This window comes from Streptomyces globisporus (assembly GCF_003501885.1).
GTDB lineage: Bacteria > Actinomycetota > Actinomycetes > Streptomycetales > Streptomycetaceae > Streptomyces > Streptomyces globisporus_D.
In genome coordinates this window covers 1-57519 of the sequence record NZ_QWFA01000008.1, presented here as the reverse complement: position 1 = coordinate 57519, position 57519 = coordinate 1, and the positions used below count along the sequence as shown (strand labels likewise).

The window sequence follows — 57519 nt, the reverse complement described above, 5'->3', positions numbered from 1 at the left end:
AGAGCCCGGGCGGACCGCTGGCCCACGTCTTCACCCAGCTCCCGGGATCGGCGGCCAGCCGGGCGGCCAGGGCGTCCGCGGCGGGCGCGGCGAGCCCGAACAACTCCTCCAGCACATGGGACGCGGCCTCGCCGAGCCGGGGCTCGGGGTCGGACAACTGCTCGCCGACGAGCGCCACCAACTCCTCGTAGGGGCCGCGCCAGGCCCGTATGAGCCCGCCGCTCATCCGTACGGCGTCGATGCGCTGGCGGCGGTCGGGGCTGCGCAACTGGTCGGCGAGCAGCGCCGTGCGGTCGCCCACCCGGTCGTCGAGGCCGACGTGCAGGGTGCGCAGCAGATCGGCGGCCCAGGGGGCGCCGCGCCCGGTGCTCTCCTGGGCGGACAGCGAGCGCAACTGCCCCACGAGCGTCGGCGTCACGACCTGCTCGCCCCGCCCGGTCTCCGCCGAGGGCACGGGCTCGGGGTCCATGGGCTCCGCGTCCGGTGCCGGGTCCGGGCCGGGCTCCGGCTCGTCGCCCTCCTGCGCGGCGATCCCTCCGGGAGGGGCGTGCTCGGCCCCGTCGCCCCGGTCGCCGGACTCCTCCGGCATCGAACGCATCTCTCGCAGCAGCCCCGAGACCACCGGCACCACATCGCCGGGCAGCCCGTCGGGCCAACAGCGCGCCAGCTGGGCCAGGGCCGCGAGCCGCAGCCCGGGGGAGTCGGCCCGCTCCGCCAGCAGGCCCAGCCACTTCCCGACCCGCTCCGCCAGCGGCCGGTGCCGCAGGGCGACCCGCCCGGCCGCCTCCACGAGGGCGAGCCGCACCTCCTCGTCGGGCTCCACCGGCAACCGTTCCCGCAGCAGCGCGAGCACCCGCACCGGGTGCCGGTGGAGCGTGGCGAGCGCCAGCGGGGCCGCGAGCCGCACCCCGGGGTCCTCGTCGGCGATCAGCTCGAAGAACACCCCGGCGCCCGCGGTGACCGCGGCCGCCGCCATCGCGTAGTTCGCGGCGCCCTCGATCTCGTCCTCGTCGATCTCCGCCTCGTCGTCCTCGTCGAGGTCGAAGCCGCCGATGCTGGTGAGCAGTTCGACGACGCCGCCCCGGTCCTGCACCCCGGGGTCCACGACCAGCTCGAACAGGAACGGGATGCACGCGAGCGTGCACGCGTACACATCGCCCTGGTGGTGCACCGCCCCGTACATTCCGTCGAGCGCGGCCTCCCGCTCCGCCGGATCGGCGGAGGCGAGCCCCCGCAGCAGCTCCGGTACGTCGTCGGCCGGCCCGTAGGCATGCTCCATCGAAGCCCAGTCGACCTCGTCGATCCCCGAGAACACGCCATCCCCTCCCCACGATCACGACAGCGCCCGGACCGGCGCACCGCATGGCGCACCCGGCCCGTCACACCCCACCCGGCGCGCCCCGTAGAAAGCGCCTGCGCAGAGTGTGCACCACGGCTCCGACAATCCACCCGCCACTTGTGGCCTTTCCTCGCGCCCGTAACCAGGTCATGACCGGGTCAAGACGATCCGGCTGTGACATCGCTGTGAGCTGTTGGCTTCGGCCCGGGCATCCGGGGTGTCACGCGGGCAGCGGACGCCCCTGTTCCGGGTCGTTCAGCGGGGCGAGCAGATCGCCGTGCAGATCCAGCCGGGCGGCCATGTCCCCGGCGCGGAACACCAGCTCCCGGGCCTTCCGGCACCCCGTGATCTCGTCCCAGGTGACGGGGGCCGAGACGGTGGGCTCGGGCCGGGCGCGCAGGGTGTAGGGCGTGGCGGTCGTCTTCGACGCGGAGTTCTGGCTGAAGTCGACGAACACCTTGCCGGGCCGCAGGGCGCGCTTCATCCGGTGCAGGGCCAGCGCCGGAAGGGCCTCCTCCGCCTCCATGGCGAGCCGCTTCGCGTACGCGGACACCTCGCCGGACGGCGTGGGCTCCAGCGGAACCAGCAGATGCAGCCCCTTGGACCCGGACGTCTTCCCGTACGCCGCCAGCCCGTCGTCCGCGAGCCGCTCCCGCAGCCAGAGCGCCACCGCGCAGCACTCCACGACGGTCGCGGGGGAGCCGGGGTCCAGGTCGAAGACCATGCGGTCGGCGACCCCCGGCGCGCCCGTGCGCCACTGCGGGGTGTGGAACTCCACCACCAGGTTCGCCGCCCACATCAACGAGGCCAGATCGCGCACGACGACCTGCCGGGCGCCCTGGTCCTCGCTCCGGGGGACCGGGGTGGTCTCCACCCAGGCGGGTGTACCGGGTGGCGGATTCTTGGTGAAGAAGAGCTGGCCGCCCGGCCCGTCCGGATATCGCAGGAAGGAGACGGGGCGGTCGACCAGATGGGGCAGGATCACGCTGCCCACGGTGGCCGCGTAGTAGTGCAGCACCTCGCCCTTGGTCGTTCCCGTGGCCGGATACAGGACCTTGTCGAGATTGCTGAGCGAGACCCGTCGCCCCTCCACCTCGGTGATCGGCGTCATACGATAAGAATCACACGAAAGCAGGCCAAAGCGTCTTTTACCCGCGATGGAGTCCTTCACGGCCGACAAGGGGTGAACGGTGAGGTCCATATGGAACGGCGCGATCTCCTTCGGGCTGGTCAGCATCCCGATCAAGCTGGTCAACGCCACCGAGAACCACTCGATCCACTTCCGGCAGATCCACCTCGCCGACGGTGGCCGGATCCGGTACCGCAAGGTCTGTGAACTGGACGAGGAAGAGGTCTCGGGCGGCGAGATCGGCAAGGCGTACGAGGACGCCGACGGCACGATGATCCCGATCACCGACGAGGATCTCGCCCAGCTCCCGCTGCCCACCGCGAAGACCATCGAGATCGTCGCCTTCGTGTCCGCGGACCGGATCGACCCGCTCCAGATGGACGCGGCGTACTACCTCTCCGCCAACGGCGTACCCGCCGCCAAGCCGTACACCCTACTCCGCGAGGCCCTCAAGCGCAGCAACAAGGTCGCCGTCGCCAAGTACGCCCTGCGCGGTCGTGAACGGCTCGGCATGCTCCGCGTGGTGGACGACGTGATCGCCATGCACGGACTGCTCTGGCCCGACGAGATCCGCGCCCCCGAGGGGGTCGCGCCGGACGGCGACGTCACGGTCCGCGACGCCGAACTCGACCTGGCGGACGCACTGATGGACACCCTCGGCGAGGTCGACATGGACAGCCTCCACGACGACTACCGGGAGGCGGTGGAGGAACTCATCGCCGCGAAGGCCTCCGGCGAGACCGTGCGCCCGGCCGAGTCCGGGGACGCCGGCGGCGGCAGGGTCATCGACCTGATCGCGGCCCTGGAGAACAGTGTGCAGGCGGCGAAGAAGTCCCGGGGCGAGGCGGGGGACGAGGGCGACGGCGAGATGGCCGACGTGCACCCCATCAAGAAGACGTCCGGAAAGTCGTCGGCGTCGGGGAAGTCTTCCGCGCGGACCACGAAGAAGAGCTCCGCGGCGGCGAAGAAGTCCACTTCTTCCAAGTCCACCCCCAAGTCCACCGGCGCGAAGAAGTCCACGTCGACGACGAAGAAGGCCACCGCGAAGAAGACGGCGACGAAAAAGCAGACGTCGTCGAGCGGCGGCAGCGGGACGAAGAAGACGGCATCGTCCCGCAAGCGCACCTCGGCCTGACGGGGCCCCGCCCCCGCTCCTCGATGTCCGACGCCCCCCGTACGCTACGGCCCATGAGCGAAGAGGCCCCCTCGGGACGGGTGATCGACGGCCGTTTCACGCTGGTCGAGCGGCTCGGCAGCGGTGGCATGGGCATGGTCTGGCGGGCCCGCGACGAGGCGCTCCACCGCGACGTCGCGCTCAAGGAGGTGCGGCCCCCGGACCCGGCGCTCGCGGAGTACGACCCCGAGGGCGCCCGCACCCTGCGCGCCCGGGTGCTCCGTGAGGCCCGCGCCCTGGCCCGGGTCGACCACCCCAACGTGGTCACCGTCCACCACATCGTCGACCCCGGCGAGGACGGCTATCCGTGGATCGTGATGGAGCTGGTGGCCGGCTCCTCCCTGCACGACCGGCTCGCCACCGGCCCCATGGAGCCCGCCGACGCCGCCGAGCTGGGGCGCGGCATCCTCTCCGCCCTCCGCGCCGCCCACGCGGCCGGAATCCAGCACCGGGACGTCAAGCCCGCCAACGTCCTGCTGCGCCCCGACGGCCGCCCCGTCCTCACGGACTTCGGCATCGCCGCCATCCGCGAGTCGACCAGCCTCACCATGACGGGCGCCCTCATCGGTTCGCCCGACTACATAGCCCCCGAGCGCATCCGGGGCACGGAGGGCGACCCGTCCTCCGACCTCTGGTCGCTCGGCATGATGCTGTACGTCGCCGTCGAGGGCCACCACCCGCTGCGCCGGGCCACCACCCTGGCCACGCTGGCCGCCGTCCTCGACGAGGAGATCCCGCCGCCGGTACGGGCCGGGGCCCTCGCCCCGGTACTGAGCGCGCTCCTCACCCGGGACATCCCGTCCCGCCCGGACGCGGAGACCCTCGACCGACTGCTGGCCGAGGCCGCACGGGGTGTTGGGAGCACGCACCCGACCCCCACGGAGCCGGCAGGAGGACGACCCGCCTCCGCAGGCCGGGAAACCGCAGACCCCGCCTCCGCACACTCCGGGCCCGTTCACGCCGGGTTCTCGGACCCCGGGCCCGCACACCCCGCCTCCGTACACGCCGCGCCCACGCAGTCGGCCGCCACACCGCCGCCAAGACCGGGGCCCGAGTCCACCCCCTCAGCGCCCTTCGGGTCCCCGGTCGACCGAAGGCCTCCGCCACCCGCCCGGTCCGACGCCCCGAAGGACCGCGTCCCGACCGGCTACGGCACCCCGCCCCCCGCTTCCGCAACCGCCCCGGACGAGCGCCGTCGCCGCATCGAGCGCCGGGTCTGGCGGACCAGCGCCGCGTCGTCCGTCGTCTCGGCCGTGGTGATCGCGGGCGCCATCCTCTGGACGAACGGTGTCTTCTCCTCCAAGGGCTCCGAGAGCGACGACCGCCCGCGCGACCGGGCGAGCGCACCGCAGGTTTCCGCCCCGACGCCGGACCCGATCGCCGACGGACCCGACGAGCAGGACGCACTGGAGGCGGCGAACCTCCTGACCCCGGACGGGGCGCGGACCGCGATCGAGGCGCTGAAGCCGCTCATGGGCGGAACGAAGGTCACCGACTTCACGCTCTACGGCGAACACGCCTCCGCCGAGGCGCCGCTGAAGTCCAACGCCGCGCTGTACGACCGCTTCAGCTACCGCGACGGCCGGGCGAAGAACGACGACATGGGCGGCACCCTGATGTCCGGGTCCACGACGGTCGACCTGGACTCCGTCGACTGGGACGCGCTGCCCGCCCTGCTGAAGACGGCGGAGAAGACGCTCAACGTCGATAAGCCGGAGAGCAGTTACGTCATCGTGGACCCTTCGTCGCCCTTCCACGACGACCGCCCGGTGCTCCGCGTGTATGTCTCCGACGCGCACGGCGGCGCCTTCCTCACCGCCGAACTGGACGGCCGGGTCATCGAGAAGAACCCGCGCCCCAAGGGCTGACCACCGGCTGGACCGGGTCGGGGAGCAGCGGCAGGTCCAGGTCGAAGGGGCTCCGCTCGATGACGTACGTACAACTGGTGTAGGTGTAGCCCGGCTGGACCCTGGTCCCGGAGGAGTAGCTGTCCACCCGGGCGGTCGCGCCCGTGCCGTGCTTGTAGAGGAAGTGGTACTCCCCGGCGGGCAGTTGGAGCCGGGCCTTCGGGTAGTTCCTGCCGCTCGCTCTGCAAGCCCGCCGCGGCCCCTCCGAGGCGCTGTACCGCTCGCAGCCGGCGCACGCCTTCAGCGTGACGGTGCCGGTGACCGGGCCGGTGTAGAGGACCTCGACCGTGTTCGGCGCGTCATTGCTGATGACCAGCTCCATCCGGGCCCCGCCGGGCCGCTTCGACGGCGGCAGCCGCTTGCCCGCGGCCGGCCGGTCGTCGGCTATCTCCGCGGCTATCGCGATGTTGCGGGCCTGCCGCGCCCGCCCGTCGCTCTTGTACGTCCGCGCGAAGTCGGTCAGCGTCGTGCGCGCGGCGCCGAACTTCTCGTCCTTGAACTGGTCTGTCCCGCAGGCGTACACCCCGTCCACGACCCCCTCGTCGGCGTCGGCGTGCAGCTTCTTCACGCTGTCGTCGGGAAGCCGGGACGCGGTGGCGCCGAGACCGCGCAGCACCTGGGTGGCCGTACACGGATCGGCGCCCTTCAACGCCGCGACCTGGTCCTTGATCCGCTCGTCGATCGCGGGCGCGACCTGCTGCGCGGAGGCCGATTCGGGAAACGTACGCAACAACTCACCCAGTTCATCTCCGCCGCCACCACTACTGCCCCCCGCCCCGCCGAGACGCGAGACGCCGCACGCGTAGAGCGACTCGGCGAGCGGTGTGTCGGGCCAGGCGGCCAGCTCACCGAGCAGCTTCCTGTCCACCGAGCCCGGCAGCGTCCGCAGATACGTCAACGGCGCGACGGCCTCGCAGTGCTGTTTCTTCGCGTACGGGGCGGAGACGGCGTCGTAGTACGCCTTCAGCCGGTCGGGGACGAGCTTCGCGGCCCGGGACCCGGGATGGTCCTCGCCGAGCGCGCGATAGACGTCGAGGGCCTTCCCGTACTCGCCCTTCGCCGTCCCGAACGGCTGCCGCGAGGCGGTGGCGACCCGCTGGTCCCCGGCCTCCAGCCGCTCCAGCAGCATCTGCTCCCGCGCCTCGTCCCGCGCGGAGCCGTACACCACGGCCCCGCCGGCCGGCACGGCCAGCAGCACCACGCCGAGCCCGACCGCCATCCCGGGCCGCCACGCCCCACCCGCCGCCGAACGCCGGGCGATCCGCCCCCCGTCGACGGCGGCGGCCACGAGAACGAACAGATACCCGACGAGCACCCCCGCGGGCACCCCGTCCGGATCGGCGGGCAATGCCACCCACAGCAGCACCGCCGTGGCCGCCCAGCACACCGCGGCCCGCCCCCAGCGCCCGAGGAGGGCGTAACCGAGACCGAGCCCGGTCAGGTTGAGCAACGCGGCGGCGGCCGCCCGTAACGACGCACCGGGCGGCGGCGGCCCGACGGACGGCGCATGAGAAGGCGGAGGCGGCACGGCCCCGTCGCCCCCGTACCCGTCGGTCCCGTGCCCCGCAACGCCGTAACGATCACCGGACTCCATAACGGTCCCCCACCGCCGAGCCGAAAAGGTCACCGGGAATCTGCCCCGTTCTGTCACCGGTCACGCACGGTCGCGGCAGCCTCTTCGTGCGCCGGACCCCCGCCGCCCCGGCCCACCCTCTAAACTGCCCAACGCCGCGACTGGCGCGCGCCCCGGCAGGGGCGCTCCGTGGAACCGACCACGAGGAAGCGGCACACCCCGGGCGTGCCCGGGGCGTCATCTCCGGAGAGCCGTCCGCCTGGGCATCCGGGTCCACGCCGCGCACAGCGGCCGACCCGGAAGGCCTCTTCCATGACCACCCGGCCCACCAACGCGACCACCACCGCGCCCCGCCACCCGGCCCTCATGGCATCCGACCCTGAACTGGCCGCCCTGATCGGCGCGGAGGAGCAGCTCCAGGCCGACACCCTGCGCCTGATCCCCAGCGAGAACTACGTCTCCGCCGCCGTGCTCGAAGCCTCGGGCACGGTGCTCCAGAACAAGTACTCCGAGGGCTACCCCGGCAAGCGGTACTACGAGGGCCAGCAGGTCATCGACCAGGTCGAGACGCTGGCGATCCGCCGTGCCCGGGCCCTCTTCGGGATGGACCACGCCAACGTCCAGCCGTACTCCGGCTCCCCGGCCAACCTCGCCGCCTACCTGGCCTTCCTCCAGCCCGGTGACACCGTCCTCGGCATGTCCCTCCCGATGGGCGGTCACCTGACGCACGGCTGGGACGTCTCGGCCACCGGCCGCTGGTTCCGCGGCGTCCGGTACGGGGTCCGCCGGGACACCGGCCGGATCGACCTGGACGAGGTCCGCGACCTGGCCCTCGCCGAACGGCCGGGGCTCATCTTCTGCGGCGGTACGGCCGTCCCCCGCACGATCGACTTCGCGGGCTTCGCGGAGATCGCCCGCGAGACGGGCGCCGTCCTGGTCGCGGACATCGCGCACATCGCCGGCCTGATCGCGGGCGGCGCGCACCCTTCGCCCGCCGGTCACGCGGACGTCGTCTCCACCACCACGCACAAGACCCTGCGCGGCCCCCGCGGCGCGATGCTGCTCTCCACCGCCGAACACGCCCGCGCCATCGACCGCGCGGTCTTCCCCGGCCTCCAGGGCGGCCCGCACAACCAGACCACGGCCGCCATCGCGGTCGCCCTCGGCGAAGCCGCCACCGCCGGCTTCTGCTCCTACGCCCACCAGGTCGTGGCCAACGCCCGTGCCCTGGGGGAGGAGTTGGCCGCCCGAGGCTTCGACCTGGTCTCCGGCGGCACCGACAACCACCTGTTGCTGATCGACCTCACCGACAAGGACGTCCCCGGCAAGACGGCGGCCAAAGCCCTCGACCGCGCGGGCATCGTCGTCAACTACAACACCGTCCCCTACGACCCCCGTAAGCCCTTCGACCCCTCCGGCATCCGGATCGGCACCCCGGCGCTCACCTCCCGGGGCGTCCCCGCCTCGGCGATGGGCACGGTCGCCACCTGGATCACCACGGCGGTCGACGCGGCCCGCACGGGCGACGAGAGCACGATCAGGAAGGTACGCGAAGAGGTGAAGGAGCTCATGGACGCCTATCCGGCACCGGGGCTGCCGGTCGGCTGACGAGGCACTCTGCGCGCCTTCTTCACCTGTTCTCCGCCCTCCCAACCCCCCTCTGTGGCACCGTGGATCGACTGATGACCCGGGTGTCCGGGCATCTGCGTAGGGGGGATTTCCATGCGACTTCGTACCGCCGCGGCCTCGGCCGCCCTCGTCCTGTGCGCCACGGCCGGCCTGGCGGCCTGTTCGTCGTCGCCGGACGTCGTGGACGCCGAGCGGCCCGCCGCCCCCACCGCGCCGGCCTCCGTGGAGGGGCTGGCGGAGAACATGGAGACGGGCAAGCGTCAGGCGGGCTCGCCCGAGTTGAACGAGCAGAGCGTCGCGGGGCCCGAGAAGTGCGCCCGCTCCGCCGCCGACATCCCGGCGGAGTGTGCCGTCGACCCCTCGTTCGCCGAAGTCACCGAGGGGGAGCGGGCCGCCGAGCCGCCCACCCTGCCGTGAGCGCATCCCCGGTGAGCGGGTGAGGGAACCGGAGCGGGAGGGCGGGCACACCACGGTGTGCCCGCCCTCCCGTTCTGCGTACCGGCACCGCCATCGGAGCCCGTGTGACGGTCAGGATCATGGGCACCGGCAGCCACTTGCGTCACAGAGACCCCTTCCTTCCGTCACAGCGATCTCTTAGTCTCACACCCTGTTCACATTTGATAATTGATGATCTCGCCACAGAGGTCAGGCGCGGGGGTAGTGAAGCATGCGTGAAAACTGGCGCTCGAAGTTGAGCGCTCTCGCCGGGGCGTCGGCACTCGCCCTCTCGGCCGTCACCGCGACGCCGGCGCTCGCCGACGACGCCCCGGAGACCCCCGTGGAAGTCCAGCTGCCCATGGACGTGAGGATCGTCGAAGGCCTCGCCACGGAACCCGGCACGGAGATCCCCTTCCCGTCGGACGAGGACGAGAAGACGGGACCGGCGGGCGCGATGGCCGCCAAGGCCGCCCCGCCGTCCAACACGTGCCTGGGCGCGACGGCCGCCTACGGCACCAGCGGGTGCTTCCAGCACAACGGCGACATCGTCTGGGCGGGCGACACCAAGAAGGACGGCATGTCCGCCGCCGTCGGGGTCTACACCGACTACGGGCGCGCCGAGGAGGTCTGCGTCAACAAGCTCGGCGTGAACACCTGGGCGACCTGCAACAAGGACTACCGCGAGACCGGCAACGTACGCCTGCGCGTCCTGCGCTACGACGGCGACACCGGCAAGTTCTACCAGCCCGAGGCCTGGTCCGGCTGGATCCCGGTCGACGGGAAGTTCTGACCACCCCCTGGTGAGGGCGAGCCGGGCCGCACCCCGCTCGCCCTCACGAGGCTGCGGTATGCGCGGCGCACACGAAAAAACCGGACCAGCCGCTGCTGGTCCGGTTCTTCAATCCGGAAGTGCCCCCGGCAGGATTCGAACCTGCGCACCCGGCTCCGGAGGCCGATGCTCTATCCCCTGAGCTACGGGGGCGAATCGCGGTGTTGCTCTGCGACGGGTGAAACACTACCAGCTCCCACGGGGTGTCCGTGAACAGGTATTCCGCCGTGCCTCCGCGCCTCTTCCTCCCGGTCGGGCGGGGCGGGGAAGCGGCGCGGTGAGGCGGTGGCCACCCGTCCGGGGCGGAAGTGGACAAAACCCGGACGCCGCCCCTCCGGCCGACCTACTCTCGAAGGGTGTCAGGGGCGTACGGCCGCGTGCTTGTTGTCGACGACAACAAGGTCATCCGGCAGCTGATCAGGGTCAATCTCGAGCTGGAGGGCTTCGAGGTCGTGACCGCGGCCGATGGTGTCGAGGCCCTGGACCTGGTCGCGAGAGTCCGCCCCGACGCCATCACCCTCGACGTCGTGATGCCCAGGCTGGACGGTCTGGAGACCGCCACCCGGCTGCGCTCCGACCCCCGCACCCGCCGGCTCCCCATCGCCGTCATCAGCGCCTGTACGCCTTACGAGGTCGACGCGGGCGTGGCGGCCGGAGTCGACGCGTTCCTGGCGAAGCCGTTCGAGCCCAGGGAACTGGTGCGGATCATGCGCCGGCTGGTGACCGGGGAGGAAGAGCCCTCGGCGGACGGGCGGCGCGGTGCCGGGCGGGCGGGGAGCACCGCCGGCTGACCGGATGGCGAAACCGGGTCGCAAAGTGCCCCCCTCTCTCACCTACGCTTGACCCGTGACCCCCGCCGAGCTCTCCCGGACCGTGCTGCACGCCGTGCGCCGCGCGGTCGACGAGGACGCGTTGCGCGCGCCCGTGCCCGCGCGCGTGCGGGTGGAGCGGACCCGGCCCGGCGGCAGCGGCGACTACGCCTGCGCCGTCGCCCTCCAGCTCGCCGGGCCCGCCGCGCTGCCCGCCCTGGAGGTCGCCCGCATCCTGCGCGAACGCGTCGCCGCCGAGCCCGGCGTCGGGCGGGTCGAGATCACCGGTCCCGGGTTCCTGAGCTTCACCCTCGACGCACCGGCCGAGAGCGACCGGGCCGTGCTCGCCGCCGTAAGGGAACAGGGCCTCGCGTACGGGCACGGGGACGCGCTCCGGGACGAGATCCACCAGTTCCACCACGCGCGGGAGGTCCGCGCCGCCGTCACCGCCCAGGCCGTGTTCCGGCTCCTCGTCGCCCAGGGCGCCCGGGGCCGGACCACCTGCGAACAGGCGCCCGACCCGGACTGGGTCCGCCTCGGCGTCACCGTCGACACGTGCGGGACACTCCCCGTACCGCTCACCGAGATCCGCCCCGTTCCCGCCGGGGCCACCGCGGGGGAGCTGCTGGAGCGGCTCGGGCCCGACGCGGCCCGCTGGGGGCTTCTGCGGGCCGCCGGACACGACCGCGCCGCCCTCGGCCCCGAACTGCTTGTCCAGGGCGAGGCCAACCCGCTCTTCCGGGTCCGCTACGCCCACGCCAGGGCCCGCGCCCTCACCCGCGGGGCCGCCCTCCTCGGCTTCACCGCCGAGGCAGCCCCGTACGGCGAAAGCCCCACACCGTACGACGCGGCCGCCCGCCCCCTCCTCGACCTCATGGCCGACCACCCCGGCGTCCTCCTCGCCGGGGCCCGTCACCGCGCGCCCGATCGGGTCGCCCGGCAGCTGGAAGCCGTCGCCCACGCGTTCTTCGACTTCCACGACTCCTGCCCGCCCCTGCCCGCCGGTGACGAGAAACCCTCGGCCGCCCACCGCACCCGGCTGGCCATCGCCGAAGCCGCCGGGACGGTGCTGGCAGGCGGCCTGTCCCTGCTCGGCATCCGCGCGCCCGAACATCTCTGACGAGATCAGAAGAGACCCGAGAGAGCATCACGATGAGCCGCTCCGCACACCCCGCAGGCCCCCGTCACGCCGACGTCCTCCCCGAGGGCCACTACTCCGCCCCCGCCGCCGACCTCAACGTCCTCGACGAGAAGGTCTGGTCGCGCACCGTCACCCGTGACGCGGACGGCGCCCTCACCGTCGGCGGGATCGCCGTCGCCCGGCTCGCCGAGGAGTTCGGCACCCCCGCCTACTTCCTCGACGAGAGCGACTTCCGGGCCCGCTGCCGCGCCTGGGCCGACGCCTTCGGGCCTGACGCCGACGTCTTCTACGCCGGCAAGGCCTTCCTCTCCCGCGCCGTCGTGCGCTGGCTCGAGGAGGAGGGGCTCAACCTCGACGTGTGCTCCGGCGGAGAGCTGACCACCGCTCTCGACGCGGGTATGCCCGCCGAGCGCATCGCCTTCCACGGCAACAACAAGACCGTCGCCGAGATCGAGCGCGCCGTCGAGGCCGGCGTCGGGCGGATCGTGCTCGACTCCTTCCAGGAGATCGTCCGCGTCGCCCACATCGCCCAGCGCCACGGGGTGCGGCAGCGCGTGCAGATCCGCGTCACCGTCGGCGTCGAGGCCCACACCCACGAGTTCATCGCCACCGCGCACGAGGACCAGAAGTTCGGCATCGCGCTCGCCGACGGGCAGGCCGCCGAGGCCGTGCGCCGCGCGCTCGCGCTCGACGGGCTCGAACTCATCGGCGTCCACTCCCACATCGGCTCGCAGATCTTCGACATGGCCGGCTTCGAGGTCTCCGCCCGGCGCGTGGTGCAGCTGCTCGCCGAGATCCGTGACGAGCACGGCGTCGAACTGCCCGAGATCGACCTCGGCGGCGGCCTCGGCATCGCGTACACCTCCGATGACGACCCCCGCGAGCCGCACGAGATCGCCAAGGCGCTCAGCGACATCGTCACCCGCGAGTGCGAGGCCGCGAAGCTGCGTACGCCCCGGATCTCCGTCGAGCCGGGCCGCGCCATCGTCGGACCCACCGCGTTCACGCTGTACGAGGTCGGCACGATCAAGCCCCTGGAGGGGCTGCGGACGTACGTCAGCGTCGACGGCGGCATGTCCGACAACATCCGCACGGCGCTGTACGACGCCGAGTACAGCGTCGCACTCGTCTCGCGCACCTCGGACGCCGAACCGATGCTCGTCCGGGTCGTCGGCAAGCACTGCGAGAGCGGCGACATCGTGGTCAAGGACGCGTTCCTCCCCGCCGACCTGGCCCCCGGCGACCTGATCGCCGTCCCCGCCACCGGTGCGTACTGCCGTTCCATGGCGAGCAACTACAACCACGCGCTGCGCCCGCCGGTCGTCGCGGTGCGCGACGGCGAGGCCCGTGTGATCGTCCGGCGCGAGACGGAGGAAGATCTCCTGCGCCTCGATGTCGGCTGATGAAATAGTCATCTCAGGATCCGGACGGGGGTCAGAAACTCCCGTCCGGTGAGTGAGACTGGTCCCCAATGAGCATGTATGAGAAACGAGGTCGGATGATGCGTACGCGTCCGCTGAAGGTGGCGCTGCTGGGCTGTGGTGTGGTCGGCTCAGAGGTGGCGCGCATCATGACGACGCACGCCGACGACCTCGCGGCGCGCATCGGCGCGCCCGTCGAGCTCGCCGGTGTCGCCGTCCGCCGGCCCTCGAAGGTGCGTGAGGGCATCGACCCCGCACTGATCACCACCGACGCGACCGCGCTCGTCCAGCGCGGCGACATCGACGTCGTCGTCGAGGTCATCGGGGGCATCGAGCCCGCCCGTACACTCATCACCACCGCGTTCGAGAACGGCGCGAGCGTCGTCTCCGCGAACAAGGCGCTGCTCGCCGAGGACGGCGCGGCCCTGCACGCCGCCGCCGAGAAGTACGGCCGCGACCTCTACTACGAGGCCGCCGTCGCCGGGGCCATCCCGCTGGTGCGGCCGCTGCGCGAGTCGCTCGCGGGCGACAAGGTCAACCGGGTGCTCGGCATCGTCAACGGCACGACCAACTTCATCCTCGACAAGATGGACACCAGCGGCGCCGGTTACTCCGAGGCGCTCGACGAGGCCACCGCCCTCGGGTACGCCGAGGCCGACCCGACCGCCGACGTCGAGGGCTTCGACGCCGCCGCGAAGGCCGCGATCCTCGCCGGGATCGCCTTCCACACCCGCGTGAAGATCGGCGACGTGCACCGCGAGGGCATCACCGAGGTCACCGCCGCCGACATCGCCTCCGCCCGCCGCATGGGCTGCACGGTCAAGCTGCTGGCCATCTGCGAGCGCGCCGCCGACGGGGCCTCCGTCACCGCCCGCGTCCACCCCGCGATGATCCCGCTCAGCCACCCGCTGGCCTCCGTCCGCGAGGCGTACAACGCGGTGTTCGTCGAGGCCGAGGCCGCCGGACAGCTCATGTTCTACGGGCCCGGCGCCGGCGGCTCCCCGACCGCCTCCGCGGTCCTCGGCGACCTCGTCGCGGTCTGCCGCAACAAACTGGGCGAGGCCACCGGACCCGGTGAGTCCGCCTACACGCGCCTGCCGGTCAGCCCCATGGGCGAGGTCGTCACGCGCTACCACATCAGCCTCGACGTGGCCGACAAGCCGGGCGTGCTCGCCCAGGTCGCGACGGTCTTCGCCGAGCAGGGCGTATCGATCGATACGGTCCGCCAGCAGGGAAAGGACGGCGAGGCATCGCTCGTCGTCGTCACCCACCGCGCGCCCGACGCCGCCCTCTCCGGGACCGTCGAAGCGCTGCGCAAGCTCGACACCGTGCGCGGTGTCGCCAGCATCATGCGTGTTGAAGGGGAGTAAAGGACCCATGACCAGCAAGGGCACCCACCAGTGGCGCGGCATCATCGAGGAGTACCGGGACCGGCTTCCGGTCACGGCGACGACGCCGGTCGTCACGCTTCGTGAGGGCGGCACGCCGCTCGTACCGGCGCAGGTCCTCTCCGAGCGCACGGGCTGCGAGGTGCACCTCAAGGTCGAGGGCGCCAACCCCACCGGTTCCTTCAAGGACCGCGGCATGACCATGGCCATCACCCGGGCCAAGGAGGAGGGGGCGAAGGCCGTCATCTGCGCCTCCACCGGCAACACCTCCGCCTCCGCCGCGGCGTACGCGGTGCGCGCGGGGATGGTCTGCGCCGTCCTCGTGCCGCAGGGCAAGATCGCGCTCGGCAAGATGGGCCAGGCCCTCGTGCACGGCGCCAAGATCCTCCAGGTCGACGGCAACTTCGACGACTGCCTGACCCTGGCCCGCGCGCTCTCGGACAACTACCCGGTGGCGCTGGTCAATTCGGTCAACCCGGTCCGTATCGAGGGCCAGAAGACCGCCGCGTTCGAGATCGTCGACGCGCTCGGCGACGCCCCCGACATCCACGTCCTGCCGGTCGGCAACGCGGGCAACATCACCGCGTACTGGAAGGGGTACACCGAGTACGCCGGTGACGGCGTCTCCTCCCGCTCCCCGCGCATGTGGGGCTTCCAGGCCTCCGGTTCGGCGCCCATCGTGCGCGGCGAGGTCGTCAAGGACCCGTCCACCATCGCCACCGCGATCCGCATCGGGAACCCGGCCTCCTGGAACTACGCGCTCGCCGCGCGGGACGAGTCGGGCGGCTTCATCGACGAGGTGACGGACCGGCAGATCCTGTCCGCGTACCGGCTGTTGGCCTCGCAGGAGGGCGTCTTCGTGGAGCCCGCGTCGGCCGCGTCCGTCGCGGGTCTGCTCAAGGCCGCCGAGGAGGGCAAGGTCGACCCCGGCCAGAAGATCGTCTGCACGGTCACCGGCAACGGCCTCAAGGACCCCGACTGGGCCGTCGCGGGCGCCCCGCAGCCGGTCACGGTCCCGGTCGACGCGGCCACCGCCGCCGAGAAGCTCGGGCTCGCCTGAGCCGGTGCCGGACCGGGCCGCGGCAGCCGCCGCGGCCCAGGGTCCGGCGGCCACGGCACGGCCACCCCGTCGACCGTGGCGACGCCGCCCGGTCAACCGTGACAACCCAGCTCAACCGCCCTCTTTCCGGGGCGGAGAGCGCATAGGAGGCGGGCGACACGCATCGTGCGCCTCCTGTGCGCCCTATGTCGCGACAGAACCTTCCTTCGATAAGCTGTACCCCATCCGCCCGACACCCGCCCGACGGTCCGCTGCGGTACGGCAGCCGTCGTGGGCGAACGTGGGACGGGCCACCGGATCCCCTGTACACCCCGGTGCGCACTGTGTCCCGACCCGTCCCCGCAGACCCCCGCCGCAGATCCACCGCACTGCATCCCCGCCGCCTTACAAGGAGTGGTCCGACCGATGGCCGGTCCCGCGTTCCGAGCCGCCGCCGTCCGGGTGCGCGTCCCCGCCACCAGCGCCAACCTGGGGCCGGGTTTCGACGCCCTCGGCCTCTCGCTGGGGCTGTACGACGACGTCGTCGTCCGGGTCGCCGACTCCGGGTTGCACATCGACATCGCAGGTGAGGGCAGTGAGAGCCTGCCCCGCGACGAGAGCCACCTGCTCGTGCGCTCCCTGCGCACCGCGTTCGACCTGCTCGGCGGCCAGCCCCGCGGGCTGGAGATCGTCTGCGCCAACCGCATCCCGCACGGCCGCGGCCTCGGCTCCTCCTCCGCCGCCATCTGCGCCGGAATCGTCGCCGCCCGCGCCGTGACGACCGGCGGCGACGCCCGCCTCGACGACGCGGCCCTGCTGGAGCTGGCGACCGAGATCGAGGGACACCCCGACAACGTAGCGGCCTGTCTGCTCGGCGGATTCACCCTCGCCTGGATGGACGGCGGCTCGGCTCGGGCGATCCGGATGGACCCCGCCGACTCCGTCGTGCCCGTCGTCTTCGTGCCCGGCCGCCCCGTGCTCACCGAGACGGCGCGCGGCCTGCTCCCGCGCACCGTCCCGCACGTCGACGCGGCCCTCAACGCCGGCCGGGCGGCCCTGCTCGTCGAGGCCCTGACCCGCCGCCCCGAGCTGCTGCTCGCCGCCACCGAGGACCGGATCCACCAGGAATACCGGGGCCCGGCCATGCCGGAGAGCATGGAGCTGGTGCACCGCCTGCGCGCCGACGGCGTGCCCGCGGTCATCTCCGGCGCCGGACCCACGGTCCTGGCGCTGACGGAGGAGGGTTCGGCCGACAAGGTCGCCCGACTGGCGGGGGAGGGCTGGGCGGCGAATCGGCTGGCCCTCGACGCGACGGGCGCCAGTGTGCTGCCGCTGGCCGCGTAACCGCATGTGATTACCGGTGAGCGAGAGGGGGAATGTTTGTTGGAGCCGGTAGTGTTAACCTCAAGTCTGCAACCGACGTCTTTGAGGCGCGTTGCTTCGTGTCCCCCTCCGGGACCACCATTCTTCCGGGAGCCTCCCCAACTGCCTGAGCAGCCTGCCTGAGCAGTTTCGAGCACGCTCCGGAACCGGCACGACACCCCTCGCTCGTCCAGGAGTGGGCCGAGCAGGGGGATCTCGCGCCGGACCCCGCACGTTCATCTCTCCGCCGTACCTGGCGGACCACCGCCCCGGCAAGGTCCGCGATCCAGCAAGATCAACAGACCGCAGTCGGACAGCACAACCGGTCGCCGAGCCAGAAGGCCGACGTCCGCTCCAGGGAAGGACCCTTCGTGAGCGACACCACCGATCTGATGGGCGTGACTGCCGACAAGAACGTCGACAGCGCCGCGCCCGCCGAAGGTGCTGCCACTGGCACCACCGCACGGCGCCGCCGCTCCGGCACCGGCCTCGAGGGCATGGTCCTGGCCGAGCTGCAGCAGGTCGCGTCCGGCCTCGGCATCAGGGGCACCGCGCGGATGCGCAAGAGCCAGCTGATCGAGGTCATCAAGGAGGCGCAGGCGGGCGGCGGATCCGCCGCCCCCAAGGCCTCCTCCAAGGCCGCAGAGGCCCCCGCCGAGGCGGAGAGCAAGCCCAAGCGCCGCGCGACCTCGAAGGCGCGCACCGGGGACGAGGGCGCTGCCGCCGCCGAGAAGAGCACGGCCGCCCAGCAGCAGATCGACATCCCCGGCCAGCCGGCCAGCGACGACCAGCCCGCGGGCGAGCGCCGTCGCCGCCGTGCCACCGCGCAGGCGGGCAGCCCCGACACCAAGACCGAGGCGAAGACCGAGGTCAAGGCGAAGGCGGAGCCCGAGGCCGCGCAGAAGACCGAGGAGCGGGCCGAGCCCAAGGGCGACGCCCGGGCCGAGAACGCCACCGACACGGCCGAGGGCCGTCGTGGTGACCGCCAGGGCCGTGACCGCGGTGACCGCGGTGACCGCGAGGGTCGCCGTGAGCGTCAGCGCGACCGCCGCGGCAAGGGCGATGACCAGGGCCAGCAGGGCGGTGGCGGGCAGCGCCCGCAGCGCCAGGGCCAGGGCCAGGGCCAGCAGAACCGTGACAACGGTCCGCAGGACGACTTCGACGACGAGGCGGGCGGCCGTCGCGGCCGTCGTGGCCGTTACCGCGACCGCCGCGGCCGCCGTGGGCGCGACGACTTCGCCGGCGATGTGCAGGTGGCCGAGGACGACGTCCTGATCCCCGTCGCGGGCATCCTGGACATCCTCGACAACTACGCGTTCATCCGGACCTCCGGCTACCTGCCGGGCCCGAACGACGTGTACGTCTCGCTCGCCCAGGTCCGCAAGAACGGTCTGCGCAAGGGTGACCACGTCACCGGCGCGGTGCGCCAGCCCAAGGACGGCGAGCGGCGCGAGAAGTTCAACGCGCTGGTCCGCCTCGACTCGGTCAACGGCATGGCGCCGGAGTCCGGCCGCGGCCGCCCCGAGTTCCAGAAGCTGACCCCGCTCTACCCGCAGGACCGGCTCCGGCTGGAGACCGACTCCAACATCCTGACGACGCGGATCATCGACCTGGTGGCCCCGATCGGCAAGGGCCAGCGCGGGCTCATCGTGGCCCCGCCGAAGACCGGCAAGACCATGATCCTGCAGTCGATCGCCAACGCGATCACGGTCAACAGCCCCGAGTGCCACCTGATGGTCGTCCTGGTCGACGAGCGTCCGGAAGAGGTCACCGACATGCAGCGGTCGGTGAAGGGCGAGGTCATCTCCTCGACCTTCGACCGTCCCGCCGAGGACCACACCACCGTCGCCGAGCTGGCCATCGAGCGCGCCAAGCGCCTCGTCGAGCTGGGTCACGACGTGGTCGTCCTCCTCGACTCGATCACCCGCCTGGGCCGCGCGTACAACCTCGCGGCGCCGGCCTCCGGCCGCATCCTCTCCGGTGGTGTCGACTCGACCGCGCTCTACCCCCCGAAGCGCTTCTTCGGCGCCGCGCGCAACATCGAGGACGGCGGCTCGCTGACCATCCTGGCCACCGCGCTCGTCGAGACCGGCTCGCGCATGGACGAGGTGATCTTCGAGGAGTTCAAGGGCACCGGCAACATGGAGCTCAAGCTCGACCGGAAGCTCTCGGACAAGCGCATCTTCCCGGCGGTGGACGTCGACGCGTCCTCCACCCGTAAGGAAGAGATCCTGCTCGGCACCGACGAACTGGCGGTCGTCTGGAAGCTGCGCCGGGTGCTGCACGCACTCGACCAGCAGCAGGCGATCGAGCTCCTCCTGGACCGGATGAAGAAGACCCAGTCCAACGCGGAGTTCCTGCTCCAGATCCAGAAGACGACGCCGGGCAGCGGAAACGGCAACGACTGACGCAGCCCTGCGGCGGTTTTCCCAACCACCTCTTGAATCCGCCCCGTTACTCCGGTGACGGGGCGGATTTCTGCATGTAATATCAATTCGCCGTCACTCTCCCCCCACTTACGGCACCTCCACTTGATGCCCCTGGATAACGGGAGACTTGCGTGCGCATATCGCGCCATGCCGGATCAGTACGAATCATCGGCCGCCTGGCGGCCGTCGGTGCCGCGACGCTGGCACTGCTGGGCGGCGGCCTGACCGTCGGAGCCCAGGCCGCGGAGAGCGGCGAACGCTTCCTGCCGCCGAAGGGCGTCGAGGTGGTGAGCCCGCAGAAGCTCACGCCGAAGATCATCGGTGGCACCAACACCGCCTTCAAGGACGCGCCTTGGATGGTGCAGCTGCTTTTCGAGTACGACAACGACGGGCTGTTCTACTTCTCCTGCGGCGGCACTCTCGTCGCCCCCAACAAGGTGATGACGGCCGCCCACTGCGTCACCGACGAGAATGGCAAGGCCCTCGATATGGTCAACCGGGGCATGGTGCTCGCGGGAACGGCCAAACTGGCGGGCGGGCCCAACGACGAAGGGACCGCCGTAGGGATATCCCGCTCCTATTTCGCGGGTTCGTACAACGCGGCCGAGATCGACAACGACATCGCGCTCCTGACGCTCTCCAAGCCCCTGAGCTACACCCCGGCGCAGCCCGCTTCCTACGGTGACACCGCCCGGTACGTCGCGGGCACGAAGGCCACCACCTACGGCTGGGGCATGACCGGTTCGGACTGGGACTTCTCGCCCCTGTCGGACACCCTGCTGCGGCTGGAGCAGCCGCTGCGCTCGGACGCCGAGTGCTCCGAGAACCTCGACGGCGCCATCGGCGTCCCGGGCGCCTACAAGGCCGGCCACATGATCTGCGCGGGCATCGGCGGCACCGGCAACGACTCCACCGGGAAGGCCACTTGCCCCGGTGACTCCGGTGGCCCGATGTTCGTCTCCGGACGCATCATCGGCATCACCTCCTGGGGTCCCGCCAACAGCGTCGAGGCGTGCAACCTGAGCGGCACGTACGACGCGTACACGAAGGTGTCGACCTACTACCGGTCGATCCAGCCCCGTATCGACGACACCAGCTTCAGCCGTGACCACCGGGCCGACGTGTTCGCCCGTTCCACCGGCTCCACCGCGTACACCTTCCCCTCCTCCGGTGAGAAGCTCGCGGCGCGCAAGGTGCTCGCCGGGTCCTACAGCGCGTACAACCTGTTCATCCAGACGGACCTCGACCGGGACGGCTACCAGGACCTGATCGCCCGGCAGGGCTCGACCGGGGACGTCTACTGGCTGCACCGCTCGGCGAGCAGCTCGACCTACGCCAAGACGAAGATCTTCAGCAACTGGAAGACCGTCCGGGCGATCGTCGCCCCCGGCGACGTGAACAACGACGGCAAGGGCGACATCCTGGCCGTCACCTCCACGGGCGACCTCATGACGTACCCGAGCTACGGCAACGGCAAGTTCAACACCCCGGTCAAGTCGGCGACGGGCTACCAGGCCTACAACCAGGTGCGCGGACACGGCGACCTGACCTACGACGGCAAGAACGACCTGCTGGTCCGCCGCGGCGGGACGAACGACCTCTACCTGGTCAAGGGCACCGGCAAGTCCACGGCCCCCTTCGAGGCGCCGGTCAAGGTCCGCAGCAACTGGTCGGCGTACAACCTCCTGGTCACGCCGGGCGATGTGAACGGCGACGCCAAGGCCGACCTCGTGGCCCGCTCCACCGCCGGCGACCTGTATCTCCTCAAGGGCACCGGCAAGGCCGACTCGGAGATCTTCGCCACACAGATCAAGCTCGGCAGCGGCTGGAACAGCTACTACACCGTCGGCTGAACCCCCAGGTGAACGCCGCCTCACGGCGCGTACGCCCGTAAGACCTGTGGCCCCCGTCCTCCGACGGGGGCCACAGGCACGTATGCAACCCTTCTTGGTGCTTCGGCCGTCCTCAAGGACAGCCGACCGCGCGTGGAACACCACGGCAGGGGGCACACGGGCACAGCAGGAGTGACGAGGGAGACGCGTGAGCGAGCAGAGCAGGGGCACGGGCCGCATACGCGGCACCGGCAGCCGACGGAGGAAGCCGACCCGCCGGCACCGGGCCAAGGTCGTCGCGGCCTGGACGGTGGCGGGAGTCGTGGTCGTCGGCGGGGCCGGTCTGGGGTACGCCTACCTGGCGCTCGACGGCAACCTCTCCAGCATCGACATCGACGCCAAGCTCGGCACCGACCGTCCCGACGACGTCGACGACGGCTCGCAGGACATCCTGGTGCTGGGCTCCGACTCGCGCTCCGGCGACAACGGGAAGTACGGCCAGGACGAGGGAGCGGCCCGCTCGGACACGGCGATGGTCGTCCACGTCGACAAGGGCCACCAGTCCGCGAGCGTCGTCTCGATACCGCGCGACACCCTGATCGAACGCCCCGCCTGCGAGAGCGACACCACCGGCGACCAGGTCCCCGCCGAGCACCGGGCGATGTTCAACACCGCCTACGAGGTCGGCGGGCCCGCCTGCGCGGTCAAGACCGTCGAGTCGATGTCCGGCATCCGCATGGACCACTACCTGGAAGTCGACTTCACCGGCTTCAAGAAGCTCATCGATGAGCTCGGCGGCGTCGAGATCACCACGAAGACAGCGATCGACGACTCCAAGAGCCACCTCGACCTGGAGCCCGGCACCCACACCCTGAACGGCGAGGAGTCCCTCGGGCTCGTCCGCACCCGCAAGAGCGTCGGCGACGGCAGCGACCTGGGACGCATCCAGCTCCAGCAGGCGTTCATCAAGGCGCTCATGGAGCAGACGAAGAGCGTCGGGGTGTTCTCCAGCCCCAAGAAGCTCTACGGTCTCGCGGACGCCGCCACCAAGGCCGTCACCACCGACTCCGGACTCGGCTCGGTCAAGAAGCTCACCGGCTTCGCAGGCGGCCTCAAGGCGCTCGGCGCCGACAACGTGCACATGGTGACCCTGCCCGTGGAGTACGACCCGGCCGACCCGAACCGCGTCCTGCCGCAGGAGAAGGCAGGACGGCAGGTCTGGGCCGCCCTCAAGAACGACCGGCCGATCCCCGCCTCCGCCACCGAGAAGTCGGCCGGCGACAAGGGCGAGGCCGACAAGGTCGTCGAGTAGCCCACCGGTCACCCCGGGTGCGCGGCCGGGTGGCGGGAATACCCCGGCCCCGCCCCCGGTTTTGGGAGATACGGCCGGTCCTGGCAGACTGGTACGTCGGCCCCGGTTCACGGCCCCGCAAATCCGCGCGGACGACCCGGCGCCCTCCCGAAACTAGGAGACACCTTGAAGCGCGACATCCACCCCGAGTACGTCGAGACGCAGGTCAGCTGCACCTGCGGTGCGTCGTTCACCACCCGGAGCACCATCGACAACGGCACCATCCGTGCCGACGTCTGCTCCGAGTGCCACCCGTTCTACACGGGCAAGCAGAAGATCCTCGACACCGGCGGCCGCGTGGCCCGCTTCGAGGCCCGCTTCGGCAAGGCTGCCGGCTCCGCCAGCAAGTAGCGAGCCACTGCGCCGGTTCCTGGCGCCCTCTTCCCGGGGGCGTCGGAACCGGCGTTTTTTCCGGTCGGGTGTCCGGGGAAGACCCGACGGACACCCCACCGGGCAGTCATGCCCTCCAGCAGGCCCGCAGATTTCAGACCAACCAGGAGCCCCCGCATGTTCGAGGCGGTCGAGGAACTGATCGGTGAACACACCGGTCTCGAGAAGAAGCTCGCCGACCCGTCGGTCCACGCCGACCAGGCCAACGCGCGCAAGCTGAACAAGCGCTACGCGGAGCTGACCCCGATCGTCTCCACGTACCGGGCCTGGAAGCAGACCGGCGACGACATCGAGACCGCCCGCGAGTTCGCCGCGGACGACCCCGACTTCGCCGCCGAGGTCAAGGAGCTGGAGAAGCAGCGCGAGGAGATCACGGAGAAGCTCCGTCTCCTCCTCGTCCCGCGCGACCCCAGCGACGACAAGGACGTGCTCCTGGAGATCAAGGCGGGCGCCGGCGGCGACGAGTCCGCCCTGTTCGCCGGCGACCTGCTGCGCATGTACCTGCGCTACGCCGAGCGCGTCGGCTGGAAGACCGAGATCATCGACTCCACCGAGTCCGAACTCGGCGGCTACAAGGACGTCCAGGTCGCCGTCAAGACCAAGGGCGGCAACGGCGCCACCGAGCCCGGCCAGGGCGTCTGGGCCCGGATGAAGTACGAGGGCGGCGTGCACCGCGTGCAGCGCGTGCCCTCCACCGAGTCGCAGGGCCGCATCCACACCTCCGCCGCGGGCGTGCTCGTCACCCCCGAGGCCGAGGAGGTGGACGTCGAGATCCACGCCAACGACCTGCGCATCGACGTCTACCGCTCTTCCGGACCCGGTGGCCAGTCCGTCAACACGACCGACTCCGCCGTCCGCATCACGCACCTGCCGACCGGCGTCGTCGCCTCCTGCCAGAACGAGAAGAGCCAGCTCCAGAACAAGGAGCAGGCCATGCGCATCCTGCGGTCCCGGCTGCTCGCCGCCGCCCAGGAGGCCGCCGAGCAGGAAGCCTCCGACGTCCGCCGCAGCCAGGTCCGTACCGTCGACCGCTCCGAGAAGATCCGGACGTACAACTTCCCGGAAAACCGCATCTCGGACCACCGCGTCGGCTTCAAGGCGTACAACTTGGACCAGGTGCTCGACGGCGACCTGGACGCGGTCATCCAGGCGTGCGTCGACGCCGACTCCGCCGCCAAGCTCGCCAACGCGTAAGCGACCCGCCCGCCCCGCACACCCCGTACGGAGAACCGCGATGAACCTGCTGCTCGCCGAGGTGGCCCAGGCCACCCAGCGGCTGGCCGACGCCGGTGTCCCCTCACCGCGATTCGACGCCGAGGAACTCGCGGCCTTCGTCCACGGGGTGAAGCGGGGCGCGCTCCACACGGTCCCCGACAGCGACTTCGACGCCCGCTACTGGGAGGCCATCGCCCGCCGCGAGGCCCGCGAACCCCTCCAGCACATCACCGGCCGCGCCTTCTTCCGCTACCTGGAGCTCCAGGTCGGACCCGGCGTCTTCGTGCCCCGCCCGGAGACCGAGTCGGTCGTCGGCTGGGCCATAGACGCCGTGCGTGCGATGGACGTCGTCGAGCCCGTCGTCGTCGACCTGTGCACCGGATCGGGCGCCATCGCGCTCGCCATGGCCCAGGAGGTCCCCCGCTCCCGCGTCCACGCCGTGGAGCTCTCCGAGGACGCCCTGAGGTGGACGCGGAAGAACGCCGAGGGGTCCAGGGTCACCGTCCACAAGGGAGACGCCCTGAGCGCCCTCCCCGAGCTCGACGGCCAGGTCGACCTGGTGATCTCCAACCCGCCGTACATCCCGCTCACCGAATGGGAGTACGTCGCCCCCGAGGCGCGCGACCACGACCCGGAGATGGCCCTCTTCTCCGGCGAGGACGGCCTCGACACGATCCGCGGTATCGAACGCACCGCCCACCGCCTGCTCCGCCCCGGCGGCCTCGTCGTCATCGAGCACGCCGACACCCAGGGCGGCCAGGTCCCCTGGATCTTCACCGAGGAGCGGGGCTGGGCCGACGCGGCCGACCACCCCGACCTCAACAAGCGCCCCCGGTTCGCCACCGCCCGCAAGGCCATGCCGTGACCGGCCCCCGGCACCACCACCCGTACCCGCACCTGTCCGAGGAGGCCGGCTGATGGCTCGGCGATACGACTGCAACGACGCCACCGACCGGACCACGGGCCTGCGCGAGGCCGCATCGGCCGTCCGCCGGGGCGAACTGGTCGTGCTGCCCACCGACACCGTGTACGGGATCGGTGCGGACGCCTTCACCTCGGAGGCCGTCGCGGACCTGCTGGACGCCAAGGGCCGGGGCCGCAACATGCCCACCCCCGTCCTCATCGGCTCCCCGAACACCCTCCACGGCCTGGTCACCGACTTCTCCGAGCAGGCCTGGGAGCTCGTCGACGCCTTCTGGCCCGGCGCCCTCACCCTCGTCGCCCGGCACCAGCCCTCCCTCCAGTGGGACCTCGGCGACACCCGGGGCACCGTCGCGATCCGGATGCCGCTGCACCCGGTCGCCATCGAGCTGCTCACCGAGGTCGGCCCGATGGCCGTCTCCAGCGCCAACCTCACGGGACACCCCTCGCCCGAGGACTGCGACGCCGCCCAGGGCATGCTCGGCGACTCCGTCTCCGTCTACCTCGACGGCGGCCCGACGCCCGGCATCGTGCCGTCCTCCATCGTCGACGTCACCGGCGCCACCCCGGTCCTGCTGCGCGCCGGCGCCCTCTCCGCGGAGGAGCTGCGCAAGGTGGTCCCCGACCTCGAGGTGGCCAATTGACCGCCCCCGAGGGGCGTGGCATAGCGGGGCGGACCGACACCTTCCGCATCCTCCACGTCAGCACCGGCAACGTCTGCCGCTCGCCCATCACCGAGCGGCTGACCCGCCATGCCCTGGTGGACCGCCTCGGCGACCCGCTCAGCGGCGGCCTGATCGTGGAGAGCGCCGGCACCTGGGGCCATGAGGGCGCCCCCATGGAGGCCAACGCCGAGGTCGTCCTCGCCGACTTCGGCGCGGACGCCAGCGGCTTCGTCGGCCGCGAACTGCTCGACGAGCACGTCATCCGCGCCGACCTGGTCCTCACCGCCACCCGCGACCACCGCGCCCAGGTCATCTCCATGGGCCACTCCGCGGGCCTGCGCACCTTCACGCTCAAGGAGTTCACCCGGCTGGTCCGGGCGATAGACCCGGCCACCCTGCCCGACCCGCGCGACGAGGGCGTCGTCGAGCGCGCCCGCGCCCTGGTGCGCGCCGCCGCCGCGCTGCGCGGCTGGCTGCTGGCCCCGACCGCCGAGGCGGACGAGGTCTACGACCCCTACGGCGCGCCCATCACCTTCTTCCGCTCGATCGGCGACGAGATCAACCAGGCCCTCGATCCGGTCGTCACCGCGCTCACCGGCGTACACGCCCCGCACTGACGGACGCGGACGCGCACCGGCGTACGCAGGTGAGCCGACAGCCGTGCGTACGCGGCCCCACCGGACGGCCCGCGCATCCCGCGCCGTACGCCGGTGCGCCGACCGGCGTACGGCACCCTCCGACAGCGGGCACGGAGCCCAGCCCCGGCGTACGTTGGTGCTGACACCGGCACCCCACGCCGGCGCATCCACCTCCAGGCCCGGAGCCGTCCCATGCCGGTCACCTCACCCGCCGCACCCGCGGCCGTGCCGCCCGCGCCCCACCGCCCCGACGCCCTGCCCCAGGACTTCGGCACGCTGCTGGGCCAGGACCCGGAGATCGCCGGGATCCTGCTCGCGGAGCGGGACCGGCAGGCGGGCACCCTCCAGCTGATCGCCGCCGAGAACTTCACCTCGCCCGCGGTCCTGGCCGCCCTCGGCTCCCCGCTCGCCAACAAGTACGCCGAGGGGTATCCGGGCGCCCGCCACCACGGGGGCTGCGAGCAGGCGGACGCCGCCGAACGCATCGCCGTACGCCGGGCCACCGCCCTCTTCGGCGCCGAACACGCCAACGTCCAGCCGCATTCCGGCTCCTCCGCCGTCCTCGCCGCCTACGCCGCGCTGCTGCGCCCCGGCGACACGGTCCTCGCGATGGGACTCCCGTTCGGGGGCCACCTCACCCACGGGGCGCCGGGCAACTTCTCCGGCCGCTGGTTCGACTTCGTCGGCTACGGGGTCGAACCCGACACCGGGCTCATCGACCACACCCGGCTCCGCGCCCTGGCCCGCGCCCGCCGCCCCAAGGCCATCGTCTGCGGTTCCATCTCCTATCCCCGACACCCCGACTACGCGCTGTTCCGGGAGATCGCCGACGAGGTCGGGGCGTATCTGATCGTGGACGCCGCCCACCCGATGGGGCTGATCGCCGGGGGAGCGGCGCCGAACCCGGTCCCGTACGCCGACGTGGTCTGCGCCACCACGCACAAGGTGCTGCGCGGTCCGCGCGGCGGCATGATCCTGTGCGGCGCCGATCTCGCCGAGCGGATCGACCGGGCGGTCTTCCCGTTCACCCAGGGCGGGGCGCAGATGCACACGGTGGCGGCGAAGGCGGTCGCGTTCGGGGAGGCGGCCACCCCCGCGTACACGCTCTACGCCCACCAGGTCGTCGCCCACGCCCGGGTCCTCGCCGCCGGTCTGGAGGCGGAGGGCTTCGAGGTGACGACGGGCGGAACGGACACCCACATCGTCGTCGCGGACCCGGCCCCGCTCGGTGTCGACGGCCGCACCGCCCGTGAGCGCCTGGCTGCGGCCGGTATGGTCCTCGACACGTGCGCCCTGCCGTACGGGGACGCCCGGGGCATCCGGCTCGGCACCGCCGCCGTCACCACGCAGGGCATGGACGACGGGGACATGGCCCGTATCGCGGCCCTGTTCGGAGCGGCCGTACGGGAGCCGGGCGACGTGAGTCCGATCGCGGCGGAGGTCCGGGCGCTGGCGGAGCGGAATCCTCCCTATCCGGGGTAGGCGAGGCGCATGGAACCATCACCCGTACCGTTGAGTCCTTGTATCAGAGACTAGGGTGTGGGGCTGAGATGGCCGGCGAAACCTGTGGGGCAGCCCGTGCGTGATTACCTGCTGACGCTCTGTGTCACGGCAGCGGTGACCTATCTGCTGACCGGACCGGTGCGTAAGTTCGCCATCGCGATCGGGGCGATGCCCGCGATCCGCGCGCGCGACGTCCACCGGGAGCCGACACCCCGGCTCGGTGGGATCGCCATGTTCGGCGGGCTGTGTGCGGGGCTGATCGTCGCCGACCACCTGTTCAATCTGCAGGGTGTCTTCGAACTCTCCAACGAGCCACGGGCGTTGCTCTCCGGAGCCGCTCTGATCTGGCTCATCGGCGTGCTCGACGACAAGTTCGAGATCGACGCCCTGATCAAGCTCGGCGGCCAGATGATCGCCGCCGCCGTCATGGTCATCCAGGGGCTCACGATCCTGTGGCTGCCGATTCCCGGCGTCGGCACGGTCGCCCTCACCCAGTGGCAGGGCACCCTGCTCACGGTGGCGCTGGTCGTCATCACGATCAACGCGGTGAACTTCGTCGACGGCCTGGACGGGCTCGCGGCGGGCATGGTGTGCATCGCGTCGGCGGCGTTCTTCCTCTACGCCTACCGCCTCTGGATGGGGTACGGGATCGAGGCGGCGGCCCCCGCGACGCTCTTCGCGGCGATCCTGATGGGGATGTGCCTCGGCTTCCTGCCGCACAACATGCACCCGGCGCGGATCTTCATGGGCGACTCGGGCTCGATGCTGATCGGGCTGGTGCTGGCGGCCGGCGCGATCTCGATCACGGGCCAGGTCGACCCGGACAACATGCGGATCTTCTTCGAGGGCAGTGAGCGCGGGGCGACCCACGCGATGTTCCCGGTCTTCATCCCGCTGCTGCTGCCGCTGACGATCATTGCGATCCCGGCCGCGGACCTGATCCTGGCCATCGTCCGCCGCACCTGGAACGGGCAGTCGCCGTTCGCCGCCGACCGGGGCCACCTCCACCACCGGCTGCTGGAGATCGGGCACTCGCACAGCCGGGCCGTGCTGATCATGTACTTCTGGTCGGCCCTGATCGCCTTCGGCACGGTCAGCTACTCCGTGCACTCGGCCTCGATGTGGATCGTCTTCGTGATCGTGGGGGCGAGCGCGGTCGGGCTGATCCTGTTGCTGCTGCCGCGCTTCACTCCGCGTACCCCGCACTGGGCCAACCGCTTCGTCCCGCCGCGCTACCGCCACGGCGCCACCGGGCAGGATTCCTCCCCCGCGCCTTCCTGCGGCGAGAAGCCGGTGCCCCTGGCCTCCGGGGCCCAACAGGGCGCGGGGGGCGCTCAGATGGGCGAGGAGGGCGTCGAACGGGCCCCCGTGGCGGTCGGGGTGTCCGGCGTCAACGGCGCTACCGCGATCGGCGCTCGTTCGCGGTTCTCCGATCGCCGATCCGTCGACTCCTCCCGTTGACGAATACGGAAGTCACGGCGCATTAGCAGACATTGCGACGGCTTGTCGTGCACACACGCGCGGGTTAACTCTCATGTGTGACAGTTGGCACACTTTCCAGGTAAAGACCTCATCAAATAGTTTGTGATACCGTTCACGAGACCCGGTGACGGAGCCGAAGGACCCTAGTGAGACGGTCCATTGGCCTGGTAATCCGCCTCGCGGACCGGGCCTACGCTCGTCCATGACGACGCCCCATTCCTCCTCTCAGACCAGTGGAGCTGCCGCCATGCAGTCCGACATGCGCGAAGTACTGCGCATCGCCACCCCCACCGCCGCGGTGGGAGCCATCGCCACGCTCGTCGGCGGGCTCGTCGTCGGCGGCAAGGGGGCGATCGGCGCCGTCGTGGGCTGCGTGGTGGTCATCCTCTTCATGGCCCTCGGACAGCTGGCGCTGCAGTGGGTCGCCAAGTCGATGCCGCACCTCTTCCAGGGCATGGGGCTGCTGGTCTACTCGGTGCAGCTCGTCCTCCTGCTCGGCCTGATCATGGCCATCAGGAACACCTCTCTCTTCGACCTCCAGGCCTTCGCCCTCACGCTGGTCGTCTCGGTGATCACGTGGATCGTCACGCAGACCGTGCTGCACGCCAGGAGCAAGACCCTGTACGTCGATCCCGACGGGGAGAGCGGGAAGACCCCGGGCGGAACCGAGGGGAAGCATGACCAGTAGGGCCGGGATAAAGCCCTGTTCGACATGCTGCTATCGTCCGGTCTCGGTTGCGGTACTGCGGGCGCGGACAACACGGCTGTCGCCTGATACATCGCGAGGCTTCGGGCCCGGCCGCCGCCTCCTCACCGTAAGAACCAGTCCGGTGCCGACCTGCGGCTGCCAGCCGCTCCGATACAACGAGGTAGCCGTATCCATGCGCCATGCAGAAGGAGCTCCTGGTGACTGCTGACGCCCAGACGCTCGCCTTCGAGGTTGACTGCCACCTGTTCCAGGGCTCGTGCGGATTCCCAGCCCCGAGCGCGTGGTCGTTCATCTTCGACCCGATCTTCACCATCGGGCCGGTCGAGTTCAACAAGCCGATGCTGCTCGCGATCATCGGGACCTTCGCCATCCTGGCTCTGTTCTGGGCCGGCTTCTCCAAGCCCAAGGTCATCCCGGGCAAGCTCCAGATGATCGCCGAGGCGCTCTACGACTTCGTGCACCGGGGCATCGCCAAGGAGATCATCGGCAAGAAGGGCGAGCCCTTCGTCCCGCTGCTGGTGTCCCTGTTCTTCTTCGTCTGGATGCTGAACCTCTGGGCGATCATCCCGATCGCACAGTTCCCGGTGAGCTCGCTCATCGCGTACCCGGTCGGACTGGCCCTGCTCGTCTGGGCCGTCTACATGACGGTGACCTTCCGGAACAACGGCTTCGTCGGCGGTATCCGCAACCTGTGCGTACCCAGCGGCCTGCCCAAGCCGATCTACGTGATCCTGACGCCGATCGAGTTCGTCTCGAACATCTTCGTGCGCCCCTTCACGCTGGCGGTCCGACTCTTCGCGAACATGTTCGCCGGCCACATCCTGATCCTGGTCTTCACGATCGCGACCTGGTACATGCTCGGCACCGTGCTCGGCACCGTCTACGCCACCGCGTCGTTCGCCGTGACCCTGGCCCTGACCGTCTTCGAGATGTTCATCCAGGCGCTTCAGGCCTACGTGTTCACCGTGCTGACCGCCACGTACTTGTCCCAGGCGCTCGAAGAAGCGCACTGAGGACACCCGGGCCACCACCCGGACACCCCCTAGACGTCCGGTGGACGCAATCTCCACCGGCCAATCAAGAGAAGGAATCACAGATCAATGTCTGAGACTCTCGCAGCCGTTGTGGGCAACGTCGGCACCATCGGTTACGGCCTCGCGGCGATCGGCCCCGGCGTCGGTATCGGCATCATCTTCGGTAACGGTGTGCAGGCCATCGCCCGCCAGCCCGAGGCGGCCGGCCTGATCCGCCAGAACATGCTGCTCGGCTTCGCGGTCATCGAGGCCCTGGCCCTGATCGGCTTCGTCGCCCCCTTCATCTACCCGAAGTAGTCCTGGCGACCTGACGATACGTTTTCGACGAAAGGTCCACCATGTTGCACTTGGCAGCCGAGGAGCCGCAGTCACCGCTGCTGCCGGTCTGGCCCGAGATCGTCATCGGTCTGATCTGCTTCAGCATTGTCTTCTTCGTCTTCTACAAGAAGCTCCTCCCGGCCATCAACAAGGCCCTGGACGAGCGTCGCGAGGCGATCGAAGGTGGCATCGAGAAGGCAGAAGCGGCTCAGACCGAGGCGCAGAGCGTTCTTGAGCAGTACAAGGCCCAGCTCGCCGAGGCCCGCCACGAGGCCGCGCGTCTGCGCCAGGAGGCGCAGGAGCAGGGCGCCGTCATCATCCAGGAGATGAAGGCGGAGGGTCAGCGCCAGCGCGAGGAGATCATCGCCGCCGGCCACACCCAGATCGAGGCCGACCGCAAGGCCGCCGCCTCGGCGCTGCGTCAGGACGTGGGCAAGCTCGCCACCGACCTGGCCGGCAAGCTCGTCGGCGAGTCCCTCCAGGACCACGCCCGGCAGAGCGGCACCGTCGACCGGTTCCTCGACGAGCTCGAGGCGAAGGCCGAGGCGGCCCGATGAACGGCGCGAGCCGCGAAGCACTGGCTGCCGCTCGCGAGCGTCTCGACGCGCTGACCGACAACACGTCGGTCGACGCGGCGAAGCTCGCCGAGGAGCTGGCCTCGGTCACCTCGCTGCTCGACCGCGAAGTATCCCTGCGCCGGGTTCTCACCGACCCGGCCCAGAGCGGCGAGAGCAAGGCCGAGCTGGCCGCGCGTCTGCTCAGCGGACAGGTCGGCGGCGAGACCGTCGACCTGGTCTCCGGACTCGTCCGGTCCCGCTGGTCGCAGTCCCGTGACCTGGTGGACTCGGTCGAGGAGCTGGCGAACACCGCCGACCTCACCGCGGCCCAGCGCGGCGGCAGCCTCGACGACGTCGAGGACGAGCTGTTCCGGTTCGGCCGGATCGTCGGCTCTAACACGGAGCTGCGTTCCGCGCTGACCAGCCGTACGGCCGCGGCGTCCGCCAAGGGCGAGCTGCTGCGCAGCCTGCTCGGCGGCAAGGCGCAGCCGGTCACCGAGCGGATCATCGTCCGCCTCGTGACCCACCCGCGTGGACGTAGCCTGGAAGCAGGGCTGGACTCGCTGTCCAAGCTCGCCGCGGAGCGCCGGGACCGCATGGTCGCCGTCGTCACCTCGGCGGTGCCGCTCAGCGACCGGCAGAAGCAGCGCCTCGGCGCCGCTCTGGCGAAGCTCTACGGCCGCGAGATGCACCTGAACCTGGACGTGGACCCCTCGGTCCTCGGCGGAGTCTCGGTGCGTGTCGGTGACGAGATCATCAACGGCACCGTCGCGGAGCGCCTCGACGAGGCGACCCGCCGCATGGCCGGCTGAGACAGAGCAAGACCTAGCAAGACCAGCGGCCCGGTTGGGCCGTGCAGAAATTGCAGAAGATTCCTGGGGGTCGGCCCCCAGACCCCCTTAAGAAACTTCGGGCCCAACAAGGAGAGCAGGGAACCCAGATGGCGGAGCTCACGATCCGGCCGGAGGAGATCCGGGACGCACTGGATAACTTTGTCCAGTCGTACCAGCCGGACGCGGCCTCGCGCGAGGAGGTCGGTACGGTCAGCGTTGCCGGCGACGGCATCGCGAAGGTGGAGGGTCTGCCCTCCGCCATGGCGAACGAGCTGCTGAAGTTCGAGGACGGCACCCTCGGTCTCGCCCTCAACCTCGAGGAGCGCGAGATCGGTGCGATCGTCCTCGGCGAGTTCAGCGGAATCGAGGAGGGCCAGCCGGTGCAGCGCACCGGTGAGGTGCTCTCCGTCGGCGTCGGCGAGGGCTACCTCGGCCGCGTCGTCGACCCGCTCGGCAACCCGATCGACGGTCTCGGCGAGATCGAGACCGACAGCCGCCGCGCCCTCGAGCTGCAGGCCCCTGGCGTCATGGTCCGCAAGTCGGTGCACGAGCCGATGCAGACCGGCTACAAGGCCGTCGACGCCATGGTGCCGATCGGCCGCGGCCAGCGTCAGCTGATCATCGGCGACCGTCAGACGGGTAAGACCGCGCTGGCCGTCGACACGATCATCAACCAGCGCGACAACTGGCGCTCGGGCGACGTGAACAAGCAGGTCCGCTGCATCTACGTCGCCATCGGTCAGAAGGGTTCCACCATCGCCTCCGTGCGTGGTGCGCTCGAAGAGGCCGGTGCGCTGGAGTACACGACCATCGTCGCCGCCCCGGCGTCCGACCCGGCCGGCTTCAAGTACCTGGCGCCGTACACCGGTTCGGCCATCGGCCAGCACTGGATGTACCAGGGCAAGCACGTCCTGATCATCTTCGACGACCTCTCGAAGCAGGCCGACGCCTACCGCGCCGTGTCCCTGCTGCTGCGCCGCCCGCCGGGCCGCGAGGCCTACCCGGGTGACGTCTTCTACCTGCACTCCCGTCTGCTGGAGCGCTGCGCGAAGCTCTCCGACGAGCTGGGCGCCGGTTCGATGACGGGCCTCCCGATCGTCGAGACCAAGGCGAACGACGTGTCGGCGTTCATCCCGACCAACGTCATCTCCATCACCGACGGCCAGTGCTTCCTGGAGTCCGACCTGTTCAACGCGGGTCAGCGTCCGGCGCTCAACGTCGGTATCTCGGTCTCCCGAGTCGGTGGCTCCGCCCAGCACAAGGCCATGCGCCAGGTGTCCGGCCGCCTCCGTGTGGACCTCGCCCAGTACCGCGAGCTGGAGGCGTTCGCCGCCTTCGGTTCCGACCTGGACGCGGCCTCGAAGGCATCGCTGGAGCGCGGTAAGCGCATGGTCGAGCTGCTGAAGCAGCCGCAGTACGCCCCGTTCCCGGTCGAGGAGCAGGTCGTCTCCGTCTGGGCCGGCACCACCGGCAAGATGGACGACGTCCCGGTCGAGGACATCCGTCGCTTCGAGTCCGAGCTGCTGGAGTACCTGCGCCGTGAGCGCAAGGACCTCCTCACCAGCATCGCCGAGGGCGCGAAGATGTCCGACGACACGCTGCAGTCGATCGCCGACGCGATCGCCGCCTTCAAGCAGCAGTTCGAGACCTCGGACGGCAAGCTCCTGGGCGAGGGCTGATCGATGGGCGCTCAGCTTCGCGTTTACAAGCGCCGCATCCAAGCCGTCACCGCGACCAGGAAAATCACCAAGGCGATGGAGATGATCGCCGCCTCGCGCATCGTCAAGGCGCAGCGCAAGGTGGCGGCATCGCAGCCGTACGCGACCGAGCTCACCCGCGCGGTGACCGCGGTGGCGACCGGCTCCGACGCCAACCACCCGCTCACCACCGAGGTCGAGACCCCGACCCGGGCCGCGGTCCTGCTCATCACGAGCGACCGCGGTCTGGCCGGCGGTTACTCCTCCAACGCCATCAAGGCCGCGGAGCGACTGCGGGAGCGCCTTGCCTCCGAGGGCAAGGAGGTCGACACGTACATCGTCGGCCGCAAGGGTGTCGCGTACTACGGCTTCCGCGAGCGCAAGGTCGTCGACTCCTGGACCGGCTTCACCGACAACCCGGCGTACAGCGATGCCAAGCGCGTCGCCGCCCCGTTGATCGAGGCCATCCAGAACGAGACGGCCGAGGGCGGCGTCGACGAGCTGCACATCGTCTTCACGGAATTCGTGTCGATGATGACGCAGAACGCGGTCGACGCCCGGATGCTGCCGCTTTCGCTCGACGAGGTGGCCGGGGAGAGCACCCGCAAGGGTGAGATCCTTCCGCTCTTCGAGTTCGAGCCGTCGGCCGAGGACGTCCTGGACGCCCTTCTGCCGCGCTACGTCGAGAGCCGTATCTACAACGCCCTGCTGCAGGCGGCCGCTTCCGAGCACGCCGCCCGCCGCCGCGCGATGAAGTCGGCCACCGACAACGCCGGGGACCTCATCAAGAGCCTGTCCCGGCTTGCCAACGCGGCCCGCCAGGCCGAAATCACCCAGGAAATCAGCGAGATCGTCGGCGGTGCCAGTGCTCTGGCCGACGCGACCGCGGGGAGTGACAAGTAATGACGACGACAGTTGAGACGGCCGCTGCCACGGGCCGCGTCGCCCGGGTCATCGGCCCGGTCGTCGACGTGGAGTTCCCCGTCGACGCGATGCCGGAGATCTACAACGCCCTCCACGTCGAGGTCGCGGACCCCGCCGACGCCGGCGCCCGCAAGACGCTGACCCTGGAAGTCGCCCAGCACCTGGGTGACGGTGTGGTCCGTGCGATCTCGATGCAGCCCACCGACGGCCTGGTCCGCCAGGCCGCGGTGACCGACACGGGCGCGGGTATCACCGTTCCCGTCGGTGACATCACCAAGGGCAAGGTGTTCAACACTCTCGGCCGCATCCTGAACGAGCCGGAGGCCGAGGCGCAGATCACCGAGCGCTGGCCGATCCACCGCAAGGCCCCGGACTTCGACCAGCTCGAGTCGAAGACCGAGACGCTCGAGACCGGCATGAAGGTCGTCGACCTCCTCACCCCGTACGTCAAGGGTGGAAAGATCGGTCTCTTCGGCGGTGCGGGCGTCGGCAAGACGGTCCTCATCCAGGAAATGATCATGCGTGTGGCGAAGCTGCACGACGGTGTGTCGGTGTTCGCCGGTGTCGGTGAGCGTACCCGTGAGGGCAACGACCTCATCGGAGAGATGATCGACACGGGTGTTCTGGACAAGACCGCGCTGGTCTTCGGCCAGATGGACGAGCCGCCGGGGACGCGTCTGCGCGTGGCCCTGTCCGCCCTGACCATGGCGGAGTACTTCCGCGATGTGCAGAAGCAGGACGTGCTGCTCTTCATCGACAACATCTTCCGCTTCACGCAGGCCGGCTCCGAGGTCTCCACGCTGCTCGGCCGCATGCCGTCCGCGGTGGGTTACCAGCCGACCCTGGCCGACGAGATGGGTGTGCTCCAGGAGCGCATCACCTCGACGCGTGGTCACTCGATCACCTCGATGCAGGCGATCTACGTCCCCGCGGACGACCTGACCGACCCGGCCCCGGCCACCACGTTCGCCCACCTCGACGCGACGACGGTTCTCTCCCGTCCGATCTCGGAGAAGGGCATCTACCCGGCCGTGGACCCGCTGGACTCGACGTCCCGCATCCTGGACCCGCGCTACATCGCCCAGGACCACTACAACGCGGCCAGCCGTGTCAAGGGGATCCTGCAGAAGTACAAGGACCTCCAGGACATCATCGCGATCCTCGGTATCGACGAGCTGGGCGAGGAGGACAAGCTCGTCGTCCACCGTGCCCGTCGCGTCGAGCGCTTCCTGTCGCAGAACACCCACGCCGCCAAGCAGTTCACCGGCCTGGACGGTTCGGACGTCCCGCTCGACGAGTCGATCGCCGCGTTCAACGCGATCTGCGACGGGGACTACGACCACTTCCCCGAGCAGGCGTTCTTCATGTGCGGTGGCCTGGACGACCTCAAGGCCAAGGCCAAGGAGCTCGGCGTCTCCTGAGCCTCCGGCTCACCGAGGGGGGTGGGTGTGTCCCGCCCCCCTCACCACGCCCCGTAGAATTGACCCAACACCCGGCCGGGCGGCCGGGTGGTGACCCGAGGAGCCACCCTTGGCTGCTGAGCTGCATGTCGAGCTGGTCGCCGCGGACCGAAGTGTCTGGTCCGGCGAGGCCACCCTGGTCGTCGCGCGTACCACGTCCGGCGACATCGGCGTCATGCCCGGTCACCAGCCGCTTCTCGGTGTGCTGGAATCGGGCCCGGTGACGATCCGCACGAGCGAGGGCGGCACTGTCGTCGCCGCCGTGCACGGTGGATTCATCTCGTTCGCGGACGACAAGCTGTCGCTGCTGGCCGAGATCGCCGAGCTGGCCGACGAGATCGATGTCCAGCGCGCCGAGCGGGCGCTGGAGCTCGCGAAGTCGGATGCCGACGCTGCCGCCGAGCGGCGCGCCGAGATCCGTCTGCGCGCGGTGGCGGTGCTCTAGCACCTCCACGGACAGATGTTTTACTCAGCCGCGGCCCGAGCTGGAGCGATCCAGCCGTGTCGCGGCTGAGGCGATGCAGGTGCAATACGGTTTCGGTGTTCGTTACTCGACGATGCGAGGAGGTCGGTGGAGATGGTCCTCGCATTGTGGGTGGGCTTGTCCGTCGTCGTCATGGTCCTGCTGGGACTGTTCGTCTTCGGTCTGCGCCGGCGGCTGATCCAGCGCTCCGGAGGGACCTTCGACTGCAGCCTGCGCTGGGACGTCTCCGAGGAACCGGACTCCCTCGGCAAAGGCTGGGTCTACGGGGTCGCTCGCTACAGCGGTGACCGCGTCGACTGGTTCCGGGTCTTCTCCTACGCTCCTCGCCCCCGCCGGGGCCTGGAGCGTTCTGCGATCGAGGTGATCGCCCGCCGGATGCCGGAGGGCGAGGAGGAGCTCGCGCTGCTGTCCGACTCCGTCGTGCTCGGCTGTCTCCACCGGGGGACGCGCCTGGAGCTGGCGATGAGCGAGGACGCCCTCACCGGCTTCCTGGCCTGGCTGGAGGCGGCACCGCCCGGCCAGAGGGTGAACGTGGCGTAGCGGGCCGTACACGCGGCCGTACACAGCGAGAAACCGGGGAGACGGGGGACGGACCCGTCTCCCCGGTGCTTTTTCCGGGGTGGTGCTTCGCGCTACGGCGTGGGGATCACTTCAGACCGTTGGCGATCGCGGTCACGAGTTCGCCGTTGGTGGTGTCACCGGAGAACTCCCAGGAGAACGCGCCTCCCAGGCCCTGGTTCTTCGCCCAGGTCATCTTCGAGCCGATGGTGGCCGGGGTGTCGTAGCTCCACCAGTTGGTGCCGCAGTGGGCGTAGGCGGTGCCGGCGATGGTGCCGTTCGCCGGGCAGGAGCTCTTGAGGACCTTGTAGTCCTCGATGCCCGCCTCGTACGTGCCCGGGGCCGCGCCGGTCGCCGTGCCGCCGGGGGCGGCCTGGGTGACGCCGGTCCAGCCGCGGCCGTAGAAGCCGATGCCGAGGAGCAGCTTCTTGGCCGGGACGCCCTTCGCCTTCAGCTTGGCGATGGCGTCGGCGGAGGTGAAGCCCTGCTGGGGGATGCCGGCGTACGAGGTCAGCGGGGAGTGCGGGGCCGTCGGGCCCTTGGCCGCCCAGGCGCCGAAGAAGTCGTACGTCATCACGTTGTACCAGTCGAAGGACTGGGCCGCGCCCCCGTAGTCGGCGGCGTCGATCTTGCCGCCGCTGGAGCCGTCCGCGGTGATCGCGGCGGTGACCAGGTTGTTCGCGCCGAACTTGGCGCGCATCGCGTCGGCCATGGTCTTGATCGCGGCCGGGCCGCTGGTGTCGCAGGTCAGGCCGCAGGCGTTGGGGTACTCCCAGTCCAGGTCGATGCCGTCGAAGACATCGGCCCAGCGGGGGTCCTCGACCAGGTCGTAGCAGGACTGGGCGAAGGCGGCGGGGTTCTGGACGGCCTGGCCGAAGCCGCCGGACCAGGTCCAGCCGCCGAACGACCAGAGGATCTTGATGTGCGGGTACTGCGCCTTCAGCTTGCGCAACTGGTTGAAGTGGCCCCGCAGCGGCTGGTCCCACGCGTCGGCCTTGCCGTCGACCGACTGGGCGGCGGTGTAGGACTTCTCGTAGTCGGCGTACGCGTCGCCGATGGTGCACTTGCCGTTCTGCACGTTGCCGAACGCGTAGTTGATGTGTGTGATCTTCTCGGCGGAGCCGGAAGTCACGAGGTTCTTCACCGTGTAGGAGCCCCAGTTGGTGAAGTAGCCCAGGTTGATCTTCCCGTTGCCGCCGGGGTTCTCGCCGCCGCCTCCGCCACCGGTGGTACGGACCGTCGTGGCGGCCGAGGCCGGTCCGGTCTGGTCGGCGGTGTCGCGGGCCACCACGGAGTAGCTGTAGTCCGTGCCCGCGGTCAGGCCGGTGTTGGTGTACGTGGTGCCGGTGACGGTCGCGACCGTGGCGCCGTCGCGCTTGACGTCGTAGTCCTTGATGCCCTTGTCGTCCGTGGCGGCCGCCCAGGACAGCTTCACCGAGGAGTTGGTGATGTCGCTCGCGGTGGGTTTGCCCGGAGCGGAGGGGGCGTTGTCACCGGGGTTGGTGGAGCCGCCGTCGCACGGGTTGCCGTTGAGCTTGCAGCCGGAGGGCGCGCCGGAGCCGGAGCCGTTGAAGCCGAAGGAGACGGACGCGCCGGGGGCCAGGGTGCCGTTCCAGCCGAGGTTCTTGGCGGTCCAGTGGTTCGCGGAGTTGGTGACGGTGGCGTCCCAGGCCGAGGTGACCTTGGTGTTCGCCGGGAAGTCCCACTCGACGGTCCAGGTGGAGAGAGTGGTGGTGCCGGTGTTCTTCACCGTCCACTTCCCCTCGAAGCCGCTGCCCCAGTCTGATGCCTTGGTGTAGGTGGCGGTGGCCGAGGCGGCTGCCTCCGCCGGGGTCGCGAGGCCCACCATGGCAGCCAGCGGCACGAGAAGCGCGGTGGCTCCCGCGACGAGCCTGGACCGCTTGCCGGGGGAGGCGCTCCGCGGAGATCCGGTACGGCGCCATCGTATTTCTGTACTCAAGGCTGCTCCATGAATGGCTCCAGGGGGCAGGGGAATCCCTGGCCCGTCAACCCTGCGGGGCCATGAGCGCATGGCACTCTCCAGCGGTCGCGCAGTGTTGCCGTGACCCTAAGAAGGCCTAGACCAATCGTCAAGAGGTCTGGACCAAGGAGGGGTTGAGGGTGCCAGTGTGAGCGACCGCCGAGGGGGAGGCGGTTCAGGGCCCTGTGTTCGCCGGTGAGGTGCCGAATGAGCGCGGAGGCGAGCCCTTGTGCCCACAACTCAGTCGCCGTGCTCGCCGCCGGGATCGAGATCTGCGCTGGTAATGGCCTGGTGGAGCAGCTGCTGGTTGTCGTCGCGGACTCGCAGGCTGTTCAGCGCGAGGTCCAGTGAACGAACCATGCTGCGCTGGGTGAGCTCGGTGGGCAGGCCGGGTACGGGTCGCAACAGCTGGGCGATGAGAAGGGCCAGGTCGCCGGTGCCGACGTCCGGGCGCATGTCGCCGTCGGCCTGGGCGCGCTGGACGAGTCTGTCGAGAATTTTCAGCAGGATCTGGCGTAGCCGGTGCGTCTCGGGGTCCTTCTGGAGCTCGGCCCAGGAGCTGGCGAACCAGACCGACAGCCAGGTCGCCAACCGCAGTTCAGTGCCGGCCTGATGGACGAATCGTGTCAGTGCCCGCCAGGCGTCGGGCTCTTCGTCCTCGGCCGTGCGAGCGATGGCGACCACGCGGTGAAAGCCGTCCAACGCCACCGCGCTGATCAATGCCTGCCGGTCGGGGAATCGACGGTAGAAGGTAGCGGTGCCGACACCCGCGCGGCGGGCCACCTCTTCGGTCGGTACGTCGGGGCCTCGCTCGGCAAACAGCTCCCGGGCCGCCTCGATGATCTGCTGGCGGTTGAGTCGGGCGTCCGCTCGCAGACCGCGCCCGGAGGTCGAGGATGTCACGCCAGCACTATATCTGATTTAACTTCCTCCCTATACTGTCAATAAGTGGCGGGTCTTCTATCGGATAGGGGAAGTGGATGACCCTTGAAGCGATGTTGCACCGGATCGGGCACCAAGGCCGTGCGACGCCCGACCGAACGACCCTCGTTGCCCTGCATCGACGCTGGCGCCGCACAGTGCCGTACGAGAACCTCGACATCCAGCTCGGCCGCCCCGTCAGCCTCGACCCGGACGCGCTGACCGACAAACTCGTACGGCGGCGGCGCGGCGGCTACTGCTACGAACAGAACGCGGGCCTCGCCATGCTGCTGCGCCTGGTCGGGTTCGAAGTGTCGATGGTCGAGGCCGGCGTCATGCGCCAGGCCAATGAGGACGCCATGTGGGGAAACCACAACGCGCTGATCATCGACCTCGACGGCCGGCAGTGGCTTGCCGACGCCGGCATCGGAGACGGGTTCGTAGAGCCGATCCCGCTACGCGAAGGCCCCCACACGCAGGGAGGGTTCACCTACCTGCTGGAACGACTGGCCTCGGACACCTGGCGCTTCCACCACCACCCGGGCGCGACGATCGCGTCCTACGACTTCCGGCTTCAGCCGCGTGAGTCCGCCGACTTCGCCGCCCGGTCGCACGAGCTCTCCACGTCGCCCAAGTCCCCTTACGTCACCACTTTGATCATCGCGCGGCCCGCTACCGGGCACACCCTGCTGCTGCTGTCACGAACGGTGCGGCAATACCGCGCCGACGGCAGGAGCTCCCAGGTCATCAGGGACATGGACGAGTTCGCCACAACCCTCCGGAAGCAGTTCTGCATACCGCTCCAGGATCTTGGGCCGGACGGAGTCGGCAGACTCTGGGAGAAGGCCGGCGCCCAGAACGACCTCTGGCGCGCGCGCTCAGTCGAGTGACCGGCCGTTACCGATGGCGGCCATCCTGCCCGGGCGCAAATAGGCGCGATCGGGAGTGTGTTGGGATCAGAAAGGAGCGAACAGGCCGTTACGGGCCCTCGAAAGCCGTCATCCGCCTCACCTACCGCAAGAGATGTCTACTGGCTCAGCCAGACTGAAGCAGTCCGCCGCCCGAATCGCAATGAAGCACTCGCGTCGGAACCAAACGCTCCTTAACTGATCGTTTCAGAATGAGGTGCGCAGGCGGCGGAGGCATATGAGGCCGAAGGTCGATCAGCACGCACTCCGGACACCCTGCCGACCAAGATCACCGAGCACCAGAGCCGCGACTCACCTCACTGAAGCGATCAGTAAGGAGGCCCGGCTCGTGGCGCCCACCGCTGTTCGCGCCGCCGCCACGAATGCTGCGATCGCCGGGTGGGTGCCGCCGCCCGCGCGGAAGGCGACCTTCGAGCGGCGGAAGAGGGGCAGCCGGGTCAGGACCACGTCCTCGGGGGCGTGTGCGGTGGCCATCTCCGGTACGAATCCGGCGCCTTGCCCGATGGCGGCCAGTGCCAGGACCGTACGGAAGTCGTTGACCTGATGGCGGATGCGCGGCTGGAAACCGGCCGCCTGACAGGCGCGTACAGCCATCGCGTGGCCAGTCGTGCCGTCCCGGGCCGTGATCCATGGGGCCGTGGCCCACGGTCCGAGCAGCTCCGCGAGCGTGTCACCGCGGGCGGCGGGACATCTTGCGGGATCAGTGTCGGTGGCGGCGTCCGTAGCCAGGTACATCGGCTCCTCCAACAGGGGCACTTGGTCGACCGTGGTGTCCGGGGACGCGGGCACGAAGTCGTAGTCGTGGACGAGGGCCACGTCGAATTCGCCGGCGCGTAGGCCGTCGGAAACCCGCGCCGAGTCGATCTCCTGCACCATCGGTTCCAGCGCGGGATGCCGCTGGGCCAGTTCGGCCAGCGTGGCGGGCACGATCGCGAGGCCGCCAGAGGGAAACGTCCCGATCCGCAGCGGCCCGCCGATGCCCTCGCGTGCCCCGGCCAGCTCGGAGACCGCCAGTTCGAGGCGTTCGAGGACCGCGTCGGCGTGGGTGACGAGCGTGCGGCCCGCGGGGGTGAGCACCACCCGTCTGCCACTTCGTTCCAGCAGGGGTACGCCCGCCTCGCGCTCAAGCACACTCAGCTGCTGGGAGACGGCTGAGGCGGTGAAGGTCAACGCCTCAGCGACGGCCGCGATGGTGCCGCGTCGTTCCAGTTCGCGCAGCAGGTAGAGACGTCGGACATCGAGCATAAGGTCAGCTTACGCATAAGCGAAGAAACATGAACTGGATCTGTTGGGTTTGTGTCGGTCAGGCTGGGCGCATGAAGCCCGAAGCGAACCTCACCGGCCTGTTCGTCCCCTTGGTGACCCCGTTCACCGACGACCTGCGCCTCGCCCCGGACGCGCTCGCCCGCCTCGCCGACGAGGCGCTGTCGGCCGGCGGCGCTCGCGGACTCGTCGCCCTGGGCACCACCGCGGAGGCGGCCACGCTGACCACCGAGGAAAAGCAGGCCGTGGTCCGTATCTGCTCGGCCGCCTGCCGGGCACACGGAGCTCCGCTGATCGTCGGCGTCGGCACCAACGACACCGCCGCGGCCATCACGACACTGCGGGAGCTCGCTCAAAGCGGTGACGTCACCGCGGCGCTGGTTCCCACGCCGCCCTACACCCGGCCCGGCGAGGCGGGAACGCTGGCGCACTTCACGGCACTCGCCGAACACGGGGGTCTGCCGCTGGTCGTCTACGACATCCCGTACCGCACCGGTCAGCCCCTCAGCATCAGCACGCTGAAGGCGCTCAGGCGCCTACCGCAGGTCGTCGGGGTCAAGTACGCAACCGGTGCGATCGACGCAGCCACGATGGAACTGCTCAGCTCGTCGACCCCGGGCTTCACGGTGCTCGGCGGCGATGACGCCGTCATCTCGCCACTGCTCGCGGCGGGCGCCCGCGGCGCCATCCTGGCGTCCGCCAATGTCCGCACCGCTGACTATGCCGAGCTCATCTCGCTGTGGCAGCGCGACGCCACCGGACCGGCCCGCAGGCTGGGAACCGAGCTGGCCCGGCTGTCCGCCGCGCTCTTCGCCGAGCCGAACCCGACCGTGATCAAGGGGGTGTTGGGCGCCCAGGGCCGTATCCCCAGCCCGGCCGTCCGGCTGCCGCTGTTGGCCGCCTCCGCCGATTCGGTCCGGCGAGCGGCGGACCTGGCCACCGCCAGGACCCGCCAGACCCATGAGGAGACCGCGGCCTGAACACGGGCCCGTGCCCCCGGAGGAACCCGGAGGGCTTCGATGCAAGCCGATGGGGCCCGCCCGCTCCGGCGCCATCACACTCCCCCCGTGGGCGATTCCCCAGGCGGCGGAGGCGGCGGGGCGATCCACAACGTGGACATGCCAGCGACTGTGATGATGAGATTGCGACGATGCCCGAATGACTGATGAGATCCGGAAGACATACCTGAAGGCGGCCGAGAGAGCGGTGCAGCTGCTTGCCACAGAGCAGGTAGCCCGATGCTGGGAGACCGAGTCCGTGCTCCCCGGGATGTCAGTGGGTGGGCTGGCCGGCCACCTTGCGCGTAGCGTACTCCAGGTCGAGTGGTTCCTCGACGGTCAGGTAGTCGGCGCGGAGCCGGTGTCACCGGTTCGGTACTACGCGCGGCTCGCAGATACGTCGTTGCCGGACTCTGCGCTGAACGTCGGGGTGCGTGCCCGCAGTGAGGAAACTGCCGCAGCTGGTCCCGCTGTCGTGGCTGAGCAGGCCCGGGCGGCGTGGGTGCGGCTGTCGCAGCGGCTGGGCATGGAGTCGGCCGATCGGCGGGTGGCTGTCCTTCACCGGCCGGGAGAGGAGATGTTGCTCGACGGATACCTGCAGACCCGCTGTGTCGAGCTGGCGGTTCACCTCGATGACCTCGCGCTCAGCGTCGATGCATCATGCCGAGTGCCCGATGCTGCGCTCGCTATCGCGGTGGATGTGCTCGTTGCCGCCGCCCGGGACCGGCACGGCGACCAAGCCGTGTTGCATGCGCTCGCCAGGCGTGAGCGTGACGTTGATCAGGCCCTGCGTGTCTTGTAGGTCTACCGCACTACAGGCGGACCATCCCCCAAGGCAAGGAAATCGGCGTTCTGCCACCGGTGCCAAGCCCTGGGCCCCTTACTGATCGCTTCAGTGAGGTGAGTCGCGGCTCTTGTGCTCGGTGATCTTGGTCGGCAGGGTGTCCGGAATGCGTGCTGATCTTGTTCCGGATGACCTGTGGGAGCGGGTGGCCCCGCTGCTGCCACCCGCTCCCGAACGGCGGGCGACTTCGACGCGCTCCTTGCCCTGCTCGATCCCGACGTGGTCGTGCGCGCGGACGGCGACGCTCTCACCGGTGGCCTGGGGGCGATCATGGGCGCTTCCGCGGTGGCGGGTCGGCTTCACACTTTCCAGCGTACGGCCACGACCGCAACCATCCACCCGGCACTCGTCAACGGCGTAGCCGGTCTGGTCAACACCCTCGAGGGGCAGCCACTGTCCGTCATGAGCTTCACCGTCGCCGGCGGCAGGATCGGGAGATCGCCGCCAGAACCTCACGGTCACCTGCCCGAGGTCGGCCACCGCTCTGCGGACGTATCACCGCCGCCGGCGGCATCAGCCGCCTGAACAACACCCACAATTCGTCCGGAACCAACCGCTCCACGAGATCCGTCATGAACGGCTCAGCGAACGATCACGCCATAAAAGGCGACGCCTAACCCCTGTCTCGTCAGCGGTCTTCGGCGGGAGGTCCTCAGTCCTCACACGCCGCCGAGGCCCACGATCCTGCCGGCCCGTCCATCACCGGGGGAGATCGCTCGAGGCGACGAAGCGCTACCGGGGCTTCTCGTCCAGGTCCGGACGAGAAGCCCCGGGCGGGGACCTACTGGCGGATCGTCACCGGCTCGATCTCCGCGTTGTTGTGCCGGCGGGCCCAGTTCTCCAGGGCGACCCGGCAGGCGTGGTCGAGGTGGCGCAGCCCGGTGAGGTCCAGCTCTATGGGCTGGTCCTGCGGCAGCTTCTCCAACTGCTCCAGGATGCGGGGCAGTCGGAGGAAGGTCGCGTTCCCCGTGAGGGTCACCACGACCCGGCCGCCGGTGAGCTCATGGGTGGTGAGCTGGACGTGCGATGTCTCCCAGGCCGACTTGACCACCGCCAGCAGCAGGCCGAGCACGACCCCCTCGAAGAGGTTGGTCACCACGATGGCGATCGCGGTGATCGCCAATAGAACTGCCTCCCCGCGGTGTTCGCGCCAGAGCGGGCCGAACTCCTTGGCGGGCACCAGCTTGCACCCGGCGTGCACCAGGACTCCGGCGAGCGCGGCCAGCGGGATGATCCCGACGGCGGCGGGCAGGAGCGCGGCGAAGAGCAGAAGCCACAGACCGTGGGCGACCCGGGAGAGCGCGGTGGTCGCCCCGGCCTGGACGTTGGCGGCGCTGCGGACGATGACCGCGGTCATCGGCAGGGCGCCGAGCGCCCCGCAGATGGTGTTGCCGACGCCCTGGGCCACCAGCTCCTTGTCGTAGTCGGTACGGGGGCCGTCGTGCATCCGGTCGATGGCGGCCGCGCTGAACAGGCTCTCGGCCGAGGCGATGAGGGCGAAGGCCAGGACGGTGCCGATGACCGCCACATCGGCGAGCCGGGAGAACTCCGCCCCGCCGGGCAGATCGATGGCCTGCAGCAGCCCGTTGACATCGGCCACCGCGGGCCGCAGCCCGGCCAGTGAGGCGACGGCTGTGGCCAGGGCGACCGCGGCGAGGGGAGCCGGGACGATCCGGGCCCGGGCCGGGAGCTTCGGCCACAGCAGCAGCACCGCGACCGTTCCGGCGCCGAGCCCGAAGGCGTTCAGGGCCTCCTGATTCGTGACGATGTCGACGGCCAGACCGGGGAGCCCGGCCAGTTTGGCGAGTCCGCTGCCCGGCTGTTCGAGGTCGGCCATGGCGTACACCTGGCCCAGCACGATGATCAGGCCGATGCCGGCGAGCATGCCCTGCACCACGGAGACGGAGATGGCGCGGAACCAGCGGCCGAAGCGCGCGACACCCAGTACGACCTGGAGCAGTCCGGCAGCCAGCACGATCGGGCCGAGCGTGCTCAGGCCGAATTCCTTGACGGCTTCGAAGACGAGGACGGTGAGTCCGGCGGCGGGGCCGCTGACCTGGAGTTTGCTTCCGGGGAGGAGGCCGACGACGAGTCCGCCGACGATGCCGGTGACCAGGCCCAGTTCGGCCGGGACCCCGGAGGCGACGGCGACGCCGACGCACAGCGGCAGCGCGACCAGGAAGACGACGAGCGACGCCAGCAGGTCTCGTCGTACGACGTGGGGGTTCTTGAGGTCCTTCGCGGAAATCACGATGGCTTCCCTTGTGGGTACGGTCGCGCCCGGCCGGAGCCGAGCGCGGGGACGTGGGGGGAGGGAGAGCCGTCAAAGGCGGGCGAACTCGGTGCCGCGCTCGGGTCGGTGCACGCTGACGGAGCCGGTGTGCACCTCGTAGTACCAGGCGTGCAGGCCGAGGGAGCCCTCGGCGAGCCGCTCGCGCACCGCGGGGTAGCCCCGCAGAGTGTCGAGCTGGGCGAGAGCGTGGGCCTGGACCGCACCGGGGAGGTCCCCGCCGTCGGCGGGGGGTGTGCGGCCGTCCGTGGAGTGCTCCAGCCAGTGGCGGACGGCCGGCATGGCGGAGAGGTCGTCGCCGCGGAGGATCGCGCCCACCGCGCCGCAGTGGGAGTGCCCGCAGACGATGATGTCGCGCACCTGGAGCACGCACAGCGCGTACTCGATGGTGGCGGCCTCACCGGTGGGCCGGTCCCGGCCCGGATAGGGCGGGACGATGTTGCCCGCGGTGCGGAGTTCGAAGAGCTGACCCGGGCGGGCGCCGGTGATCAGCGAGGGGACGACACGCGAGTCCGAGCACGTGACGAAGAGTGCTTCGGGAGTCTGGCCGTCCGCGAGACGTTCGAAATCCTTTGCGTTCGCGGCGACGTGCTCGGTGAATGTCCGGGCGTGTTCTACGAGGGACTGCATGGTGGCCTGCCTCCTGCATCCGGCGGTGCCGGGGAGCGGTGTGGTCGGGTCATATTGACGAATGCGCTAGTTGTGTCCGTATGCGTGTTCGGAATAGATGAAGGGTTCTTCACCTTGCGGTTTGCCGGACGGCAGCCGTTATGAGGCTCGCTCCGGCCGCTCCGTACGGATACGACTACAGCTGAGCATATAGACCAGAACTTTGCTATCGCATTACCTTCTCGTGAAGGAACGTAAATGCGCCACCCAAGTCATTCATTCGGCTTGTTCTTTGTGATTGCCAATGGGTGGAGAGTGTGAAGAGTTCCGCGAGGTATGACTGCGCCGTCAGATGCGTCGGCCGTGCACGAAGACATGCGGCTCGGGTGCGCCCGCCGGGTGGTCAGGGGTGAACAGCGCGCTGTGCGTCCACTCGACGGCGACGCCCGCCCGTGCGATCAGGGCGGTGAACTCCTCGGCGCCGAAGCTGGAGACCCGGACCGGCTGCCCCATGAACACCGCGTCGACCCCGGCGACGTCCACCGGCACCGTCGCGGCGACCAGCAGCCCGCCGGGCCGCAGTGACCGCACGAGCCGCTCCAGCAGTTCGATCTGCTCGCCGCGCTCCAGCTGCAGGAGCGAGAAGTACACACAGACCGCGTCGAACTCGCCCTCAGCCAGTGGGAGATCGCGGATGTCGGCGCACCGGAACTCGGCCCCCGGAACCCGCCGGGCCGCCAGCGCGGTCATCACCGGAGACACGTCGACGCCCAGCACCCGGTGTCCCGCCTCCGCCAGGGTCTGTGCCGTGGGCCGGCCCGTCCCGCTGCCCACGTCCAGCACCCGGCTGCCCGGGGCGAGATCCGCCAGCAGCCGATCCAGCGACTCCCGGTGAGCGGCCGAAGCGGCGAAGGCCCGTTCGTACTCCGCGCCCAGCGCGTCGAACACGGCCGCGGCCGGACTCCCGTGACCCTCGCCCGCACGTCCCTGGCTGTCACCCATCGAGGCGGTCCTTCCGTGGTCCGGCGGCCGGCCGGGAGCCATGTGCCCGGCCGGTGTGAGCGTCCCCCGGCGAGCGCCTGAGTATGCCGGTCCTCCCCTCCTGAGTACGTTCCCCGATGTTCGGCTTCCCGGGCCGCTGTTCGATGGCCGTATGACCTCCGAAGCGCCGCGCCGCCCCCGTATCGAGCACGTCACCACCGCCGGCTCAGCCCTGGCCGTCACGCTGCTCCCGCTGGTGGTCGGCGTACTGCTGGCCAAGACCATGGCGGCGGACCCGATGACGTCGGTGAACGCGCTCGTCACCAACGGGCACCGCCCGCGGGTCTCGCCCAAGGAGTGGCGCCGGTGCGGCGGCCACGCCCTGCGGCGGCTGCGGACCGCCGAGCGGCCTTCCTTCGCCCGTATCGGCACGCGCTGACGCCGCCCGGCCGGTGAGGTCCGGCCGGACGGCGTCAGCGCGCGCCGATACGGGTGTGGGCCCTGCGTCAGCCGACCGGCTGGACCGGTCGCCCCCCGTCCGAGGACGGCCGCTCGAACTGGGTGCGGTACAGCTCCTCGTACCGTCCGCCGGCCGCCAGCAGCTCCGTGTGCGTGCCGCTCTCGACGACCCGGCCCGCCTCCAGCACCAGGATCCGGTCGGCCGCCCGTACGGTCGAGAGCCGGTGGGCGATCACCAGGGCGGTCCGGCCCGACAGCGCCTCGGCCAGCGCCTCCTGGACGGCCGCCTCCGAGGTGGAGTCGAGATGCGCGGTCGCCTCGTCGAGGATCACCACCCGCTGACGGGCCAGCAGCAGCCGGGCGATGGTGAGGCGCTGGCGCTCCCCGCCGGAGAGCCGGTAGCCGCGCTCGCCGACCACGGTGTCGAGCCCGTCGGGCAGCGAGGCGATCAGACCGTCGAGCCGGGAGCGGCGCAGCGCGTCCCAGATGTCGTCCTCGGAGGCGTCGGGCCGGGCGATCAGCAGATTGGCGCGGACCGACTCGTGGAAGAGGTGCCCGTCCTGGGTGACCATGCCGAGCGTGTCCCGGATCGAGTCGGCGCTCAGATCGCGTACGTCGACACCGTTCAGCCGGACGGAACCGGCGTCCGCGTCGTACAGCCGGGGCAGCAGTTGCGCGATCGTCGACTTGCCCGCACCCGAGGAGCCCACCAGGGCGATCGTCTGGCCCGGCTCGGCCCGGAAGGACACCTGGTGCAGGACCGGCGTGCCGCCCCGGTCGTCGAGCGTGGCGACCTCCTCCAGCGAGGCCAGGGAGACCTTCTCGGCGGTGGGGTAGCCGAAGGACACCTCGTCGAACTCCACGGAGACCGGGCCTTCGGGCACCCGGCGGGCGTCCGGCTTCTGCTCGATCAGCGGCTTCAGGTCCAGGATCTCGAAGACCCGCTCGAAGCTGACGAGCGCGCTCATCACCTCGACCCGGGCCCCGGCGAGGGCGGTGAGCGGCGCGTACAGCCGGGTCAGCAGCAGCGCGAGCGCCACCACGGCGCCCGGATCCAGGCTGCCGCGCAGGGCGTAGAAGCCGCCGAGCCCGTAGACCAGGGCCAGCGCCAGGGCGGAGACCAGGGTGAGGGCGGTGATGAATGCCGACTGGGCCATCGCCGTACGGACGCCGATGTCACGCACCCGGTCGGCGCGGGCGGCGAACTCGGCCGACTCGTCCGAGGGCCGGCCGAAGAGCTTGACGAGCGTCGCGCCGGGGGCGGAGAACCGCTCGGTCATCTGGGTGCCCATCGCGGCGTTGTGGTCGGCCGCCTCCCGCTGGAGTCCGGCCATCCTGGCTCCCATCCGGCGGGCCGGTACGACGAACACGGGGAGCAGCACCAGCGAGAGCAGGGTGATCTGCCAGGAGATCGTGAGCATCACCGCGAGCGTCAGCAGCAGGGTGACCAGGTTGGAGACCACGCCGGAGAGCGTGTTGCTGAACGCCCGCTGCGCGCCGATCACGTCGTTGTTGAGCCGGCTGACCAGGGCGCCGGTCCGGGTCCGGGTGAAGAAGGCCACCGGCATCTTCTGCACATGGTCGAAGACGGCGGTGCGCAGGTCCAGGATCAGGCCCTCGCCCAGCGTCGCCGACAGCCAGCGGGTGAGCAGGCCGAGACCGGCCTCCACGACGGCGATGAGCGCGATGAGCAGGGCGAGCCGGGTGACCGTGCCGGTGCCCTCGCCGTTCACGATCGCGTCGACGACCTTCCCGGCCAGCAGCGGAGTGGCCACCGCGAGGAGCGCGGTCAGGACGCTCAGCAGCAGGAAGCGGTGGATCCGCCGTCGGTGGGGCCGGGCGAAGAGCATGATGCGGCGCAGGGACGCCCGGGAGAAGGGCCGGCGGTCCTGCTGGGCGTTCATCGCGCTGTGCAGCGAATGCCACGCCGTGACTTCCATGTCCATGGGGCGCTCCGAAATCGATGGCCCCCGGATCGCCCGACGGCCTGCGGATTCCCGTCGGCCGTGCGGCCCCGGGTTCACTGAGAACGCTAAAACCTGAAGCTTGCTTGAGGTCAAGGCCGATGGGCGTGCCGCGAGCGGGGGTGCGAGCCTGGCGGGGACGGTCTGGACGAGCGGATGAGGGAGAAGCGGCGTGCGTATCGACCTGACGGGCAGGAACGCGGTGGTGACCGGGTCCTCGCAGGGCATCGGCCTCGCCATCGCCACCGGACTGGCCGACGCGGGCGCCGGAGTCGTCCTGACCGGGCGGACTCAGAGACGGCTGGACGAGGCGGCACGGTCCCTGCGAGCCGCGGTGCCGGACGCGTCCGTGGTCACCGTGGCCTGCGACCTGACCACCGAGGAGGGCGCCGAGCTGCTGTACGCGGCGGTGCCCGCGGCCGACGTCCTCGTCAACAACCTCGGCATCTTCGGATCCCGGCCGCCGCTGGAGATCACCGACGCGGAGTGGAAGACGTACTTCGACACGAACGTGCTCAGCGCCGTGCGCCTCATCCGCCACTACCTGCCCGGGATGACCGGGCAGGGTTGGGGCCGGGTGCTGAACATCGCCAGCGACTCCGCGATCGTGATCCCCGCCGAGATGATCCACTACGGGATGTCGAAGACCGCGCTGCTCGCCGTCTCCCGGGGCTTCGCCAAGGAGGCCGCGGGCACCGGCGTGACGGTGAACTCCGTGATCGCAGGCCCCACGCACACCGGCGGCGTGGAGGACTTCGTGTACGAGCTGGTCGACAAGGAACTGCCCTGGGACGAGGCGCAGCGGGAGTTCATGCGGCTGCACCGGCCGCAGTCCCTGCTCCAGCGGCTCATCGAGCCCGAGGAGATCGCGAACCTGGTCGTCTACCTCAGCTCCGCGCAGGCCTCGGCGACGACCGGGGCGGCCGTCCGGGTCGACGGCGGTTACGTGGACTCGATCCTGCCCTGACCGGGGCGGCGGGCGCCCGCGGCCGGTCGGAGCGGTCATGCGGGGCTGGCATGATCGAGGGATGAACGAGAGCATCATCGCCGCGTGTGACGGGGCGTCGAAGGGAAATCCGGGACCGGCGGCCTGGGCGTGGGTCGCGGCCGACGCGCAGGGCAACCCGGTGCGCTGGGAGGCCGGTCCGCTGGGCACGGCGACGAACAACGTCGCCGAGCTCACCGCCCTGGCGGAGCTGCTGGAGTCCACCGACCCGGCGGTGCGCGTCGAGGTGCGGATGGACTCGCAGTACGCCATGAACGCCGTGACCAAGTGGCTGCCGGGCTGGAAGCGCAACGGCTGGAAGACCTCCGGCGGCAAGCCCGTCGCCAACCGTGAGCTGGTCACCCGGATCGACGCTCTGCTCGCCGACCGCTCGGTGACGTTCCGCTACGTTCCCGCCCACCAGGTGAACGGCGACCCGCTCAACGCGATCGCCGACCAGGCGGCCAGCGAGGTGGCGGTCACCCAGCTTGCGGCCGGTACGGCGCACGGCGCGACGGCTCTGCCGGTGCCCGCGCCCGCGCGGACCACGAAGGGGCGTACGGAGGCGTCCGGGGCGGCGGGCGGCCGATCGGGCGGCGCGAAGGAGAGGAGCGCCGGGGGCGCGGCCCGGAGCGGGCGGTCCGGCGGCACGATCAAGGCGCGCTTCGCCGGCCGGTGCCACTGCGGCAAGCCGTACGCGGCCCAGGAGCCGATCGCGAAGAACCCGAACGGCTGGGGTCACCCGGAGTGCCGTACGGCCCCCGCCTGATCAGGCGGGGGGGGGAAGTCTCAGAGGNTACGCGGCCCAGGAGCCGATCGCGAAGAACCCGAACGGCTGGGGTCACCCGGAGTGCCGTACGGCCCCCGCCTGATCAGGCGGGGAGGGGAAGTCTCAGAGGTCGGCCCAGACGAGCCGGCCCGCCAGTGCGGCGCGGGTGCCCCAGCGGGCCGCCAGTGCGTCGACGAGCAGCAGGCCTCTGCCGTCCTCGCTGAGACGGTCGAGCGCGTCGTCGGCCTCGAGATCGCCGGCCGTCGGCGCCTCTCCGACGGGAAGGCCCGCCGAGTCGGCCGGGGAGGCCGGGGCCGGGATCCGGGCCCGGCCGCGGTTCCACACGCAGATGCGCACGCCGTCCGTGGAGCGCAGGAGCCGACAGCGGATCCGCCGGGTGCTGGTGTGCTGCACCGCGTTGGTGACCAGTTCGGTCACTATCAGAGCCGCTGCCTCGATCCGTTCGGCCGGTTCGCCCCAGGCCCGCATCGCCTCCTGGACCCGGTGCCGGGCCTCCGGCACACCCCCCGGCCAACGGGGAACCCACCAGCTGTGTGCACCTCGGGCACCTCGGACACCTCCGTCATCGGGGGTACGCTCCGCGCAACTGACTATTTCCGACATGTATGCACTCTCGACGCAAAACACATACTTTGCAAGCGACAGAGTGTGTAATGCTCCGCCACGGGGCTCGACGAAGAAGGTATGCGCATGCGAGCCCGGTCCGGCCCCACGGTGGAACACCGCGTCCTCGCGGTCCGCCTCCGCATGCTGCGCGAACGCGCGGGCGTCAGCCTGCGGGCCGCCGCCGAGGCGCTGGACGCCCACCCCGCCACCGTACGGCGTATCGAACGCGCGGAGACCGGACTGGACGCCCGGCAGGTCGGCGAACTGCTGCGCTGCTACGGCGTGCCGCCCGCCGTGGCCGGGCCCCTCATGGCCGGGCTCGCGGCCGCGAACCTGCCCGGCTGGTGGCACCGCTGGCGGGACGCGATGGAGGCGTGGCAGCAGGAGGTCATCGGCGTGGAGTCCTCGGCGAGCCTCGCGACCGGGAGACCATGGAGGGGCAGCGGGCCGCGCTGGCGGAGGCCATGCGGGAGCAGCACGTCACCGTCCAGGTGGTGCCCCTGGACCACCCGCCGCACCCCCTGACCGGCGTACCGCCCCTGCACATCCTCCGGGTGCCCGCACCCGAGATCGGGGACCAGGCGGTGCTGGAGACCCCGGGCGTCCGGGTCGACCTCATCGACGATCCCGAGGCCGTGATGGGCCACCGCATCCGGCTCGACGCCGCGTGCGCCGCCGCCCCCGGCCCCGGGACCCCGCTGCCGGAGTGACCGCGTCCGGCCCACCGCCGGGATGCGTCGGGACCCGGCCCCGTACAGCGTGGGGGAGTGGTGCAGCTGCGCAGGGCCAAGTGGATCCCGTTGGGGGTCATCGTGCTGGGCGTCGTGCTGGACCTGGTGACCCCGACGGACGTCACCTCGGCGCCCCTGCTCATGGCGGCCCCGGTCGCCGCCGCGCCGCTGCTGAGTCTGCGCGGCATCATCGCGATCGGGGTGCTCGCCATGGCCGTCCATGCGGCCCTCGCCTGGCACGACGGCACCTTCGGCTGGCAGCGCGGCGTCGCCAACCAGCTCACCCTTCTGGCCGTAACCGTGCTGGCCGTCCTCATCAACCGTTCCCTGGAGGGCCGGGACGCCCGGACCCGGCGGGTCGGGGACGTCCGCGGCAAGGGCCTGGGCGCGGTGAACGCGGTCTGCGCGGACCTGGGGGCCTTCCGGTACGCGGCGGACGAGGCGGAGGACCTGCCCGGCCTGGTCGCCGCGCTGGAGCGGGCCCTCCTGCGCGAGGGGGGCAGGCGCGGCGGCCAGGAGCAGGACGAGGGGTTCACCACCGCGCTGATCGCCGAGTTCGCCGATGACCTCGGCGTCGTACGCGTCGTCAACCGGGGGCACCCACCGCCGGTGCTCCTGGACGCCCAGGGCCGGGCCACCGTCCTCGAACCCTCCGAGGAGGCGCCCCCGCTCGGCATGAGCGGCCTGGGGACCTGGTGGTGCCCGGTCGACACGTTCCCGTTTCCGCCCGGCGCCACCCTCATCTGCTACACGGACGGGGTCACCGAGGCCCGCGACGAGTCCGGGGTCTTCTACGACGCGTCCGTCCGGCTGCCCTTCCTCGTCCACCACCGCGCGCTGATCGGCTACCCGGCCTCCCCGGCGCAGATCCTCCACCTGCTGATCGAGGACGTCGGCCATCACACCGGGGGCCGGATCCAGGACGATCAGGCCCTCCTCGCCCTGCACCGCCCGCCGCTCCCCCCGCACGCGTAGCCGGTCCTACGCGCCCCGGCGGCCGGTTCCGTCCGCCCGATACGTGTTTGAGGCGTCGATCGTCGGTCACCCGCACGGAAGACACGTACGGCAACCGACTTACGACGTCACGACATTCGGGAGTGAGCAGAGTTGAGCAGCATGGAGAACTGGCGCCTGCACGCCGCCTGCCGCGAGGAGGACCCGGACCTGTTCTTCCCCATCGGGAGCACCGGCCCCGCGGTCGTCCAGACCGAGGAGGCAAAGGCCGTCTGCGAACGGACAGGACTCCGGTATCTGGGGCGGCCTGTCCGAGAACGAGCGGCGCGCACTGAAGCGCCGCAGCCGCCGGCGCGCGGAGGCCCGGGGACGCGGCGCGGCCTGACCCCGTACGCCGCACAGTGCCGCCGCCCGGAGCGGTGTTCGTGATCCGGGGACGAGTGGGTACACGATGAGCCATGGACACCACCGCTTGGCTCGTTCTCGGCGCCGTGGCCGCGCTGATCATGCTGGCCCTGGCCGCCGTGCTGCTGGTCCGCGTCATCAGGGCCAGGAAACTGCTGGTCGACGCCGGGATCCCGCTGCGCAGCAAGGCGCTCTTCTGGGCCGCGGTCATCTACACCGTGTCACCCGTCGACCTGCTGCCCGACCCGGTCTACCTCGACGACATCGGCTTCCTGCTGGTCGCCCTGCGCTCCCTGCACGCGGCCGCGTCGGCCGCCGGAGTGCGTACGGGAACGAGTACCCGGGCCAAGACCCCCGCGGCCCCCGTGCGGCGCCGCCCCGACGCCGTGGGCTGAGGAAGGGCGGGGCGGACCGCCGCTCCTCACCGGCTCAGCCGAAGGCGGGCGCGCCCGGCGGGGGTGTCCCCGCGCCGGGCTCCTGCGGGGCCCCGGTGTCCGGAGCGGGCGGCTGCGGGGCCGACTGCGAGTCGGGCGAGCCCGGCGGGTCCTCCGGGGCGGGCTCGGTCCCCGGGTCGTCGGGCGGCGGCTCCGAGGTCGCCGGGTCGTCCGGCGGGGGCTCGGAGGTCGCCGGATCCTCGCCGGGCTGCGACGTCCGGTCGTCCGGCGCGGGCTCCGACGGGGTGTCCCCGGACGAGGTGGGGCAGGGGTCCGATCCGGGCGGGCAGGGGGACTCGGAGGCGTTCTTCGGCGGATCCGTCTTCTTGTCGCCGTCGGCCGTGTCACCGGCCGGCCGCTTGAACCAGTCGCCGTTCTCCGGGTCGACCATCACGAACTCCTTCACCGGCTTCTCGGACGGCTCCACGACGACCACGTCGGACGCCCGGTAGCCCGGCCACGCCTTGCCCGTCTGCCGCGGGTCCTCCTGGGCGACGGGTGGCAGCAGCGGGTTACCGCACGCGCACCGCACCCTGGGCACGCCCCGGTCGTCGACGAGGACCGCCGTACCCGCCTGGAGCACGGCCTGATAGGCGTTGGCCTCGCCGTCCCGGTAGCCGTGGTACGGCTCGATGTCCTGGACCGAGGCGAACGCCCGGTTCTTGTCCGGAGCCGCCTGCAACACCTTGACCTGCTGCTCCACATCGCAGCTCGCGATCTTCTGCGTGCCCCCGTACAGACCCGGGGCCGCGCCGTCCACGCCCCGCGTCACCTGCGCGCCGGTCTTCGACGGGCTCGGCGCGACGGACGGGGTGGCGGTCCCGGGCTCCGGGGCGTCGTCGTTCGCCGTGGACTCTGTGAACGGATCCGGCCCGGACTCGCCCGCCGCCTGGAGGAAGACCTCGCCGCCCTCCTTCGACCCGCCGCCGCCCTCGGGCCGGGTCAGCACGACCACCAGCACCACCGCGGCCACCAGAGCCGTCGCGATCGCCGCGATCCGGGGCACCGAACGCCACCAGGGGCGGTCGGGGCGGGGGCCGGGCGCGGCACCCGAGCCGCCGCCCGGACCACCGGGCCCACCACCGGAAGCCCCGGAGCCGCCCCCGTCACCCGAACCGCCCGAGCCACCGGGGCCGTTCGGCCCACCGTGGTCGCCACCGCTGGGCGGGCCGGGCGGCGGGCCCGAAACGGTCGGAG

52 protein-coding genes, 1 tRNA gene and 3 pseudogenes (1 of these 56 only partly in view) are annotated in these 57519 nt (G+C 70.8%); 41 read left to right on the top strand and 15 right to left on the bottom strand.

Annotated elements, in window-relative coordinates; all coding sequences use genetic code 11:
• On the bottom strand, positions 1 to 1315 hold the 5' portion of the coding sequence (locus D3105_RS03060; RefSeq protein ID WP_118899741.1) for a HEAT repeat domain-containing protein. 905 nt of this gene lie to the left of the window's left edge; the window shows 1315 of its 2220 coding nt (coding positions 1–1315); it begins with the start codon at positions 1313 to 1315; its stop codon lies off the left edge, out of view.
• Positions 1316 to 1559: 244 nt separating this feature from the next.
• Positions 1560 to 2450 carry a non-homologous end-joining DNA ligase gene (gene ligD, locus D3105_RS03055; RefSeq protein WP_118899739.1) on the bottom strand — a complete coding sequence of 297 codons (891 nt, stop codon included), beginning with the start codon at positions 2448 to 2450 and terminating at the stop codon, positions 1560 to 1562.
• 79 nt (positions 2451 to 2529) lie between these two features.
• Here ligD and D3105_RS03050 point away from each other — a divergent pair, with 79 nt between their 5' ends.
• Together D3105_RS03050 and D3105_RS03045 are read left to right on the top strand one after the other, a co-directional pair.
• Positions 2530 to 3603 carry a Ku protein gene (locus tag D3105_RS03050; RefSeq protein WP_118899737.1) on the top strand — a complete coding sequence of 358 codons (1074 nt, stop codon included), beginning with the start codon at positions 2530 to 2532 and terminating at the stop codon, positions 3601 to 3603.
• A gap of 53 nt (positions 3604 to 3656) precedes the next feature.
• The gene (locus D3105_RS03045) at positions 3657 to 5510 is read left to right on the top strand and encodes a serine/threonine-protein kinase (RefSeq protein ID WP_240646780.1); all 1854 of its coding nucleotides are present in this window, start codon (positions 3657 to 3659) and stop codon (positions 5508 to 5510) included.
• Here the strand turns inward: D3105_RS03045 and D3105_RS03040 are convergent.
• Complete coding sequence (locus D3105_RS03040; protein ID WP_240646779.1) at positions 5479 to 7143, bottom strand: hypothetical protein; 1665 nt, start codon at positions 7141 to 7143, stop codon at positions 5479 to 5481. The two genes, D3105_RS03045 and D3105_RS03040, sit on opposite strands and share 32 nt — an antisense overlap.
• A gap of 291 nt (positions 7144 to 7434) precedes the next feature.
• Here D3105_RS03040 and glyA (D3105_RS03035) point away from each other — a divergent pair, with 291 nt between their 5' ends.
• The 3 genes from glyA (D3105_RS03035) to D3105_RS03025 all read left to right on the top strand — a co-directional run bounded on the left by glyA (D3105_RS03035) (position 7435) and on the right by D3105_RS03025 (position 9979).
• On the top strand, positions 7435 to 8730 hold the full coding sequence (gene glyA / locus D3105_RS03035; RefSeq protein ID WP_118899731.1) for a serine hydroxymethyltransferase: 1296 nt from the start codon (positions 7435 to 7437) through the stop codon (positions 8728 to 8730).
• A 114-nt stretch (positions 8731 to 8844) separates the two neighbouring features.
• Complete coding sequence (locus D3105_RS03030; protein ID WP_118899728.1) at positions 8845 to 9168, top strand: hypothetical protein; 324 nt, start codon at positions 8845 to 8847, stop codon at positions 9166 to 9168.
• Positions 9169 to 9418: 250 nt separating this feature from the next.
• Entirely contained in the window at positions 9419 to 9979 is a 561-nt protein-coding gene (locus D3105_RS03025; protein ID WP_118899726.1) for a hypothetical protein, read from the top strand.
• A 120-nt stretch (positions 9980 to 10099) separates the two neighbouring features.
• Here the strand turns inward: D3105_RS03025 and D3105_RS03020 are convergent.
• Positions 10100 to 10171 (bottom strand) — tRNA-Arg (locus D3105_RS03020).
• A gap of 203 nt (positions 10172 to 10374) precedes the next feature.
• On the opposite strand from D3105_RS03020, the gene D3105_RS03015 reads away from it, so the two are divergent.
• The 26 genes from D3105_RS03015 (at position 10375) to D3105_RS02890 (ending at position 38160) form a co-directional block, all read left to right on the top strand.
• Positions 10375 to 10809 carry a response regulator gene (locus D3105_RS03015; RefSeq protein WP_206272634.1) on the top strand — a complete coding sequence of 145 codons (435 nt, stop codon included), beginning with the start codon at positions 10375 to 10377 and terminating at the stop codon, positions 10807 to 10809.
• A gap of 55 nt (positions 10810 to 10864) precedes the next feature.
• A complete protein-coding gene (nrtL, locus tag D3105_RS03010) occupies positions 10865 to 11947 on the top strand; it encodes an ArgS-related anticodon-binding protein NrtL (RefSeq protein ID WP_118899722.1) in 1083 nt (360 codons plus the stop codon).
• A 32-nt stretch (positions 11948 to 11979) separates the two neighbouring features.
• Positions 11980 to 13371, top strand: a complete 1392-nt coding sequence (gene lysA / locus D3105_RS03005) for a diaminopimelate decarboxylase (RefSeq protein ID WP_118899720.1) — start codon at positions 11980 to 11982, stop codon at positions 13369 to 13371.
• A gap of 98 nt (positions 13372 to 13469) precedes the next feature.
• On the top strand, positions 13470 to 14759 hold the full coding sequence (locus D3105_RS03000; RefSeq protein ID WP_069738946.1) for a homoserine dehydrogenase: 1290 nt from the start codon (positions 13470 to 13472) through the stop codon (positions 14757 to 14759).
• A 7-nt stretch (positions 14760 to 14766) separates the two neighbouring features.
• Positions 14767 to 15837 (top strand): threonine synthase, encoded by a 1071-nt coding sequence (gene thrC / locus D3105_RS02995; RefSeq protein WP_118899717.1) that lies wholly within the window; start codon positions 14767 to 14769, stop codon positions 15835 to 15837.
• 405 nt (positions 15838 to 16242) lie between these two features.
• Positions 16243 to 17160 carry a homoserine kinase gene (thrB, locus tag D3105_RS02990; protein ID WP_118899715.1) on the top strand — a complete coding sequence of 306 codons (918 nt, stop codon included), beginning with the start codon at positions 16243 to 16245 and terminating at the stop codon, positions 17158 to 17160.
• 389 nt (positions 17161 to 17549) lie between these two features.
• Entirely contained in the window at positions 17550 to 19586 is a 2037-nt protein-coding gene (rho, locus tag D3105_RS02985) for a transcription termination factor Rho (protein WP_118899713.1), read from the top strand.
• Positions 19587 to 19738: 152 nt separating this feature from the next.
• The gene (locus tag D3105_RS02980) at positions 19739 to 21460 is read left to right on the top strand and encodes a trypsin-like serine protease (protein WP_118899710.1); all 1722 of its coding nucleotides are present in this window, start codon (positions 19739 to 19741) and stop codon (positions 21458 to 21460) included.
• A 187-nt stretch (positions 21461 to 21647) separates the two neighbouring features.
• On the top strand, positions 21648 to 22751 hold the full coding sequence (locus D3105_RS02975) for an LCP family protein (RefSeq protein ID WP_118899708.1): 1104 nt from the start codon (positions 21648 to 21650) through the stop codon (positions 22749 to 22751).
• A gap of 165 nt (positions 22752 to 22916) precedes the next feature.
• Positions 22917 to 23141: a 50S ribosomal protein L31 gene (rpmE, locus tag D3105_RS02970; protein WP_003966263.1), complete on the top strand. Its 225-nt coding sequence runs from the start codon at positions 22917 to 22919 to the stop codon at positions 23139 to 23141.
• A gap of 156 nt (positions 23142 to 23297) precedes the next feature.
• On the top strand, positions 23298 to 24374 hold the full coding sequence (gene prfA / locus D3105_RS02965; RefSeq protein WP_030715261.1) for a peptide chain release factor 1: 1077 nt from the start codon (positions 23298 to 23300) through the stop codon (positions 24372 to 24374).
• Between the two features lie 40 nt (positions 24375 to 24414).
• Positions 24415 to 25260: a peptide chain release factor N(5)-glutamine methyltransferase gene (prmC, locus tag D3105_RS02960; RefSeq protein WP_030579786.1), complete on the top strand. Its 846-nt coding sequence runs from the start codon at positions 24415 to 24417 to the stop codon at positions 25258 to 25260.
• A 52-nt stretch (positions 25261 to 25312) separates the two neighbouring features.
• Complete coding sequence (locus D3105_RS02955; protein ID WP_118899706.1) at positions 25313 to 25960, top strand: L-threonylcarbamoyladenylate synthase; 648 nt, start codon at positions 25313 to 25315, stop codon at positions 25958 to 25960.
• On the top strand, positions 25957 to 26598 hold the full coding sequence (locus D3105_RS02950; protein WP_118899704.1) for a protein-tyrosine-phosphatase: 642 nt from the start codon (positions 25957 to 25959) through the stop codon (positions 26596 to 26598). Before D3105_RS02955 ends, D3105_RS02950 begins: the two co-directional genes overlap by 4 nt.
• A 213-nt stretch (positions 26599 to 26811) precedes the next feature.
• A complete protein-coding gene (gene glyA / locus D3105_RS02945) occupies positions 26812 to 28101 on the top strand; it encodes a serine hydroxymethyltransferase (RefSeq protein ID WP_118899702.1) in 1290 nt (429 codons plus the stop codon).
• 84 nt (positions 28102 to 28185) lie between these two features.
• Positions 28186 to 29583, top strand: coding sequence for an MraY family glycosyltransferase (locus D3105_RS02940; RefSeq protein WP_206272632.1), 1398 nt, complete (start codon positions 28186 to 28188; stop codon positions 29581 to 29583).
• A 268-nt stretch (positions 29584 to 29851) separates the two neighbouring features.
• Positions 29852 to 30292 (top strand): hypothetical protein, encoded by a 441-nt coding sequence (locus D3105_RS02935; RefSeq protein WP_118899697.1) that lies wholly within the window; start codon positions 29852 to 29854, stop codon positions 30290 to 30292.
• A 200-nt stretch (positions 30293 to 30492) separates the two neighbouring features.
• Positions 30493 to 31326 carry a F0F1 ATP synthase subunit A gene (gene atpB, locus D3105_RS02930; RefSeq protein ID WP_006127587.1) on the top strand — a complete coding sequence of 278 codons (834 nt, stop codon included), beginning with the start codon at positions 30493 to 30495 and terminating at the stop codon, positions 31324 to 31326.
• Positions 31327 to 31413: 87 nt separating this feature from the next.
• Positions 31414 to 31644, top strand: a complete 231-nt coding sequence (gene atpE / locus D3105_RS02925; RefSeq protein WP_006127588.1) for an ATP synthase F0 subunit C — start codon at positions 31414 to 31416, stop codon at positions 31642 to 31644.
• A 41-nt stretch (positions 31645 to 31685) separates the two neighbouring features.
• The gene (locus D3105_RS02920) at positions 31686 to 32222 is read left to right on the top strand and encodes a F0F1 ATP synthase subunit B (RefSeq protein WP_006127589.1); all 537 of its coding nucleotides are present in this window, start codon (positions 31686 to 31688) and stop codon (positions 32220 to 32222) included.
• Positions 32219 to 33034 carry a F0F1 ATP synthase subunit delta gene (locus tag D3105_RS02915; RefSeq protein WP_118899695.1) on the top strand — a complete coding sequence of 272 codons (816 nt, stop codon included), beginning with the start codon at positions 32219 to 32221 and terminating at the stop codon, positions 33032 to 33034. The genes D3105_RS02920 and D3105_RS02915 overlap by 4 nt, the downstream gene beginning before the upstream one ends.
• Before the next feature lie 128 nt (positions 33035 to 33162).
• Positions 33163 to 34734, top strand: coding sequence for a F0F1 ATP synthase subunit alpha (gene atpA / locus D3105_RS02910; protein WP_118899693.1), 1572 nt, complete (start codon positions 33163 to 33165; stop codon positions 34732 to 34734).
• Between the two features lie 3 nt (positions 34735 to 34737).
• On the top strand, positions 34738 to 35655 hold the full coding sequence (locus D3105_RS02905) for a F0F1 ATP synthase subunit gamma (protein ID WP_118899691.1): 918 nt from the start codon (positions 34738 to 34740) through the stop codon (positions 35653 to 35655).
• Positions 35655 to 37097, top strand: coding sequence for a F0F1 ATP synthase subunit beta (gene atpD / locus D3105_RS02900; protein WP_118899689.1), 1443 nt, complete (start codon positions 35655 to 35657; stop codon positions 37095 to 37097). The genes D3105_RS02905 and atpD overlap by 1 nt, the downstream gene beginning before the upstream one ends.
• Before the next feature lie 109 nt (positions 37098 to 37206).
• Positions 37207 to 37581 (top strand): F0F1 ATP synthase subunit epsilon, encoded by a 375-nt coding sequence (locus D3105_RS02895; RefSeq protein ID WP_030715243.1) that lies wholly within the window; start codon positions 37207 to 37209, stop codon positions 37579 to 37581.
• A gap of 132 nt (positions 37582 to 37713) precedes the next feature.
• Complete coding sequence (locus tag D3105_RS02890) at positions 37714 to 38160, top strand: DUF2550 domain-containing protein (protein ID WP_006127595.1); 447 nt, start codon at positions 37714 to 37716, stop codon at positions 38158 to 38160.
• A 106-nt stretch (positions 38161 to 38266) separates the two neighbouring features.
• Here D3105_RS02890 and D3105_RS02885 read toward each other — a convergent pair whose 3' ends face one another.
• Both D3105_RS02885 and D3105_RS02880 read right to left on the bottom strand, forming a co-directional pair.
• Positions 38267 to 40138 (bottom strand): glycoside hydrolase family 18 chitinase, encoded by a 1872-nt coding sequence (locus D3105_RS02885; protein WP_118899687.1) that lies wholly within the window; start codon positions 40136 to 40138, stop codon positions 38267 to 38269.
• A gap of 261 nt (positions 40139 to 40399) precedes the next feature.
• A complete protein-coding gene (locus tag D3105_RS02880; protein WP_118899685.1) occupies positions 40400 to 41062 on the bottom strand; it encodes a TetR/AcrR family transcriptional regulator in 663 nt (220 codons plus the stop codon).
• A gap of 77 nt (positions 41063 to 41139) precedes the next feature.
• On the opposite strand from D3105_RS02880, the gene D3105_RS02875 reads away from it, so the two are divergent.
• Positions 41140 to 41970, top strand: coding sequence for an arylamine N-acetyltransferase family protein (locus D3105_RS02875; protein WP_118899683.1), 831 nt, complete (start codon positions 41140 to 41142; stop codon positions 41968 to 41970).
• Positions 41971 to 42300: 330 nt separating this feature from the next.
• Here D3105_RS02875 and D3105_RS02870 read toward each other — a convergent pair whose 3' ends face one another.
• Positions 42301 to 43254: a LysR substrate-binding domain-containing protein gene (locus D3105_RS02870; protein ID WP_118899680.1), complete on the bottom strand. Its 954-nt coding sequence runs from the start codon at positions 43252 to 43254 to the stop codon at positions 42301 to 42303.
• A gap of 71 nt (positions 43255 to 43325) precedes the next feature.
• Between D3105_RS02870 and dapA the strand changes: the two genes are divergently transcribed.
• Positions 43326 to 44252 (top strand): 4-hydroxy-tetrahydrodipicolinate synthase, encoded by a 927-nt coding sequence (gene dapA / locus D3105_RS02865; RefSeq protein ID WP_118899677.1) that lies wholly within the window; start codon positions 43326 to 43328, stop codon positions 44250 to 44252.
• Positions 44253 to 44430: 178 nt separating this feature from the next.
• Positions 44431 to 45072, top strand: a complete 642-nt coding sequence (locus tag D3105_RS02860) for a maleylpyruvate isomerase N-terminal domain-containing protein (protein WP_118899675.1) — start codon at positions 44431 to 44433, stop codon at positions 45070 to 45072.
• Between the two features lie 90 nt (positions 45073 to 45162).
• On the opposite strand, the gene D3105_RS34440 is transcribed toward D3105_RS02860, so the two are convergent.
• The 5 genes and pseudogenes from D3105_RS34440 to D3105_RS02835 form a co-directional block, all read right to left on the bottom strand.
• Complete coding sequence (locus D3105_RS34440; protein WP_165890956.1) at positions 45163 to 45417, bottom strand: hypothetical protein; 255 nt, start codon at positions 45415 to 45417, stop codon at positions 45163 to 45165.
• A 133-nt stretch (positions 45418 to 45550) separates the two neighbouring features.
• Positions 45551 to 45688, bottom strand: a pseudogene (locus D3105_RS35155) (IS5/IS1182 family transposase); the annotation flags it as partial.
• A 207-nt stretch (positions 45689 to 45895) separates the two neighbouring features.
• Positions 45896 to 47365 carry a SulP family inorganic anion transporter gene (locus D3105_RS02845; protein WP_118899673.1) on the bottom strand — a complete coding sequence of 490 codons (1470 nt, stop codon included), beginning with the start codon at positions 47363 to 47365 and terminating at the stop codon, positions 45896 to 45898.
• A 72-nt stretch (positions 47366 to 47437) separates the two neighbouring features.
• A complete protein-coding gene (locus tag D3105_RS02840) occupies positions 47438 to 48034 on the bottom strand; it encodes a carbonic anhydrase (protein WP_118899671.1) in 597 nt (198 codons plus the stop codon).
• Positions 48035 to 48361: 327 nt separating this feature from the next.
• Positions 48362 to 49015, bottom strand: a complete 654-nt coding sequence (locus D3105_RS02835; protein ID WP_118899669.1) for a class I SAM-dependent methyltransferase — start codon at positions 49013 to 49015, stop codon at positions 48362 to 48364.
• Positions 49016 to 49166: 151 nt separating this feature from the next.
• Here D3105_RS02835 and D3105_RS02830 point away from each other — a divergent pair, with 151 nt between their 5' ends.
• Complete coding sequence (locus D3105_RS02830) at positions 49167 to 49433, top strand: hypothetical protein (protein WP_030587200.1); 267 nt, start codon at positions 49167 to 49169, stop codon at positions 49431 to 49433.
• A gap of 67 nt (positions 49434 to 49500) precedes the next feature.
• Here the strand turns inward: D3105_RS02830 and D3105_RS02825 are convergent, their stop codons facing one another.
• Positions 49501 to 51399, bottom strand: coding sequence for an ABC transporter ATP-binding protein (locus D3105_RS02825; RefSeq protein ID WP_118899666.1), 1899 nt, complete (start codon positions 51397 to 51399; stop codon positions 49501 to 49503).
• A 190-nt stretch (positions 51400 to 51589) separates the two neighbouring features.
• Between D3105_RS02825 and D3105_RS02820 the strand changes: the two genes are divergently transcribed.
• Entirely contained in the window at positions 51590 to 52384 is a 795-nt protein-coding gene (locus D3105_RS02820; RefSeq protein ID WP_118899664.1) for an SDR family NAD(P)-dependent oxidoreductase, read from the top strand.
• Positions 52385 to 52445: 61 nt separating this feature from the next.
• Positions 52446 to 53171 carry a ribonuclease H family protein gene (locus D3105_RS02815; protein ID WP_118899662.1) on the top strand — a complete coding sequence of 242 codons (726 nt, stop codon included), beginning with the start codon at positions 52446 to 52448 and terminating at the stop codon, positions 53169 to 53171.
• Positions 53172 to 53294: 123 nt separating this feature from the next.
• Here the strand turns inward: D3105_RS02815 and D3105_RS02810 are convergent, their stop codons facing one another.
• Complete coding sequence (locus D3105_RS02810) at positions 53295 to 53660, bottom strand: ATP-binding protein (protein WP_240646781.1); 366 nt, start codon at positions 53658 to 53660, stop codon at positions 53295 to 53297.
• Between the two features lie 222 nt (positions 53661 to 53882).
• On the opposite strand from D3105_RS02810, the pseudogene D3105_RS02805 reads away from it, so the two are divergent.
• The 4 genes and pseudogenes from D3105_RS02805 (at position 53883) to D3105_RS02790 (ending at position 56283) form a co-directional block, all read left to right on the top strand.
• A pseudogene (locus D3105_RS02805) lies at positions 53883 to 54508 on the top strand (Scr1 family TA system antitoxin-like transcriptional regulator).
• Between the two features lie 57 nt (positions 54509 to 54565).
• A complete protein-coding gene (locus D3105_RS02800) occupies positions 54566 to 55504 on the top strand; it encodes a PP2C family protein-serine/threonine phosphatase (RefSeq protein WP_118899657.1) in 939 nt (312 codons plus the stop codon).
• A 141-nt stretch (positions 55505 to 55645) separates the two neighbouring features.
• Positions 55646 to 55868 (top strand): annotated as a pseudogene (locus tag D3105_RS02795) (WhiB family transcriptional regulator).
• 73 nt (positions 55869 to 55941) lie between these two features.
• Positions 55942 to 56283: a YkvA family protein gene (locus D3105_RS02790; RefSeq protein WP_118899655.1), complete on the top strand. Its 342-nt coding sequence runs from the start codon at positions 55942 to 55944 to the stop codon at positions 56281 to 56283.
• 34 nt (positions 56284 to 56317) lie between these two features.
• Here D3105_RS02790 and D3105_RS02785 read toward each other — a convergent pair.
• Positions 56318 to 57519, bottom strand: a 1202-nt coding sequence (locus D3105_RS02785) for a DUF6777 domain-containing protein (RefSeq protein WP_240646778.1), incomplete at its 5' end; no start/stop codon positions are given.

Coding starts and splice junctions, on each gene's coding strand:
- D3105_RS02815 (WP_118899662.1), top strand. CDS start 52,446: ATGAACGAGAGCATCATCGCCGCGTGTGACGGGGCGTCGAAGGGAAAT.
- D3105_RS03025 (WP_118899726.1), top strand. CDS start 9,419: ATGCGTGAAAACTGGCGCTCGAAGTTGAGCGCTCTCGCCGGGGCGTCG.
- D3105_RS02875 (WP_118899683.1), top strand. CDS start 41,140: ATGACCCTTGAAGCGATGTTGCACCGGATCGGGCACCAAGGCCGTGCG.
- D3105_RS02915 (WP_118899695.1), top strand. CDS start 32,219: ATGAACGGCGCGAGCCGCGAAGCACTGGCTGCCGCTCGCGAGCGTCTC.
- D3105_RS03030 (WP_118899728.1), top strand. CDS start 8,845: ATGCGACTTCGTACCGCCGCGGCCTCGGCCGCCCTCGTCCTGTGCGCC.
- glyA (WP_118899731.1), top strand. CDS start 7,435: ATGACCACCCGGCCCACCAACGCGACCACCACCGCGCCCCGCCACCCG.
- D3105_RS02870 (WP_118899680.1), bottom strand. CDS start 43,254: ATGCTCGATGTCCGACGTCTCTACCTGCTGCGCGAACTGGAACGACGC.
- ligD (WP_118899739.1), bottom strand. CDS start 2,450: ATGACGCCGATCACCGAGGTGGAGGGGCGACGGGTCTCGCTCAGCAAT.
- prmC (WP_030579786.1), top strand. CDS start 24,415: ATGAACCTGCTGCTCGCCGAGGTGGCCCAGGCCACCCAGCGGCTGGCC.
- D3105_RS02825 (WP_118899666.1), bottom strand. CDS start 51,399: ATGGACATGGAAGTCACGGCGTGGCATTCGCTGCACAGCGCGATGAAC.
- D3105_RS03045 (WP_240646780.1), top strand. CDS start 3,657: ATGAGCGAAGAGGCCCCCTCGGGACGGGTGATCGACGGCCGTTTCACG.
- D3105_RS02830 (WP_030587200.1), top strand. CDS start 49,167: ATGACCTCCGAAGCGCCGCGCCGCCCCCGTATCGAGCACGTCACCACC.
- prfA (WP_030715261.1), top strand. CDS start 23,298: ATGTTCGAGGCGGTCGAGGAACTGATCGGTGAACACACCGGTCTCGAG.
- D3105_RS03000 (WP_069738946.1), top strand. CDS start 13,470: ATGCGTACGCGTCCGCTGAAGGTGGCGCTGCTGGGCTGTGGTGTGGTC.
- glyA (WP_118899702.1), top strand. CDS start 26,812: ATGCCGGTCACCTCACCCGCCGCACCCGCGGCCGTGCCGCCCGCGCCC.
- D3105_RS02955 (WP_118899706.1), top strand. CDS start 25,313: ATGGCTCGGCGATACGACTGCAACGACGCCACCGACCGGACCACGGGC.
- atpB (WP_006127587.1), top strand. CDS start 30,493: ATGCAGAAGGAGCTCCTGGTGACTGCTGACGCCCAGACGCTCGCCTTC.
- D3105_RS02935 (WP_118899697.1), top strand. CDS start 29,852: ATGCAGTCCGACATGCGCGAAGTACTGCGCATCGCCACCCCCACCGCC.
- atpA (WP_118899693.1), top strand. CDS start 33,163: ATGGCGGAGCTCACGATCCGGCCGGAGGAGATCCGGGACGCACTGGAT.
- D3105_RS02920 (WP_006127589.1), top strand. CDS start 31,686: ATGTTGCACTTGGCAGCCGAGGAGCCGCAGTCACCGCTGCTGCCGGTC.
- D3105_RS02905 (WP_118899691.1), top strand. CDS start 34,738: ATGGGCGCTCAGCTTCGCGTTTACAAGCGCCGCATCCAAGCCGTCACC.
- lysA (WP_118899720.1), top strand. CDS start 11,980: ATGAGCCGCTCCGCACACCCCGCAGGCCCCCGTCACGCCGACGTCCTC.
- D3105_RS02790 (WP_118899655.1), top strand. CDS start 55,942: ATGGACACCACCGCTTGGCTCGTTCTCGGCGCCGTGGCCGCGCTGATC.
- D3105_RS02860 (WP_118899675.1), top strand. CDS start 44,431: ATGACTGATGAGATCCGGAAGACATACCTGAAGGCGGCCGAGAGAGCG.
- D3105_RS02810 (WP_240646781.1), bottom strand. CDS start 53,660: ATGCGGGCCTGGGGCGAACCGGCCGAACGGATCGAGGCAGCGGCTCTG.
- thrC (WP_118899717.1), top strand. CDS start 14,767: ATGACCAGCAAGGGCACCCACCAGTGGCGCGGCATCATCGAGGAGTAC.
- dapA (WP_118899677.1), top strand. CDS start 43,326: ATGAAGCCCGAAGCGAACCTCACCGGCCTGTTCGTCCCCTTGGTGACC.
- atpD (WP_118899689.1), top strand. CDS start 35,655: ATGACGACGACAGTTGAGACGGCCGCTGCCACGGGCCGCGTCGCCCGG.
- D3105_RS02835 (WP_118899669.1), bottom strand. CDS start 49,015: ATGGGTGACAGCCAGGGACGTGCGGGCGAGGGTCACGGGAGTCCGGCC.
- D3105_RS02890 (WP_006127595.1), top strand. CDS start 37,714: ATGGTCCTCGCATTGTGGGTGGGCTTGTCCGTCGTCGTCATGGTCCTG.
- D3105_RS02840 (WP_118899671.1), bottom strand. CDS start 48,034: ATGCAGTCCCTCGTAGAACACGCCCGGACATTCACCGAGCACGTCGCC.
- D3105_RS03040 (WP_240646779.1), bottom strand. CDS start 7,143: ATGGAGTCCGGTGATCGTTACGGCGTTGCGGGGCACGGGACCGACGGG.
- thrB (WP_118899715.1), top strand. CDS start 16,243: ATGGCCGGTCCCGCGTTCCGAGCCGCCGCCGTCCGGGTGCGCGTCCCC.
- atpE (WP_006127588.1), top strand. CDS start 31,414: ATGTCTGAGACTCTCGCAGCCGTTGTGGGCAACGTCGGCACCATCGGT.